This window comes from Terriglobia bacterium, assembly GCA_020073495.1.
GTDB lineage: Bacteria > Acidobacteriota > Terriglobia > Terriglobales > Acidobacteriaceae > JAIQFD01.
The window spans coordinates 576,715-634,385 of sequence record JAIQFD010000003.1 but is presented as its reverse complement, the minus strand read 5'-3'; the positions used below and the strand labels follow the sequence as shown (position 1 = coordinate 634,385).

Here is a 57,671-nt window from a genome sequence, read left to right as displayed (position 1 = left end):
GGCTTTTTCTTCTGTGTTTGTGAGGAGGTCGATTCGTTGCGGCTTACTTCATCCGCGACAGGCGGGCGTTCAGATCTTCCAGGGCATCGTTGAGCAGCTTGATGTAGCGGGGTTCGCGGGCGATCTCCAGTTGCTGGACGACGCGCGCACGCGCCAGCTGCAGCGACTCTCGTTGCCGGTGCCGCACGATCTGCTCCGGCGTCATGGCGCCGTGTGCGGCGGCTGGCTTGTCCTCGGCGGATTCCATCTGGGCTTCGACCGACTTGCTCTCCCATCCGCGGGCCATAGCTCGATTATAGGACGAAGCGGCGCCTTCCGGCGGCGGCGCAGACTGGCCGGAACCCGCGGCGTCACTGCACGCGCTGTAGTCGCGCGATCAGCTTCTGCGCCAGATTCTCTTCCGACTCCGACCACAGCAGGCGCCCTGAGATCCCGCAATTTCTCTCCACTGCGGCGGTGAATCCGACGAGCTTCTGCACGTTGGCCTTCACCCGTGCCTCGGCCTGCGAGGTGAGCGGGAGGTCCTCGAATAGGAATGGCGTATCGAGCCCGAAATCCACCCGAATGTGCCCGTTCTCGCGGTAGGAGCCCTCGTCGAAGCCCAGGCCGCTGGCCACCAGGCTCACCGGCGAGGGCCGGTCGATCCACACCTCTCCGTGCTCCTCACTCGGGGTCCAAAGGTCCCACAAGGCCTCGAATTCGTAGGCATAGTCCTCGTGCAGGAACTCCCCTGCCAGCGCCGCGGCGCGCTCCGGATCGGCGCGATAGTCGAAGCTTTCCTCGAATATGATGGGCTGATCCCATCCTACCGGGTGCACCGCGAGGTGCCCGATTCCGGGAAACTCCAAGGAATATGGAAACTGCTTCATCACGGAGAGCACGCGCGGCAACACTTCGCGCTCGGTGAAGCTGGGAAACCAGAGGCTGAGATACAGCGAGTCGGCCATGGCGTACCGACATTGTACAGAGCCGCGCACCCGTGGTCACTGGCGCCCTCCCCTGTCCGAACACGCGCTTTGACACTGTTTCGCGCGCACTGGTACAGTAGAAGTTCGCCATACGACAATCCTGCCACGCAGAGCGTCCCCGTCGTCTAGCCCGGCCCAGGACATCGCCCTTTCACGGCGGTAACGCGGGTTCAAATCCCGCCGGGGACGCCAAGATTCTGAAGGACTTCTTGAAATCTCCCGGTTTGCCCGAAGGTTTGAAAGGGTTTGTTAACCAGGTACTCCCACAACAGTTGGACATGCCTGGATTAGGTAGCCTTCCCCCTCAAGTGCTATACTGACGTTGACGCTAGTAGCCACGGTTCGCTTGTGGTGCGGCAGTCCGATCGAACCATCCGGTCTGGCCCCTCCTAAGTCTTCCTGCTCTCCGTTCGTTCCAGCGCCAATTTACCTGAGCGGCTTCCTTTGTACCGTCGCGAATCGCATGCTGAGTGCGTCTCGCGAGACGCCTCTCCAGAAAGCTTACGATTCGAATGATGAATTTCTCCGAAATGCCACTCTCTGCCGCAATGCAGAAGAGACTGGCCGATGCCAATTTCTGCATTCCCACACCCATTCAGACAGCGGCGATCCCGCATGCACTGGCTGGGACTGACCTGATGGCCACGGCGCCTACGGGCACCGGTAAGACTCTCGCCTTCGTCGTCCCCATCATCGAGGGCCTGATGAAGCGCAAGCCCTGCGGTGTTGAAGTGCTGGTGCTCGTGCCTACGCGCGAGCTTGCCATGCAAGTGCACTCACAATTTGAGCTCTTCCGAGGTGGATCCATGCCCCCGGCCGCACTGGCGATCGGCGGACTGCCGGAGCACCGCCAGTTACAGGAGCTGCGTTCAGGCGCGCGCGTGCTGGTGGCAACTCCCGGCCGACTGGAAGATTTCCTCGGGCGCAAGCTCGCGACCCTGCGCCACGTCAACGTGCTGGTTCTGGATGAAGCCGACCGCATGCTGGACATGGGATTTCTGCCTTCGATCCGCCGTATTGTGGCGGCTGTGCCGACGGCGCGGCAGACGATGTGCTTCTCCGCGACCCTGGAGGCCTCAGTTGCCGGTCTGGTGAACGATTACCTTCGCGACCCGGTCCGGATCGCCCTGGGATCGACACTCAAGCCCGCTGAAAGCGTTGAACTGCACGCGTTCGAGGTGAACACTGCCGATAAATTTGACACCCTCAGTCACCTACTCCGTGCCGAAGAGGGCCGCACGCTGGTGTTCGCCCGCACCAAGCGCGGTACGGAACGCTTGACCAAGCATTTGATTCGCGATGGGTTCCTCGCTGCCATGATCCACGGCGATCGCTCCCAGTCACAACGCACGGGAGCGCTGAATGGCTTCGAGCAGGGACGATTCAAGGTGCTGGTCGCCACCGACGTGGCTTCGCGCGGACTGGATATCGAGGACGTCGCCCACGTCATCAACTACGACCTGCCGACATTGCCGGAAGATTTCATTCACCGCGTCGGTCGTTGCGGCCGTGCTGGCGCGCGTGGCCGCGCTTCGACGCTGGTATCTGCTGCGGAGGTGATCGAGCTGCGCACCATCGAGCGGGTTCTGAAGCTCCGGCTGGAGCGCAAGGAGATCAGCGGCGACATCTCGGCCCAGAGGTCTTCCAGGCCCCGGAACACGCTGCTGGGCCGGACCTTGCAGCCCATGCCCGGCGAGGTTTTCGCCTGATCGACGTACGGTAATGGACCTGGAGCCGTTACTCCGCGGGTGAATTTCCCCGGCGGCTCCTGGTTCTCGCGTATACTGAAAGTGTCTCCTTTCGCACTGTTGCGCGCTACGGCATGGCGTTCTCTGCGCGACCAGACGGAAAGTCGGACCCCACACGCTTAGCTCTCGTCCTAGACCGGCATTCATCCCTTCAACGTTCTTAGCACCATTGGAGCCCCGCCGGAGGTCCGCAGCATGAGTTCTCGTCCCACGTTCAACAAGCGTCAGAAAGAGCAAGCTCGAAAAGAGAAACAGCGCTTAAAGGCCGAGCGCAAACAGCAGCGCAAGCTGGAAAAGGCCGCCGGCCATAACGACGACATCGCTACGGAGATCCCTGCCTTCGTCCCCAGCGAAGACCAGAGTTCGTAAGCGTCCGAGCTCGCCGGACACATTCTAGGCGGCTCGTAAACCTTGACCCGAGACAGCTTGCGACACGCGGGCTTCTCAGAAACGATTCCAGCTTTGTGGAATCTTCGGAAGGACTTTCCTGTGAAGAAACTTTACGTTGGCAATCTGGCGTTTTCCGCTACTGAAGCCGAGATTCGTGAGATGTTCACGGCTTACGGCGCGGTGGAAAGCGTTTCGCTCGTCACCGATCGTGATACCGGCCGGTCGCGCGGCTTCGGCTTCGTCGAAATGACGAACGATGCTGAGGCAGCAGCCGCTATTACCGGGCTGAACGGCAAGGACTCGGGCGGGCGCCCGCTCACCGTGAACGAGGCGCGACCCAAGACAGAGCGCAGCGGCGGCGGCGGTTCGCGCAGCGGCTCCCGGAGCGGCGGTCGGGACGACTATCGCGGACATGCGCGCCAGCCGCGCGAGCCTCGCTGGTAAGCGCGGGAGCTTAGGAGCAAGTTTCCTCCCTACCCTGATCGTCTCGGACTTAGTGCTTCGTTGGACCCTTCGCAACATCGTCGCCAGGGGCTCGCCGAGATGTGTGGCGCGATTGCGTTGCCGCTGCCAACAGCGGGAGTGTACGTCAGACCTCGCTCTTCGCCGTGAATCCCCACGCCATCAGCAGCTCCGGCGGGACATACTTTAGGTCTTTGTTCTTCAGGACCCATTCTCTTAGTGGGGTCGAGTCCAGATATTGCTCCGGAGAGAGCTCGAGCACCTTCACCATGTACTCGAAATCACTTCTGGTCACCGGCGCCCTGATTGGGTCGGGTTTGCCCCAAGATGGGTTCCCGCGTCGTTTTGACATGCGCGTCACCTTCTGACCGAACAAGCGTCTTCGGCCTTACTAAGGTGGGAGGATTTCAGATGGGCTGACTTAGTTCAGGAGATCTGAATGAGTGAGTAGAGAAGCTCGCTCAACTCCCACGGTAGGCTTATGCCTTCGTGCTGTCAATATCCGGGAACGCTGGGTAGAGGTGAAGTTAGAGATCCACATGAGTAGCGCCGTTCACTTGGCGGGCGTAAGCTGTGGACATGGCAAAGAAACGCACCAAGGCGGATAAGTTACAGCGCAGCACGGAGCGGGTTGAGAAGCGGGATGATGCCCTACCCGAGGAATCCGAGACCAAAGGGACGCGCGAGGACGTGAACCAGGCCGCTGCGCGGACCGTGCGTGCGGCTACCGGAAAGTCCGGATGAGCTGGGTTGTGGCCTGCAACTGAGTACTGCGTAAGGCGTTGCCCAATCAGCGTTCGCTGGCCGACATTGACATTCCTGGGAAATGAGCCTAACCTTGATAAAGAGCGAGCAGTTTCCCTCCTCTTTCAGATTCTCTGAACTAAGTCAGTCTCTCTGAAGTCCTCCCGCCTTAGCCTGCACGGCCAACCTTTAGGAGGTTGAAATGTTTGCTCGCAACGTATCCGTCCGTCTGAAACCGAATTCTCTCAGCCAGTTCACCCAGACATTCGACAAGGATGTCCTGCCCATCCTGCGCAAGCAGGCGGGTTTCCGCGATGAGATCACCCTGGCTTCAGAGGACGGCATGCACGTGACCGCAATCAGCATCTGGGAGACCAAAGAGCAAGCCGAGGCCTACAACGTTGCCGCCTACCCTGACGTGCTGAAAAGCCTGGAGAAAGTGCTCGATGGAGCGCCGAAAGTGCGCCTGACCAAGGTCACCAACTCCACCCTGCATAAGCTCACGGTCGTAGCAGCGGCCTAGCCGGACGTGTCACTCGGGTCAGCGTGGGGCGGCAGGAGCTGCCCCGGCTCACCCTGGGATCGGCGGAATCGAGGTTCCATTGCTCACCAAGATCATGAAGTGGGTATCCGTCATGACGCTGCTCGGCGCCCTGTTGTGGCGTCCGTCCGCCGGGTACGCTTTGACGCTGCAATTCGTCGTGTGCGCAGCGGCGATCCTGGTGGTCGTGCAGTCATTCCAGATCGGAAAAGCTGGATTCGCGATCGTGTTCATGGTTGTTGCCGCGCTCTTCAACCCGGTAATCCCGCCGGGCCTTTCGCGGACAGTCTTCCTTGGCGTGGGCACGGTGTCGCTCGCGCTCTTCCTGCTGTCTGTGTTTGCCCTTCGCTCGCAACCTCGATTTTCCATCGCTTCCATCACCGATCGCACTCCAGGAAGCGAGTCGCTATGAATCCTCCTGCCATGAACGGCCTTAAGGTACGCAGTGTGCTGATGCTCTCGGGCACCCTCATGCCGGAGTCGTTTCCCCTCCACCTCAAGCCATACTGGAAGGCCTGGCGGCTCATCGGCAATTCAGACGCACACACTCTCGACCGGGACGCTCGCCGCGCCGGCTGGAGCTTTTTTTTCATCAAGGGCACGGTTCAGGCATACATGCTCGGCTCTGGGACGGAAGGTACGCTTCGCAGAGCAATGCGGCGGATCTTCGCCAAGGTAAAGTATTCCGGCTTTAATTGCCTGGAGGTCTCGGAAGTTATCGTGAGCCGTTTCCTGGGGATACCCTATGTGCGCGTGACTGCCCACTCCAGGCACTTCCAGCGAAGCAACATGCTGGAACCGCTCAAGCAACGAAGCCGGACGATCGCGGCTGCGGCGTGGTCTGTAGGCTAATCCGGGTCGTAGGTTGATTCTGCGGACCTGGGTGATTGAATTTTGGGAGGCTGCTCCTTACGAGTGGTTCTGCGGATTATGCGCCATCCATTGAGAACGCTGCTCTACGAATTGCTGATCGAACCTTTCGCACAATTATGGCGGAGGGTAATGGGATGAAAGCTCGCTGACTATCGCGCGAAACTTTAGCGGCCGGGAATCGGAGTCCGAAGCAAACGAAAGCAGGAACGACCATGCATGTGTTCCGGGAAAGAACAGGTATCCTCCGCCCAGTCTACCGTCCGGTGGGTAAGGGCTTCAGTGATGCCGACATTGCTAAGAGACTCAACCTCACTGAAGCTCGGGCCGACGGCTGCGTTTCTTGGATGCTGTACCTTCTTGATTTCAACCGGCGCAGACAGTTGGAGATTCAGGCTGATGCGACATCGCAGCGACTGTTAAGGAGGAACGCTTGCCCCGACACAATGTGATATTTCCGTCGGAGATCAACGCGCGGAAGACTTTATGGGTGCTGGCGATCTGCCTGAGCCTTCTGCCGGTCCTTGCATTCGCGCAGTCGTCCGCGGACGACCCGATTCTGTCGACCTGCGCAACATCCTCTAAACCCTGCGACCCAACGCTCGCCGGGCATCTGCGCAACGTTTCCGCTTGCCGGCAGGGGTTGCAGTCTTGCGACCGCTCCCAGCTCACCCAACGGGAGATCAACGCTCTGGCCACCGCCGATTACCAGCGCAACATGACCGAATGTGAGAATGGCTGGAAATCTTGCAATCGCTCCAACCTGACCCCTCGGGATGCCAGGGCTGTCGCGGCCATGGAACGCCAGCGAAACGTCTTCGACTGTGGGGAAGGAATCAGGCCCTGCGACAGCTCTAGACTGACCCCAGCGGAGGCACGCGCAGCCGCCTTTGCTGCGCACGAGCGCAACGCCTCCGATTGTGGGTATGGCTGGAAATCTTGCGACCGCTCCCAGCTGACGCAGCAGGAAGCGGCCGCTGTCGTCGCCGCCGCGCACCAGCGCAGCCTGTCGGATTGTCGGGATGGGACATCCTGTGATTATTCGCTACTATCGAGGCGGGAGGCGGGCGCGGTCGCCCGCGCTAAGCACGATCGTAATCTCTCCCAGTGTAGGAGCGGCTCGGCATCGTGCGACTACTCTCAACTGACTCAGGCCGAAGCGGGCGCGCTAGCGGTGAGCGAGCATCATCGCAATTACACGGCATGCGCTACTGGGTTTGGCTACTGTGATCGCTCCGGACTGACTGCTTCAGAGGATGGAGAGTTCCCCGCGGAGGCCGCGTCGGTCCCTCGGTAGGACTCAGGGGCTCGGAACCTTGCTGAACACTCACTGCCGCGATGTATAGTTTCCAGCGTGAGGCGCCTTTTCTAAATCGAAGTGCGATCGAGGAGATATGATCACTGCGAGCTGTAAGTGTGGGCACGACAAGAGAGACCATCGAGCGTCCCTGGGGATGATCCGGTATGGTCCATGCAAGATCTGCCTTTGCAATGAGTATACGAAGATTAAGGCAGCAGTGGAGAGCGTCCCAGCCAAATGACCGACCAGAAGCCTACGATTGGCCTGGAGAAGGATCCTGCTCCAGCATGGGCGCGCACGGTAACCGAGCGCCGGCTCATCTGGCTCAGGAAACGCCATCCCAAGATGGACCCCCGTAAACGACTCCAGTGGGCGATCAGCCGCGCACAGGGAGAGGGAACGGCGGATCGCTCCACGACAACATCATGACTTCACCGCGGACATCGAAGAGCCAATCGCCGCTCGACACGGCTCCGAATCGCAGTCTGCTCGCCTCGATCAAGCGTCAGCTGCGGCGGATCCAGCGAAGCATCAAGGCCACTGATCCTGCGCATAAATCCAGCCTGAAGTAACTCTCTCCTGGGCGTCTTTCTCCAAGGGCCGATGGCCGGTTTTCCCTGCCTTCTGCGCCCTTCGTAATCTGCACAGATCCCGGATTCTGGAGCAGACTAGTCCCTATGGTTACAAAGACCGTCGTGCACAGGGATGTGTGGGGTCATGAGCGGGAAGGCTACACCGATAAACGGCGGGTGGCGTATGCGCCCGTCGAATCTGTTTCTGCGCCATCGGCAACGAGTGGGCTCCGCTTCGAGGAGCAGCTCGGCTTGCTGTGCGCTTCCGGCGGCATCATGTGGGGAGTCCAGGTCTTCACGTCGCATCTGCCGAATCTCAATGCTCTGTGGGAGACGAGGGGGCCCTTGGAGGTGTGCGCCATCGGCGCCCTGATCTGGGTGCACGCCAAGTGGCGCCGCTCGGTCCGCTTGCACTGACAGACGGCTCCTAAACTCCGATCAGCGAATCGCGTCCGCAGCGCCATAATTCCTTCTCCGCTAGCTGCCGCATTTCGCACTCCACTTCCGGTCGGATATTCGGCCGATGATATCTCGAGAGGAGCTCCGTGACGCGTCGGCGGGCCCGCTCGAACGTGTCTGTCATCCCTGAGCTCTGCGGGCCTCCGCGCTCGATCACCGCCGAAGGAAAGTGCTGCTCGGCCCGGAACAGCGCGCGTGTCTCCTTGAGTTTCAGGAAGTCGCCGCTCAGGCCTGCCTGGGCGAACATGGCGGTCGCCAGGGTCTCGCCCCGCGCCTCGATCCCGCACAACAGCCTCTGTGCGGAGGCGATGGCCTCGGCGTCGATCACCAGCTTCTCGATACTGTGGCAGGCGAGGAAGTCGAGCATGCCCGCGCCGGAGATCATGTTGATGCCGGCCAGCGCGCCCAGCACGCAGGAGATTCCGCTTTCCATACCCGCCTGCGCGTCCACCAGCTTCCCGTCCCCGGCGACCAGGTAGGCGTGGGTGGGCAGGCCGAGATGCTTGCCCACCTGCGCGCACGCCATATCCAGCATGGCGGTCTCGATCGCGCCCATCGGGGTCGTGCCCGTGCGCATGTCGAAGATCGCCGGCGCGCCGCCCCATACGATCGGAGCGCCCGGGCTGGCGAGCTGGTGGAGAGTGATGCCGCTGATGCATTCCGCCGCGTGCTGCACCACCGACCCCGCCAGCGTCACCGGTGCGGTGGCGCCCGCCAGCGGCATGGAGACGATCTCCACCGGCACGCCCGCCCGCGCCAGCTCCACCAGGTTGTCCGCGGCGAATTCCGACCAGTTCAGCGGCGGCGATGGGCACACGTCAAAAACGGCGCGGGGCGCGGATCTTAGCGCCTCCGCGCCTCCAGCGTCCACGGCCAGCAGCTCCAGCATCGGTTTCAGCCCAGCCGCCGTGAACGCACCCGTGACCACCGGCTTGCTCGAGTACCACAGGACCAGGAAGAGCCGGTAAAAGTCGCCGGCTTGTTGGGGTATATCGTTGCAGACCATCGCCGTGGCCTGCGCGGCGAACTGCGGCAGCATCTCGGTGACCTGCACCAGGCGCACCAGGTCGGCGGCCAGCGCCGGCCGCGGCCGTAACGTCTCCGCATCCAGGATGTTCAGGCATGACGACCCGGGATCGAAATGGACGTCGTCGCCGCCGTAGTGAACCACTGGCTTGCCGTCACGCGAATACAGCCAGAACTCCCGCGGTGCGTGCGCCAATGCGTTACGCGCGAGCCCTTCCGGGATGTGCGCCACGCCGTCCTCGACCCGCGCGTCCGCCGACCCCAGCAGTTCCACCGCCGACGGCGCCACGCGCACGCCCGGCTCCATCAGCAGCTGGAACGCTTCCGCGAGCATGCGTTCCACCATCGCCGGCTCCAGCAACTCGAGTCTTGGCCTCATGCGGGCTCCTCGACTTGCAGCAGCGACTTTGCCAACGCGACCGCGCTCATTGCGTCCTTGCCATAACCGTCGGCGCCGATCTGTTCGGCCCATTGATGGCTCACCGGCGCACCGCCAACGATCACCTTGACCCGGGGCCGCAAGCCCGCGCGTTCCAGCGCCTCGATCACTTTCTTCTGCCCGTCCATGGTGGTGGTCAGCAGCGCGGACACGCCCACGATGTCGGCGTTCAGCTCCTGTGCCTTCGCAGCGAAGGTCTCGCTGGCCACGTCTGCCCCAAGGTCATGGACCCGGAAGCCGTTGGCGGCCAGCAGCGTGCCCACCAGCTTTTTTCCGATCTCGTGGATATCGCCCTTGGTGGTTCCCAGCACGACCGTGCCCCGCGTCGGGCGCTCTCCTCCGAGCCTCCGCAGCGCGGGTTCCAGCACCGACATGGCGGCGCTCATGGCCTCACTCGAGGCCATCAAATCGGGTAGGAACATCTGCCCGCACCCGTACTGCGCTCCCACGGCATTCATGCCGGACACGTAGCCTGCGTTGATGGCTTCGAGGGGATCGATGCCGAGCTCGAGCGCGCGCTGCGCCAGCTCAAACGCGTGGTCAGGGGCGCCGTCCAGGACGCTCTGGCGCATGGCCTGGAAGGTTTCCTCGTGCACGGACACCTCCGGGAGCGCTGCGCCCCACTTCGCGCGCTGTTCCGCATGCTTCTTGGCGGGAACTGGTCATCTTAGCACCGAAATCCGCGTTCGGCGCCTCGGCAGGCGCTCCAGACGGGGAAAGGAAGAAGGGGAACGTCCTCAGCTGGCCGCGGTTTTCGCCTTCCGCTGTCCGTCGGCGGCCAGAGGGTCGTTCGGGAAGCGCGCGAGAAAATCTGCGAGCAGGCGCTGTGCCATCTCCGAAGGATTGTTTCGCAGCGCGTTCAACGCGGTGCGGCGCAAGGCCACTTCCAGTTCGGTCTCGCACAACACATTGGCCAGCAGCTCCAGGCTCTGCTCCGCGGGATTGGCCGCGATGGCCTGGACAGCCTTCTGCGAAGTCGTCAGTTTCCCACGCCCCTCAACCAGGATGAACTGCGCCAGCGCCGAGAGCGTGGCCGGATCGCGGAGGTAGAGCAGCTCTTCCAGGACCTGTTCCTGCACGTGGGGCCCGAAAAATGCAAGATTCTCCGCGATCACCTGCCCGCGCCCGGAGACGCGGTTCTTGTTCAGCGCCGTCAGGGCGGCCTGCTGCACCCGCTCGTCCTCGTGTTGCAGCGCCGGGGTGAGGTATTGCAGGATGTCCGGGTCGTTTAACTCCCCCAGCAGCTTGCACGCGTTGCGCACCACGTACCAGCGCTCGTGGGAGAGTTGCCGCCGGGCCGTCTCCAGCGCCAGACTGCCCGTCTGTGCAATGAATCGCAGCAAGGCCATGCGGTGGATCGCGATCTGTTCCTTTTCCAGCATTTGAAAAAGCTTTTCCACCGCGGGGGTACCGCTCCAGCGGATCAGCATCATGGCCGTCTTCGCCCAGGCCGCGTCGTCGCGTTTCTGCATCAGCAGCTCGATCGTCCGTTCCATCGCCACCGGCGGCAACAGCGCCGCCAGGCCGTTGGAGCAGCATTTCACGTGCAGCCCCGGATCGCGCGCCATGGATTTCTCCATGGCTGTCCCGATGTTCTGGATGATGTCGAATTCTTCAAAGGTGGCGACGTTTTTCGACAGGATCACCAGGCTGTTGGCCAGCTGGAAGTGGACGAACTGGTTGACGTCCTCCCGCAACAGTGCCCGGCACAGCCGTTCCGACGTGGTGGCGGCGAAGTCGGTCCGCACGCGCGCCATTAGGTTGATCAGCTCCGGCCCCCGGCTCAATTCGTCGGGATGGAGCTCGGCTCCATCGAGCGAATCGAAGTAGTGCTTGGCCAGTTCGCTCGCCTTCTCCAGTTCCTGCTCTTTCATCAGGTCCCGCAAGTGTTCGATCAGCCGCCGGAACTCGACCACTCCGAACCGCTTCAGCGCCATCAGCTCGGTGTATTTCTGCTTGGACGGAAGCCCCACCCACGTCAACTCTTCCTGGATCTTCTTGTACGTCGTCGGAGGGAAGACGTGTTCCTTGACGAACGTTGCCAGCTTGTTGGCCATGCGGTTCGCCATGCGCGTCGCTTGCAGGCTGCGCACCAGAACGCGCACCACGTCCTCTTCCACCACCAGCGCCTCCGGGCCGGTGGGTGCGGTCGCCAGCTTCTGTACCGCCCACTGGATGGCCGTGTCCTCGACGAATTCTCCCGCCACCTGCTCCGCTGGCGCTCCCTTCAGTTCCGCTTGCCGATGCGCCGGGAATGCCGACATCACCATGTCGGGCGACACTTCCTGCAGGATCTTCGCCAGCGCCATACACGATTTCTCCGGGTCGCCGCGCCGGTCCACCAGCGCCGCTTCCACCGTCGGCCCGATCAGCTTCATGATGTCGCTCGGGCCACCTACGCCGAACCCTTCCGGCCGCTCCATGCAGGCCGACTCCAGCAGCATGCTGAGCGCATCCAGCCCTCCGTATCCGCCGCCGCCTCCCGCCATCGCCATTTGCTCGCTCTGCTTCGCCGCCAGGAAGGTCTCGGCCTCGGTTTCCAGGATGGTGTCTCCGGACTCCGTCCGCGCCTGGTTCTTGCCCGCCGGGAAGACGCGTACTCCCTCCAGCGGATTCGATTCCAGGTATTTCTTCGCGCCGCCGGCCTCCTCGATCAGCTTCGGGTTCGTCGCCAGCACCGCGACGGCGGTCTTGTAGCGCGCCAGCGTGAGCCCAGGCTCGAATGTCACCGCCCCGTAACCGCGCTTCAGGAAATCGTTCTCCAGTTGGGCCAGGCCCGCGTCCGTCGTCAGCAGGTTGTTCAGCATGATCCGGTTTTCGACGAATCCCAGCGTGAAGCGTCCCATTTGCTTCAGCAGGTTGTTCAGGGAGTCGAAACTGTTTTGCAGAGGGCCGGACGCCACGCGGTGATCGATCGACAGCATCATCACCGTGCGCAGCACCACCTGCAACGAGCGCGCGTAGCGAAGACCTTGGACCTTCAGTTGTTTCTTATCCAGCATGGACCGGGCACACCGACACTCTCGGGGGTGAGTGCCTTATAGCACAGTCCCTAATCTACTTCCCTTTACAAGTGGGAGTCCAATTACTTTGGGCACTTGGTATCGCTCCCGTGAAGAGCGGTTTCGTGAATGTGGTTGACAATTTTTGGCACTTTTTGTTGACTTATTTTGGCGTACCTAGCCCCCAGACACCACTTTGGCAATGGCAAGTACTTCTGTAACTATGCCTTAATAGGAGGGGCCGGAGGGCTGAGTTAGGCCACTGGATTGCACCCGCTGCTAAGGAACGAGTTTGTTGAGATCGACTTGAGAGGCGCACATGAGGAACCGGAACGGTTTCTCTCTTCTTGAACTGTTGATTGTGGTGGCAATCATCCTCATTATTGCCGCGATCGCCATACCGAACCTGCTGCGCTCGCGGATCGCCGCGAACGAGGCCTCCGCGGTCAACTCTCTCCGCACCTTGACCACGGCGGAGAACACTTACAACTCCACGTTCCCGACCATTGGGTATGCCTGCAACTTGAATTCCTTGGGAGGGGGAAAGAACCCGCCGGACGCGACCGCTGCCGGCATCATCGACGACGTCCTCAAAAGCGGCACTAAGGCGGGATACAACTTCGCTCCTGGTGTCTGCCCGAAAGCTGGCGCCCTGACCACCGGCTTCCAGTATTCCGCTGCGCCAATAGCGCCCAATTCCAGTGGGGTCCGCTATTTCTGCACGGACACGACCGGCACCATTCACTACAGCACGGACGTTCCGACCTGTTACGCCGCCGGTGCTCTTATCCAGTAGCTCAGACGGCAAAGAACTGGCCCGGCTGGATGGCCGGGCCTGATTGTTTTGCGCACCTTCGTTCGCTACTTCGTTCTTCCCGCCTCCGCTTTACCTTCGCTGGCGGCCGCTTGCGCCGCAGCCAGTCGCGCGGTCAGCACGCGATATGGCGAGCAGGAAACGTAGTCCATGCCCACCATGTGGCAGAACTCGACCGAAGCCGGTTCTCCGCCGTGCTCGCCGCAGATTCCGACCTCGAGCTTGGGACGCGTCTTGCGCCCGCGCTCGATAGCCATGCGAACCAGGTCTCCGACGCCTTCACGGTCGATCACCTGGAACGGGTCCTGCTTCAGGATGCCTTCGGCGATGTAGCTCGGCAGGAATTTGTTGATGTCGTCCCGCGAGAAGCCGAACGTGGTCTGCGTCAGGTCGTTGGTGCCGAAGCTGAAGAACTCGGCTTCCTTGGCGATCTCGTCCGCCACCACGCAGGCGCGCGGCAGCTCGATCATCGTCCCGACGAAGTATTCGACTCGCATCTCCTTCTCTGCGAACACCTCCTCCGCCACCCGGCGCACGATGCCGCCCTGGTGCGCCATCTCCTTGATGCCCGCGGTGAGCGGGATCATGACCTCGGGGATCACTTTCACGCCCTCCTTGGCCACCTGCACCGCCGCTTCGAAGATCGCCCGCGCCTGCATCTCCGTGATCTCCGGCAGGGCGATGCCCAGGCGGCAGCCGCGGAAGCCCAGCATGGGGTTGAACTCATGCAGCTCTTCCACCCGGCGCAGCACCTGCCGTAGTTCTTTCAACTTCGGCGATTTCGGCTTGGTGCACTCCAGCTTCGTGATCTCCACCATCAGCTCTTCCCGCTTGGGCAGGAATTCGTGCAGCGGCGGATCCAGCGTGCGGATCACCACCGGCAGCCCGTCCATGGCGCGGAACAGCCCCGCGAAATCGGCCCGCTGCATGGGCAACAGCTTGCGCAGCGCCACCCGGCGGTCTTTTTCGTTGGTGGCCATGATCATCGCCCGCATGTGCGGGATGCGGTCTTCGGCGAAGAACATGTGTTCCGTCCGGCAGAGGCCGATGCCCTCCGCTCCGAATGCCCGTGCCTGGATGGCGTCGCGCGGAATGTCGGCATTGGCGCGCACCCCGATCTTGCGGAACGGTTCCGCCCAGCCCAGCAGCTTCTGCAGTTCGGGATCGTCGGCCGAGGGCGGTACGGTGTTGAGCTTGCCCTTGATGACCCGGCCGGTCGTCCCGTCGAGCGAGATCCAGTCGCCTTCCTTGAAGACCTGGCCTTTCACCCGCATTTCGCCTGCGTGCTCGTCCACTCCGATGTCGCCGGCGCCGGCCACGCAGCACTTGCCCATCCCGCGCGTCACCACCGCCGCGTGGCTGGTCATGCCCCCGCGCGAGGTCAGAATTCCGGCCGCGACTTCCATGCCGTGGATGTCTTCCGGCGCGGTCTCGCCGCGCACCAGGATCACCGGGTGCTTCTTCGGTCCGTGGCCTGCCTTCACCACAGCTTCATCGGCGGTAAAGACGATCTGGCCGACCGCCGCGCCCGGCGACGCCGGCAAACCGGTGGCCAGCACTTCCACCTCGATGCTCTTCTCGTCGAGCGCCGGCACCAGGAAGTCGTAGAGTTGGTTGGGGTCGACACGGAAGATCGCCTCTTCCTTCGTGATCAGCCCTTCCTCCACCATCTGGATGGCGATCCGCACCGCAGCGCGCCCCGTGCGCTTTCCGTTGCGCGTCTGCAGCATGTACAGCTTGCTTTCCTGGATGGTGAACTCGAAGTCCTGCATGTCGCGGTAGTGTTTTTCCAGCCGCGTCGTGATCTCGCGCAGCTGGTTGTAGACGCCCGGCATGATCTTCTGCAGTTCGGAGATGTGCACCGGCGTGCGGATGCCGGCCACCACGTCTTCGCCCTGCGCGTTCATCAGGAATTCCCCGTAGAATTCCTTCACGCCGGTGGCGGGGTTGCGGGTGAAGCCGACGCCCGTGCCGCTGCTCTCGCCCAGGTTGCCGAAGACCATCGCCTGCACGTTCACCGCGGTGCCCAGCATGTCGTCGATGTTGTTGATGCGGCGGTAATGCTTGGCGCGGTCGTTCTCCCAGGAGCGGAACACGGCGTCGCGCGCCATGATCAGCTGCTCGTGCGGCTCCTGCGGGAAGTCGCGCTTGGCGTGTTTCTTGACGACTTTCTTGTACTCGTCAATGACCTCTTTGAGCGCCTTCGCGTCCAGCTCGGTGTCGAGCTTGACCTTGCGCTGCTTCTTCTTGCCGTCGAACACCTCCTCGAAGGCCGACTTTTCGATGTCCAGCACCACGTTCCCGAACATCTGGATCAGGCGGCGGTAGGAGTCGTAGGCGAAGCGCGGGTTTTTGCTCTTCTTGGCCAGCGCCTCCACGCTCTGGTCGTTCAGCCCGAGGTTGAGGATGGTGTCCATCATCCCCGGCATGGAAAACTTTGCGCCCGAACGCACGCTCACCAGCAGCGGGTTCTCGCCCATCCCCAGCTTCTGCCCCTGCAGCTGCTGCAGGCGATGTAACGCTTCCTCCATCTGCCGGTCGACATCGGGGGACATCTTCCCGTGGCCGCGCATGTACTCGCGGCACGCCTCCGTCTGGATGGTGAAGCCCGGAGGCACCGGGAGCTCCGCGTTCGTCATCTCCGCGAGCCCGGCGCCCTTGCCGCCCAGCTCATCCTTCATCTTGCCGTTACCCTCGGCCTTCCCTCCGCCGAAGAAGTAAACGTACTTCGCCGCTTTCGCGCCGGGCTGCTCTCTCTCGACTTCCGCTACTGTGGTGCTCATATATGTCTGTCCTCTCTAATAAGTGCGTATGAACCTGAATAATCCTGTGTCATCCCGAGCGGGCCGTAGCCCTGGGCTTCAGCCCAGGGTCTCCCGCGAGGGACCTGCTTCTAAGAACTCTTCCCTTCCGTCACGATCTCCGAGAAATCCGCGATCGTGGAAAAATTGGCCAGCAGGTCGCGCAGCATCGCCAGCCGGTGGCTGCGCACCTTCTCATCGTCCACCATGACCATGACCTTGTCGAAGAAGGCGTCCACGTGCGGACGCAGCGTCGCCATCGCGCGCAGGGCCTGGTCGTAATTTTTCTGCTGGCGATATTGCTCGACCGCCGCTCCGATGGCCACGCTCTCTCCCACCAGCTTGAATGCCGTTTCATCTCCCATCCGCACCGGGTCGAGCCTGGAGGCGACGGCGAACTTCTTCTCCTCCGCCTGGCGAAGGATGTTCTTGACGCGCTTGAATGCGGCTGCGATGTGCTGAAAATCCTCTGCCTTCCGCGCCTCCGACACCGCCCGCGCCCGCGCCACGGCCTCTGGCACGTCTTCCGCGCCCGCCGCCAGCACCGCGTTCACCGTGTCGTACTCCAGGCCGAGCACGTCCTTGAAGTAGAACTCCAGCCGCTCCCGCAGGAACCCGGCAACGTTCTCCTTGTACTCCTGGTCCTTGAACTTCTTTTCCGCCTCCGAGCCCTTGTAGCTGGCGCGCGCCTCCACGAACAGCTTCGTGACGCTGAGCGGCAGCTTGTGCTCCGCCAGGATCTTGACGATCCCATTGGCCTGGCGCCGCAACGCGAACGGGTCCCTGGACCCGGTCGGCTGCAAGCCCAGCGCGAACATTCCCGCGATCGAATCCGCCTTATCGACGATGGAGAGCACCGCGCCCTCGATCGTCCGTGGCACGGCATCTTCCATCGACTCCGGCTTGTAGTGGTCGTAGATGGCGTCCGCGGTTACGGAATCCAATCCCTGCGCCCGCGCGTACAGTCCCCCGACGATCCCTTGCAGCTCCGTGAACTCTTTCACCAGTTCGGTCGTCAGGTCGGTCTTGGCCAGCGACGCAGCGTCGCTCAGCGCCGGCTCATTGATCTCAATCTTGCTGTTCTCCAGCTCATCCACGGTGTGCCGCGTCAGCCGCCGCATCCGTAGCGCCTTCTCGTAATAGCTGCCCAGGTCCTTCTGGAAGGTGACCTTCTTCAGCATTTCAACGCGCTCTTTGAGAGGGACCTTCTGGTCCGTGTCCCAGAAGAAACGCGCGTCGTTGAAGCGCGCCCGCAGCACCCGCTCATTGCCGTGCCGGATGATTCCCTCGGGATCGCCGTCGGTGTTCAGTACGGCCAGAAAGTGAGGCGCGAGCTTTCCGCTTGCGTCTTCCACCGCGAAATACTTCTGGTGGTCGCGCATGACCGTGACCAGCACCTCTTCCGGCAGCGTGAGATATTCGCGCTCGAAGTTTCCCAGGATGGCGGATGGGGATTCCGTCAGGTTGACGACCGTATCCAGCAGCGCTTTGTCTTCGCGCCACCGCGCCCCGGACACCTCGCGCGTCGCCGCGTCCAGCGCCTTGCGGATCCGCTGCTCGCGCTCCGAACGCGTCGCCACGACTTTGGCATCCGACAGCGCCCCGGCGTACGAGTCTGCCCTTTCCAGGCTGACCTCGCGGCCCAGGATCCGATGCCCACGCGATTCCCGCCCGGACTCGATCCCGCCGAACTCCACCGGCACCACCTGCGCATCCAGCATCGCCACCAGCCAGCGTACCGGACGCACGAATCGCTCCGGCTTCCCTTCGCGCCAGTACATATTCTTGGCCCAGTAAAGCCCGGCGATCTCCTTGGGCAGTGCCTCAGCCAGTACCTCCGACGCGCTACGCCCGCGGTTCACTACCTTGGCCGCCAGATACTCGCCCTTCGGCGTGCTCACCCGATCGAGCTTCGCGACATCGACACCGACCTTCTTGGCGAACGCGTGCGCCGCCGGCCCCGGCTGCCCGTCTTTGAACGCGACCTTTACCGCAGGACCCGTGACCTGCTCTTCGATATCGGGCTGCGCCGGCTTGATTCCGCGCGCCAGCACCGCCACTCGCCGCGGCGTAGAGTACGCCTCGACCTTGGGGTCTGCGCTCAGACGTTCGCGGGTCAGGAGTTCGCCGACACGGCGAGCCAGCTCCGCCTCGGCCCCGTCGATCATCCGCGCCGGGATCTCTTCACACCCGATCTCAAGAAGGAAATCCGCCATCGTAGGTGAACCCTCAGAATCCCATCGCAGCCGACTCTGTTGATGTGAGCCATGTCACATCAGGCAGTTTTCTCGACCTCGCAAGCTTTCTCCCGCGGCGTCTCCGCCGCGGCTTCCTGCTGGTCCAGATAGGCCTTCGCGGCTCCCACCGCCAGCGTCCGGATGCGCGCGATCACTCCCACGCGCTCGGTCACCGAGATCGCCCCGCGCGCGTCCAGGATATTGAACAGGTGCGAGCACTTCAGGCACAGATCGAACGCCCCCAGCAACGGAAACCGCACCGCCGAGATCGCCCTGCCCTCGCTGTCCACCAGCCCGCTCAGCCCCAAGCGCACGATCTCATCGGGCTTCTTGTCCCGCGCCAGCCAGTAAGCCTTGACGAGCGCGTCGCATTCGCGCTCGTACAGCTGTAAATGATTCCAGAGGAAATCGACGTTTGCGGCTTCGAAGTTGTACACCGAGAACTGGAGTTCGTCCTGGTAGCGGACGTCGCCGTAGGTCATCACCGCGCCGGTCTTCGGGTCGCGCGCCCACACGATGTCGTAGATCGAATCCACGTCCTGGAGAAAGGCCGCGATGCGTTCCAGCCCGTACGTCAGTTCCGCCGAGATCGGGTCCAGGTCCACGCCGCCGCACTGCTGGAAGTAGGTGAACTGGGTGATCTCCAGCCCGTCCAGCATCACCTGCCACCCGATCCCCCACGCGCCCAGCGTGGGCGACTCCCAGTTGTCTTCTTCGAACTTGATGTCGTGCTTGCGCAGGTCGATCCCGATCGCTTCCAGGGACTCCAGGTACAGCTCCTGCACATTCTCAGGCGGAGGTTTAAGGATTACCTGTAACTGCGTGTGCTTGAAGAGCCTATTCGGATTATCTCCATAGCGCCCATCGGCCGGACGCCGCGACGGCTGCACGTAGGCCACGTTGTACGGCTTCGGCCCCAGCACCCGCAGAAAGGTCTCGGGCGCCATCGTCCCCGCGCCTACCTCGACGTCGTAGGGCTGCTGCAGCACGCACCCGCGTTCGGCAAAGAAGTTTTGCAGCTTGAGGATCAGCTCTTGGAAGGTGGGCGCATTTTTCTTAGGATTGGGCAATTGTCTTCACGTTGAGCAGCTAGCTACTAGCGATTAGCGTTTAGCCGATCAAGATCGTCGCTGGCTAAGCGCTAATTGCTAAACGCTAATTGCTAGTCAATCCTGTCCAACATCGCCGCGGTCACCAGCTTTCTTTCCAGGTGCTGCTCGATGCGCTGCTGCAGGAACTTCCTCAGGTCCGCCCCGCGTTTGCGCGGCCACGGCTCGCCGGCGAACGTTTCCACCGAAGTGCGGAACATCTGCGCCGCTGTCGCCCGGGACTCGCTCGACATCTCCGCCGACGCCAGCCGCTTGTGCTCGCCGCACATCAAACCCTCGGCCAGCGGGTGGAAGTACGCCCGGCTGCCGTTCAGCGCCGTGCCGCACTCGATACACTCGCCCAGCTCCGGCAGCAGGCCCACCAGCCGTACCAGCCACAGGTCGAAGTACGTCAGAGGCATCCAGATCGCCCCCGCCTGCACCTGCGGCAGAACCGACAGCGTCAGCCGGAAGAGGTCGTCGTGCGCCTCGCGGTCCGGAAGCACCTGGTCCAGCACTTCGGCCACGTACCCCAGGGCCACGGCCCGCGGATAGTCCACCTGCGTGGCCATCGGCGATTCCAGCACCTCGCAGGAATCCAACCTGGCCAGTTCCACCCGCTCTCGGTCTTCCCAGTAGAGCCGGACGTAGGTGAGCGGCTCCAGCGCCCCGCCAAACCGTTTCTTCGACTTCTTGGCCGACCGCGCCACACCCCGTACTTTGCCTTCGGCGCGGGTGAAGCAGGTCACCAGCAGGTCGGCTTCGCGCAGCGGATAGCTGCGCAGCACGATCGCCTCGGACTGCTTCAGCGGCATCGGCAGCGCCCCGACACTCTGGCGTCAGCTTCGACCACCACCAGAAACCTTGATTGTAATGGAGCCGCTACCGGATGGAAAGCAGCGAAACACCTGACTTCAAGCGTCCGCCCGCGTTCGACGGAACATATTGATGGGAGTCATCCTGAGCGAGGCGCCGCCCGCGTTCGGCGGCGCCGAGTCGAAGGACCCCTACCCTGTCCGAACCCTGCTTGGACCTTCTTCGGCAACTTCGCGTACACTTGTTGATACGACGTCCTGACCAGCCGCTTCAGCTCTTGTGTCGGCAGTACGTCCCACCGCTGCAGCGCCACCCACTTGTTCTTCGCCATGTAAGGCGCCGGGATGATCCCTTCGACCTCCTGCAGCTCGTGGAACTCCTCCTCGGTCGCCTTGAACGACATCAGGACTTCTTCCCGCTGCGGCTCAAGGTTCACCACACAGAACATCTTTCCGCCGACCTTGAACACCAGGTCGCGCACCCACTGCACCTGCTCGGTGGCATGTGGCAGCGACATGCAGAACTCGCGGATCGCATCGACATTCATAGGCGGGTGCCCCACCCTTGTCGCGCAGCGACAGGGTGGGAGAAAAACAAAACGCGCACCATGCGGGTGCGCGTTCCAAACTCAGCTGAGGTTACCGTCCGTAGTACTTCGCATTGCGCTCGGTGAAGTGTTTCCACTTCTCCGGCAGGTCGTCCAGCGCGAAGATGGCCGACACCGGGCAAACCGGCACGCATGCGCCACAGTCGATGCACTCGACCGGGTCGATGTAGAGCATCTCTTCCGTCGCGTGCTTTTCCTCATCCTTCTTGGGGTGGATGCAGTCCACCGGGCAGGCGTCCACGCAAGCGGTGTCCTTGGTTCCAATACAGGGTTCAGCGATTACATATGCCATTGTGGGTTCTCTCCGTCGCTACTTACGATTGCTGTGATTCCAGAACGGAGGATTTTAACAGAAAATCCGCTGACTCCACGAAAAACCCAGCCTCGAAATCCGACCTCTCCGGTCGGAATTTGACGCGCTTAGCGGGCGTGAGTGACGTCGACGCGAAGGATCCCTACGCTCCGACCAGCTCTCTCTTCTGCGACGGCTGGTATTCCGTGATATACCCTGCCACCGCGCTCGCCGCCACCGTCAGTGGACTTGCCAGGTACATCTGCCCTGGCCCGCTCCGCCCCGGGAAATTCCGGTTCTGCGCGCTGATCACGATCTGCTCCGGCCTGGTCGAGACCCCCGGCCCGGCGTTGATGCACGCCCCGCAGCTCGGCTCGATCACGATCGCTCCCGCCTTCTTGAAGATGTCCAGGTACCCCTGGCGCACGCAATAATCGCGCGTTTCCTGCGACCCGAACTGGATGTAGAACTTGCACGAATCGGCTACCCGCTTGCCCTGCGCCAGCGCGTCCGCCAGCACCCGCGCGTACATGTCCATGTCTTCATTCTTGCCCGCGGTGCAGGTCCCGCCGTATGCGATCTCCACCGGCACCGGCGTGTTCAGGTCGCGGACGAATTTCCCGTTCCCCGGATCGCCCGGCGTCGCCACCATCGGTGTCAGCTCCGCCGCGTCCAGCTCGATCACGTGCGCATACTTGGCGTCTGCATCGCTGCTCAGCCCCTGGATCGTGGCCTCGGCTTTCTTGCGATCCATGCCCCGCCGTTCCACCAGGAAGTTCGCTACTTTCTTGTCCGGCACAACGATCCCTGTGAACCCGCCGATCTCCGCCGCCATGTTGGTCATGGTGGCGCGCTCGTCCACGCTCAGCTCCTCGATCGCCTCGCCCGAGTACTCCATGACCTTGGCCAGCGCCTTGCCGCTCTTGATGTAGTCCATGGCCAGCAGCGCCAGGATGAAGTCTTTCGCCGTCACGTTCGGGTGCTTCTTTCCCCGGACCACCACCTTCACCGACTCCGGCACCTTCACCCGCACGTCTTTGGTGAACCACGAATTGAAGACGTCGGTGGTGCCGATGCCGAACGCGATGCAGCCTACCGCGCCCACGTGCGGCGTGTGCGAGTCCGAGCCGACGTTGAGCTGCCCCGGCAGCGCGTAGCTTTCCAGCACGATCGAGTGGCAGATGCCTTCCGAGCCTTTGCGGTCCTTCAGCTCGCCGTGCAGCCGGATGCCCTGCTTCTCGGCAAATTCCTGCTGCTTGAACTTGAGCTGCGTGGCCAGGTCGAGCAGCCCCATCTTGCGCTTTTCTTCCGACATCACCTCGTCGAGGAACGTCAGGTGGTCGCGGAAGAACAGGATCGAATCCTTATCGTTGACCGGCGCGTCCTTCCCGACGTTCTGCTCATAGAACATCGCCGCCATGGGCGTGACGTACTCGTGGCTGAAGCGCAGGTCGGCGCGCGCGAACCCGGTATCGCCCGCCTTCACCGCGGGCACTCCGACGTTGCCCTGCGCATCCACCATGTGCCGCGCGAAGATCTTCTCCGCGATGGTCATGCCCCGCTTCTCCGTCTTGATCGGCGGCAGGAAGACCTTTTTCTGCATGCGCGCCACGTTGAACGGGAACAGGCCACCGTACTCGATCACCTGCCGCGTGATGTCGTCCTCGCCGCGCGTGAACTCTTCCAGCGGCATCTCCTCGCCCTTGCGAATGCGGTCGATCAGCTCGAAATTGGTCGAGGTCAGGATCCCCAGGTTCTGGCAGTTCTGCTTGTAGATCCGCTCGATGTTCTCCGCGACCACCAGCCGGATGCCCGCGCACATCTCCGCGTACGGTGACTGCTCGCGGCTCGAGCCCTTGCCCCGCCGCTTGCCGCTCACCGCCGCCACGAACCCGCCGCGCTTCACGTCCCCGCGTTTGACGGGCAGCTCGTTGCCGCACTTGAGGCCGGCATACGGGATCTCGCCGAGCGTCTGGTCGAAATAGAAACAGAAGTGGGCGGGAGTGATTTCGTCGGTGGAGATGTCGTCGCGAAGCTTGGGATTCTTGGCCGGGTTCTTGGTGTCCCACGGCATGTCCCAGCCGTCGAGCTGCTTGCGGATGAGGTCGGGATCTTCGGTAAGAAAGAGGATGCGCCCCTGCAACCGCACCTTGTCCGGGCGCTTTTCGATGTGTCGCGTTAAGAGGTCATTTCCCACGTTGGGAATTGTAACAAAGCAGCGTCAAGCGCGCGGATCACCCAACATGGTGTCATCCTGAGCGAGGCCGCTCTGCGGCCGAGTCGAAGGACCCCTACCCACTCCGATGCCTTTCCCTTCTGTCATCCTGGGACCAGCTTCATCTTCCCTTCCCGTACTCCACCGCCGACGGCAGCTCTTCGAGATTTTTCCCGGCGAAGACGTCTTGGAAGACTTTCAGCAGATCGGCATGGATCAACCCGTTCGTCGCCAGCGTCTCCTTCGAATCGATGGTGAACGGCTCGCCGCCAAAGCGCGTGACTTTCCCGCCCGCCTCTTCCACCAGCAGCACGCCCGCGCCCGTGTCCCAGGGATTGAGATTGAATTCCCAGAATCCATCGAAGCGCCCGCTGGCCACCGACGCCAGGTCGAGCGCCGCCGAGCCCGCCCGCCGCACCCCGTGCGTCATCAGCGTAATCCGGTGATAGAAGTGGATGTTCGGGTTCTTATGCCGCTTGTGGCTGGGGAAGCCGGTCGCCACCAGGCTCTCCGACAGGTTCGCCGTCTTCGATACGTGGATGCGCCGCGAATTCAGGTATGCGCCGCTTCCCTTTTCCGCGGAGTACAGCTCATCCCGCGTCGGATCGTAGAGTACGCCCGCGACCACCTCTCCCCGGTATTCCACCGCCAGCGAAATACAGAACACCGGGAATCCGTGCGCGAAGTTCGTTGTGCCGTCGAGCGGGTCCACGTACCAGCGGTAGTCGCTGCCCTGTTTGGCGCTCGCGCCTTCTTCCCCGATCAGGTCGTGCTTGGGCCAGCGCGCCTGGAGGCGGTCTACGATCAGCGCCTCGCTGGCGCGGTCCGCTTCCGTGACGATGTCGACGTCGCCTTTGTATTCGACCTTGACCCGGCGGGCGAAGTAGGTCATGAGCAGCGCGCCGGCTTCGCGCGCGATCTCGCTCATGGCGGGGACGAACTCGCTACTCACGCTTGCGGCGTCCCTCTTCGGCGATGTACAGGATTTCGTGCTTGAAGATGAACAGGTTTGGCTCCCCCTCGCGCGTCAGCCGGATCATGTTCTGATCGTAGTACTCGATCCAGCCATACACCGTCTCGCCGTCCACCAGTTTCACGGTGACGGGCGTCTGCTTCTCGCCCAGCGCCTTCAGATAGGCGGCTTCCTGGAAGGTCTCGTCGGGCGGAGGCGCCTTGGCTTTGCGGAAACTGTTCGTGGGGCGGAAAGGCATGGCGACATTCTAACCCACTCACTCCGCCTTGGAGGTGTAGTATCCGGCGCGGTGGCGGGGGCGCAGGCCGGCGAAGCGCGGGCCGGCGTCGGCCTTCAGACGCACCTCGATACGCCGGTAGTCGGAGTCGGCCAGCCGCTTCACCGGATAGTAGCCCAGCAGGTATTGCGTGCGCAGCTCTTCGCTCACCTGGCGAAAGGCGCGATTCAACTCCTCCGGCGAATTCTCATAATAGAATTTGCCGCCGGTATCGGTGGCCAACTGCATGAGCGCATGCTCGCCGCCGGTGTTGCGTCCAGCGCTGGCCTCGATGGGGACGTCGATGATGCTGTACACGATGGTGTCGGCGATCTGGGCCGCGCGCAGCGCCTCGGCGTAATCCACTCGGCTGATGGTGTCGCCGCCGTCGGTGATCACCACCATCACCTTGCGCCCCTGGCGCCGGGAGAGCGCGCGTGAGGCCAGGAAAATGGCGTCGTACATCGCCGTCGCCGACCCGATGTGCGCCCGCTTCAGCCCGCGGTCGATGCGGCTGATGTCGGAGGTAAAGGGCACCAGTTCTTCGGTCTCTTCGGCGAACTGGTAGAGGGAGAGCGCGTCCACCGGCCGCAGGATGGAGCGGACGAATCCGTGCGCCGAATCCAGCTCCAGCTTCAGGTCCTTGCGCGTGCTCAGGCTGGTGTCCAGCGCCAGGATGATGGACAGGGGCAGCTCCGACTCCTTGGCGAACACCGCCGTCTTCTGCGCCACGCCGTCCTCGAAGATCTCGAAGTCGTCCTGCGTCAGCCCGCCCACGGGCGCGCCGTTGCGGTCCACCACGGTCACGTACACGTTGACCAGCTTGACCTCGGCCCTGAAGGTCGGGATCTTCTGCTCGGGCGCCTGCACCGGGGCGAACGCCTGCGCCCAGGCCGCGGCACACGACAAGACAAGGACGGTGGTCCAAAGCAGTTTCATTGGGGAACTAATCACTTCACTTGGATGCACGCTGCCCGGCCTTCGCTCCGCGCCCGGCGCGGATTTCTTCCGGGAACGGCTCGCCGTCCGCCCAAACAGCCCCATCCTCGAAATATTCCTTCTTCCAGATGGGTACAGTGGTCTTCAGCGTGTCGATGAGCCAGCGGCAGGCGTCGAAGGCGGGGCCGCGGTGGGCGGAGGCGACCGCGATGGCCACGCTGGTCTCACCCAGCTCCAGCTTCCCCAGTCGGTGCACGATGGCCACGTCGCGCACCGCGAAGCGCTGCAGCGCCTCGTCCGCCAGGCCCTGTAGCTGTTTCAGCGCCATGCTCTCGTAGGCCTCATAGTCCAGGTAGAGGGTGCGGCGGCCGCGGGTCTGGTTGCGCACCACGCCCTCGAAGACGGCCACCGCGCCGTCCTCGGGCCGCCGGATACCCTCCGACAGGCCGGCTACATCGATCTTCTCCCGCACGATAGCGACCCAGGCTCCGGCAGGCTGCGGTGCGGATCCCCCGCTGACCGGGGGCAGCAGCGCCACTTCGTCGCCGTCCTTCAAGGGTGTGGCCGGCGGCGCGTATTCCTGATTGACGGAGAGTGCGACCGAGGACCGGAACTCTTTCAGTTTCGGCGCCTGTTCCTCATAGGCCGCCAGCAGGTCGGCGAGAGTGGAGCCCTCGGGCAGCTCCAGTGACTCGCTGGAACGCCCCACCAGCTCCTTCAGCATGCCGAAGAACAGGACCCGGACCTGCATTTTGAGAGCATACAGCCATCCCCAGTCTGCCGTCAGCCCTCAGGCTCTCTCTCCGCCCAGGATGCAGCAGTTCGCGGGATTGCCAACGCTCCCGGCCCCGACTGGAAACGACAGTACCCCGTTCGGGCTCCAACGAGGTGGAAGGAGTCCGCCGGACGTATAATCTGCCAACCTTCAGGCCCAGGAGGCCCACGGCCCATGGCTTCCCGCCCGCGCGCCCCGTGGTGGATCTACGCCTGCGCCGTCGTGTTCCTCGGCTACTTCTGTCTGAACTTCGGCTATTTCGAGTTTTTCGGCTGGCGCACGACCGGTATAACCCCCGATCCGGGCGCCGACGAACACGGCGTCATCGGCAGGGTCTTCCCGGGCAGTCCGGCCGAGGTCGCCGGTATCAGGTCGGGAGACCGCCTGCTCACCCTGGGAGGCTACCGCGTCCGGAACTTTGCCGAATTTCTAGTTGCAAACTGGAATCTCGATTGCTCCGCCCCGGTGCCCGCCGAATTCACACGAAACGGCGCAACGGCCCACGCCACTCTGGTGATCCCACGGCGCTATTCCACTCTCACCCCATCGCAACGCGCCCCCCGGCTGATCTGGCTGCTGGTCAGTGTTGTCCAGTTCATTCTGGCGTTGTTCGTCGTGTTCAGCCGGCCGATGGACTTGACTGCCCGCCTTGGGGCCCTATTCCTGGCTTCATTCGCCTGTGAGTACGAACCGGTCGTGATCGGCGGCGCGCTCGTGTGGCGGCAACTCCCCCTGCCCATGCAGGCGAGTTTCTTTATCCCCGACGTGCTGTCCAACGGAGCGTGGTGGTTCCTGGCCTTCCTGTTCTTCGCCGTGTTCCCCCGCAAGGTATTTTCCCGTCCCCTCCACTGGGCATTGGCCTGCGCTCCGGGCGCCATCTTTTTTCTTTTTGGAGCGGCCGCAAAGTTCGGCGTGCTGTTTGCTCCACAACACATGCAGATCGATATGCCCTCTGCGCGGCTGCGAACCGTCTTCGTCGGCGGGCTAGTGATTGCAGGCGGGTACGTGGTCGCGGGCCTCGGCTGTCTCGTCTGGAACTACCGCCGCAGCGACGTCAACGAGCGCCGCCGCGTCCGCCTCCTGATGGCGGGAGCTATCATCAGCGTCGGCTCATTCTTCGCGGGTTTCCCGCTCGCCACCTTCGCGACCGCTTTCTGGACCCGCACCGACATACAGATTCTGATCCCCACTCTGACCCTGGCATTCCCGGTGTGTTTTGCCTACGCCATCCTCAAACACCGGCTCTTCGACATCCGCGTGATGATCCGCCAGGGCCTGCAATATGCCGTGGCGCGCGGCGTGCTGTTGTACCTGCTGCCAGTGTGCGCCGCCGTGCTGGTGCTCGACCTCGTCCTGCACAAAGACCAGACCGTGGGCGCGCTGATGTCGCAGCGCGGCTGGCCCTATGCCATGCTGGGCGTCCTCGCGGCCGTCGGGCACGTGAAACGCCAAAGCTGGATGCAGGCGCTCGACCGCCGTTTCTTTCGCGAGCGCTACAACGCGCAGCAGATGCTGCGCGAGCTGGTGGAGGAGATCCGCAAAGCGGGCAGCCTGGAGGAGGAAGCGCCCCGCGCGGTGGCCCGCATCGAGTCGGCGCTGCATCCCGAATTCGCCGCCCTGCTGGTGCGCGCGCCCGGAGAACCGCGCTACCGCTGCGTGGCCGCGGCCCCATCGGGCGCTGCCGTCACCGGCGTCGACGCCAACAGCAAGCTCATCGGCCTGATGCGCCTGCTGGGCAAGCCGATGCACGCTTCCGCATCCGACACCGGCTGGCTGCGCGCACAACTGCCCCACGACGAGACCGACTTCCTGCGGGAAGCTCGCATCGAGTTATTGGTCCCGGTGGCTCTGACGGCCGACGCCACCGAGGCTTTGCTTGCCTTCGGCCCCAAGAGGTCGGAAGAACCGTACACGGCGGAAGACCTGGAGCTGCTCCTTGCCATCGCGGGGGCGCTCGCGATGCTGCTGGAGCGTCCCACGCCGGGGCCGGCGCGGGCTGCCTACGGCGAGTGCACCGAGTGCGGGACCTGTTACGACTCGGGAACCTATCGCTGCGCCGGCGACGGCGCCCAGCTCACGCCCATGCCCTTCCCGCGCATGCTGGCTGGGCGGTATCGCCTCGAAAAGCGTCTGGGACGCGGCGGCATGGGCACCGTCTACCGCGCCGCCGACACCGCCCTCGAGCGCGACGTCGCCGTCAAGATGCTGCGCGAGGACCTGATCGCCAATCCCGAAGCCGCCGAGCGCTTTCGCCGGGAATCCCGCATGTCGGCCTCCGTCTCCCATCCCAACCTGGTAGCCATCCACGATTTCGGCATCGAGAGCGGCCGGGGCGCGTTCCTGGTGATGGAATTACTCGTCGGCCAGAACTTGCGCCAGCAGTTGCTGCACGGCGGTCGCTTGCCGACGGCGCGCGCGCTGGAGATCCTCCGCGGCGTCTGCGCTGCCGTGGAAGCCGCCCACAAGCGTGGCCTCGTCCATCGAGACTTGAAGCCGGAAAACATCTTCCTCGCACGCACTCCGGGCGGCGACGTCCCCAAGGTGCTGGATTTCGGCGTCGCCAAGCTGCTTTCGCAGGCCGCCAACAGCGCCCTGGCCACCGCCGACACCGGAGACGGTGTCCTGCTCGGCACCGCCCAGTACATGTGCCCCGAACAGTTGCGCGGCGAACTGGTGGAGCCGGCGTGGGACCTGTGGGCGCTGGCCGTCATCGCCTACGAAATGCTGACCGGAGTGCATCCCTTTGGCGCTTCCACTATCGCCGGGGTGCACGCCGCGGTGCTTGCCGGCAACTACCGGCCGCTCCGCGAGACGCTCCCCGGCGCGCCTGTCGCGCTCGACGGATTCTTCACCGCCGCCTTTGCCGGTGACCGAGCGCGGCGGCCGGATTCCGCCAATGATTTTCTGCTCCGCCTGGAGCAAAGCGTCGCGGGTGTCTGATTCACTTCTCGTTCGTGCTTTTCTAGCGCGCCACCAGTGTCTTAAGCCGGCTGAAATCCGTCTCGTCCATGGCAATGAAGCGAAAGGGCTGGCGGGCGGCGTCCACCGGGCGCAGCATCTCGGCGATGGCGCTGACCGTGCCGGCGGAGGTGCGCACCTGAAGATGGGCCAGGGTGCCCGGCGCCAATTGCGACTCGATGCCGGCGCATCCGCCGGTGTCGGAAAACACCTGTAGGCGCCCGCGCGTCTGGTGGCCGGCGCCGTGCACGAACACCATCTGCACGGGGGTCGGGACTTTGAATCGTGGGGAACGCTGATATGGATGAGGCTTGGGGAAATGAGCCATGGGCAAGACTTTACCGCCCGCCTCGCGCCCCGAAAAGCTGCCCAAGGGACATGGCCCATACACCGTTCGTACACTGTCCGATTTTCCTCCCGTGATCGCCACCTCGACCGTCACCCTCGACCCCCGTGGCCACCATCGCGATAACAAGTACGCCCCCTACCGCGAGGCCTGGCATCTTCTCCGCCAGCCCGGCCGCTTCAACATCAACGCCTGCGCCGACGTGACCTGGGTGGATCCCTCCGATCCCGGTGATGGAGCCTGCCCTGAGCTTAGTCGAAGGGGCGATGGCGGCGATCCCGGCGATAGCCTCAGCCCCTGAGGCTCCGCTCCCGGCGATCTCGGCGATTCTCAGGTCCCGGCGATCCCGGCGTTCTCGGCGATCTCGGCGATTCCCAGCTCCCCCGATTCCCAGCTCCCCCGATCCGCCGATCCCCCGATGGCCCGCCTGCGCCGACGTGAAATGAATCGAGCCGCCCCCTCCCGAATGTCATCCCGAAGGGTTTCAACCCTGAGGGACCTGCTTGTGCGGACGGGTGGAGCAGGCCTTTAGGCCTGCAATTGACGGCCCCGAGTGAAAACTAGGGCTTCAGCCCCTGAGGCTCCGATTTCGGCGATCTCGGCGATTGAGCCTGTCCTGGTTTTAGCCGAGCCTGAGCGACGCGAAGGCGAGCCCTGAGCGAAGTCGAAGGGGTAGTCGAAGGGGCGATTGCGGCGATCCCGGCGATTTCTGGTTCCGGCGATTCCGGCGCGCCGCGCGCCGAACCGACACTAGCGACTTTCCACTTGAAGGTCACCGACCACGGCCAATTGTTCCCCGTCCGTGACCTGAGTGAGTCCGGGCCAGTCATTGGTGCGGTGACCGCGCTGCACCCACTGCTCGATGTCGGCCTGTCCCTTGGGGCCCACCATGATCAGCACCAGGGAGAACTTTCCTTCTCTGGGCAGCCCTGCCTCCACGATCTCGCGCCGCCAGTGCTGGTGACGGTGGGGGACCTCGGGCTCTTTCGGCCAAAGCGAATTCCCCACCTGGACGGCCAGCCACACGTGGTGCTGGCCGGGAATGCCGGAGAGCTTGCCTTCCACGCCCACGATCGCAGACACTCGCTGCCCCGGCAGGGGCGCGGTGATGCTTCCGGAGGGGCGTGGAGGCTGGGGGTGCGGCCTCTGCACGATGGCGCTCACGATCAAGCCCAGAGTGCCGATCAATGCCACCGCCAGTGGAACCACCACCGCCGTCGGCGACTGGCTCCCGGTTTTCTCCGGCGCCGGCATGTTCTTACAACTACGCCCGAAATTGCCCCGCGGCGCAGAATGTTGATTTCTGTTCTGGTTCTGGAACAAGGCCTTGGGGCTGGCCGGGCAGGCCCTCGGACGTGCAGAAAGCGGACCATGCGAGAGTGATCTCCGTGAGGTAGTGCAGGCCGTGGGTCCTGCGGACACGGACAGATAGATTTCGTGGGCTTCAGCCCCGGAGGCTCCGTTCCCGGCGATCCCGGCCACCTGCGCCGATGTCGAGTGGGTCGATGTCACGCCCGGCCGCCTGCCCCGAAGGGGCAACTGAGAGTAGCCCGGCACTTTAGTGCCGGGTGGGGGGCAGTGCGATGAGAGTCCTGTAGGGACGACTGAGGTAGTGCAGGCCGGCGACCCGCGAATCTCGGCCCATAGTGAGGGGAAGGGGCACGGCTTTAGCCGTGCCGTAGCGGGCCATCAAAGGGGCGGGCTTTAGCCCCTGAGGTACTGAGGTAGTGCGGGTCTTTAGACCCGCGAATAGAGGGCCCAGAATATTTGGGGCTTTAGCCCCTGAGGTCTTCTCCCCCACCCTTAGCTGCGCAACGCCGGCGCAGCAAAGGACGGGGCACCCAGACTTGTATGGTGTGAAAGGGGTGGGCCATCCGCCGCGTTCCATTTGCTTCGTCATCTGGATGGACGAGTGTTCCGTTACAATCGCCGCGATGTTGACCGTGTTCCTAGTTTGGCCGCTATCTCACTATGCGGACCCTTACTAACCTCTACATTGTTTCATCGAATTTCTCGAATTCATTCTTGTGCTTCATGCTGCTCCCAAAACTTAATCTCGCGATCCAGCCAATCGCGCAATGACGCCTCAGTGTTGTAACCGATATTGAGCTTGCCGCTATCCACGAACTTGAACGCGACCATGCTGACTTCTTTTCCCCAACCACCGCGTCGTCGGAAGGTCGTAGGAAAAAGTGCGGCAGCGCGAATCTTAGCTGTCACCCATGCAAGCATATCCGCCGAGAGTAATTGGCGAGTCTTTTTCCGACTCTCGAATGAAATGCCATTGCCATCCACATCGAACCAGTGCTCTACGCCATCTGCGATGCGTGGCTTCACTTGGTTTTCCGCAACAAACGCCTTCGCTATTTCTAGTTTCTGTTCCTCGTTGCACAGGTCGAAGACGAACTTGATTGGCGGAAATTCAGCCTGCTTCGCTCGCCATTTCGCCAGCTCTCCCCCGCAGGTCGTTGCAGCGAATGTGAAATGCTGCCTCCCGAATGCGCCTGGAGCTAATTCCTGGAGTCGGGGATTCTGAACGTGCCCATCAATTTCCTCTTTGGTGAATGCGATTCCGAACCCCTGTTGAGTGTACTTACAAACGATCCTCAAGAGTTCGGTGAGCAGGTTGTGTCGCTTGGTGTTTGACCAGTCGCGCCACGGATGTTGAGTTGCGTCGGTCTTGCCACTTAGACAATCTCGGCACCATGCTCCGCGTCGGCACCCAGCAAATTCGGTCATGTGAAATTCTTTGAACCCGTACGTATCTTCGGCAGCAATCCACGCGGCTTCAAATTGCTTCCACTTACGCACCGGGGAGACACAGAACGCCGCAACAACGATGCGAGCATTTGGTTCCGTCCCGCTGTCGTCCACATAAACGGTTTGTGGCTGAACAATGGCCATACTAAATACCCGGCCCTCGCCATTGCCCGGACACACGCTTGCAACGAGGTGGCCGAACGATGAATACTCCCGCACTCAGTACCAAGCGCTTTCTACCTGACTGTCTGATTATTCAAATAAGTTTTTTCCGGGTACTGAGTACTGAGTCCTTTCCTCCAACAAAAAAGCCGCCCGCGTGGGCGGCCTAGAAATCTACAAGAGCCTATTTCCGCAGCTTGCGGCGCAGCACGCCCGCCAGACCGAACAGGCCACTGCCGAGTAGCGCCATGCTGCCAGGTTCCGGCACTGCATTCCCTCCCCAGTCATTACCGTTGGAATCGAGGAGGTAGAAATCAACGGAGGAGTAGCCACCACCCAAGGCTCCAAAAACCGATGCGAAGTCACCCGAATTGCCGATGATGAAGCTCTCGGTCGCACCGCAAGCGGGGCAGTAGAATCCAGAGTAATTGTAGCCAAAGGGATCGAACCATCCGGACGCATTCTCAGGCGGCGTCGGCGAAAAATTCGATTCTGGCAGGTCCACGACCACCGAGTCATATCCAAAGCCCCAGATATTGGCGCCGTTGGTGATAGTCACGGTCGCAGCGATCGTTCCGTCACCATTCAGCGTGAACGTGACGGTCCCCTGGCTCGCGACGGGGTTGAGAGAGGCATCCAGGTTGAAATTGCCAACGATCGTGTCGGCCGCGGCTCCAACACTCAGCGTACAGACACACAACAGAAGGAGAACTCCACGGAGATTGCGCATTTCGGCGTACCTCCCTTCTGTCGGTATCTCTTGCACGCCGGTGACCAGGAATTACGTGCGGTAAGTTTCTGCGGCTCAACATCATCCAGATTCCGCAATCGCAGGATGTGAAGACAAATGTCTGCACTAAAACTGCAAACGTCTGCCACTCCAGATTTTCCATTCAGAATTGGGAGCGGCGCGGCGGACGCCGTCCGAGTACTGGGTACTTGATACTTGGTACTAGGTACTGAGGCGCGGCCCAGTCCGCATCTCTTTGCAGTTTTGCTGCACCTTTTTTAACTTTTTTTCCGGAGTGCGCACTCCCGAAATTCAGCGCCCTCTTCGCTGCCCTCTCAACTCACTGAGCCTCCGAGCGTTGCCCGCTTCAAGTTTCCTGTGTCGATGGCCAGGAAAATGCAGCATGGAAGGCGTAATTGTTTCTCTGGCCCCAGATAGGCAACCGGGGGCCCGCACCAAGAGGACCGTCATGAAGAAAATTCTTATATTCTCGTGTGTGTGCCTGGGACTGTTGTTGCTCGCGCCTCTCAGTCATGCGGACGTGATCTTCTCCAATCTGGGACCCGGCGGGACATATGACCCAAATACCGGATGGACCATCGGTAACCCTGACTGGGCGCCGGGCGCTGCCTTCAGCGTTTCTGGGTCCCACACACTCCTGAACATCCAAGTGGCTCTGCTGCACTTTGGTCTCGACAGCGGACCGGTGACCATCTCGCTGTATACCGATATTGCGGGAGCTCCCGGAACACTGATGGAAGACTGGACCCTGGGAGGCGTGCCAGATATCGGCAGCCCGAACGGCACGCTGCTAACTCTGAATTCGGCCGGGTTTGTGCTGAGCAACGCAACCTATTGGCTGATCGGCTCGGCCCCGCCGGAAGTTTGGGACGCGTGGATGTGGAATGAAAACCATACCCTCGGAACCGTCTACCTCGCCGGAAGCGCCCAGCAGGGCGTGGTGCCGGCATTCCAGGTGAATGACACCGTTCCGGAACCGGGCACGCTGGTCCTGTTTGGAAGCGGCCTGCTTGGCCTGGCGGGCGTGCTGCGCCGTAAGCTGCTCAGCTGACCCTTGACCTCAGCGCTCACAAGCCGCCCCGCAGGGCGGCTTTCTTATTGCACGCTGCTGAAGGGTCCAGTTCGAGGTCAACCGCAGGAGGCAACTGCTCGACCCAATAGTTGGCGCGGCTTCCGCCGCGCCGTTGGTCTTCCCTAGCTACTAACTACTAGCTACTAGCTACCAGCTACTGCACCTGCGTGAGCACCCGCTCCCGCTCCTCGGCGTCCTTGCGCTCTTCGTGCGGCGTCGTGGGCAGGGCGATTCCCAGCACTTCGTCGATGGTGGTGACGTAGTGAATGGTGACCCCTTCGAGCTGGTCCGGCGTCAGGTCTTCCTCGACGTTCATGCGGTTCTCCGCCGGCAGGATGATGTCGTGCACGCCGGCGCGCTTGGCCGCCAGCACCTTTTCCTTGATGCCGCCCACCGGCAGTACATTGCCGCTCAGCGTGATCTCGCCCGTCATGGCGGTGAGCGGACGCACCCGGCGGTCGGTCAGCAGCGACACCAGCGTCGTGGCCATGGTCACGCCCGCCGAGGGGCCGTCCTTGGGGATGGCGCCCGCGGGCACGTGGATGTGCAGATCGTGGTCCTTGAAGAACTCGTCGGAGATCTTGAGCTTGTCGGAATTCGACCGCACCCAGGTGAGCGCCGCCTGCATGGACTCCTGCATCACTTGGCCGATCTGCCCGGTCATGGTGAAGCCCCCCTTGCCCGACATCTTGTTGGCCTCGACGAATAGGATGTCGCCGCCGGTGGGCGTCCAGGCCAGTCCGACCGCGACCCCGGCGCGCTTGGTGCGCTCCGCGATCTCGGTGTCGATGCGGATCTTGATGCCGCCCAGCATGTTCTTGATCGCATCCGGGGTGACCACCAGCTTTTCCGTCTTCCCTTCCGCGATGCGGCGCGCCTGCTTGCGGCAGAGGCTCCCGATCTCGCGCTCGACGTTGCGTACCCCCGCCTCGCGCGTGTAGTGCCGGATGATGTGCCGGATGGCCTGCTCCGGGAACTCGATCAGCTCCGTGGTCAGACCGTTCTCCTCGATCTGCCGCGGCACCAGGTAACGCTCGGCGATGTGCACCTTCTCGTTCTCGGTGTAGCCCTGGAGCTCGATGATCTCCATGCGGTCGCGCAGCGGCTCGGGCACCGGGTCGAGCATGTTGGCGGTGGTGATGAACAGCACCTTCGACAGGTCGAAGGGCACGTCGAGGTAGTTGTCGCGGAAGGTATTGTTCTGCTCGGGGTCGAGCGTCTCCAGCAGCGCCGACGCGGGATCGCCGCGGAAGTCGCGCCCCAGCTTGTCCACCTCGTCCAGCATGAAGACGGGGTCGTTGGTCTCCGCGCGGCGGATGCCCTGGATGATCTGTCCCGGCAGCGCCCCGATGTAGGTGCGCCGGTGGCCGCGGATCTCCGCTTCGTCGTGCACCCCGCCCAGCGACAGGCGCACGAACTTGCGCCCCAGCGAGCGCGCGATGGACTTGCCCAGAGACGTCTTGCCCACGCCCGGGGGCCCCACGAAGCACAGGATCGGCCCCTTCATGTTCGGCTTCAGGCGCCGCACCGACAGGTAGTCGAGGATGCGGTCCTTCACCTTCTGCAGGTCGTAGTGGTCCTGGTCCAGGATGTCTTTGGCCTTGGGGATGTCGATCTCGGTCACCCCGGACGACTTCGACCAGGGAAGGATCGCCAGCCACTCCACGTAGGTGCGCGTGACCGAGTAGTCGGCCGCCATGGGCGACATGCGCGACAGCCGGTTGAGTTCCTTTAATGCTTCTTTCTTCACTTCCTCCGGCATGCCCGCCGCTTCGATCTTCTGCCTTAATTCCTCAACATCCCTCGCATTCTCGTCCTGCTCCCCCAGTTCCTTCTGGATCGCCTTCATCTGCTCCCTTAGGTAATATTCGCGCTGGGTTTGCTGGACCTGGTCCTGGACCTCGGACTGGATCTTGTTGCGGAGATGCTGGACTTCGAGTTCCTTGGTCAGGTGACGGTTGATCTTTTCCAGACGAGCGCGGACGTCGGTGGTCTCCAGCAGGTCCTGCTTGTCCTTGGTGGCGAGAGAAGGCAGCGAGCTGGCGACGAAATCCACGAGCCGGCCGGGATCGTCGATGTTCATGGCCACGGTCTGGAGCTCGTCGGAGAGAGTGGGAGAGCCAGCGACGATCTGCTGGAACAGCGAAAGCACGTTGCGCTGCAGGGCCTCTTCCTCGGGGTTCTTCTGCGCGCCGGGCTGGGGCAGGATCTCGAAGGTGGCCCTCATGAAGGGGGTCAACTGCATGTATTCCTGGAGATGCACGCGGTCCAGGCCTTCGGTGAAGACGAACAGGCTCTGGTTGGGCATCTTGACGACCTTGTGGACGGTGGCCAGGGTGCCGGTGGAGTAGAGGTCCACGGGCTGGGGGGTGTCGACGCGAGCTTCGCGCTGCGCCACCACAATGATGGTCTTCTCCTCGCCCAGGGAGTTGATCAACTGCACCGAGCTGTCGCGGCCCACGGTCAGAGGCAGCACGGCGTGCGGGAACAGGACGGTGTCGCGCACGGGCAGGACGGGGAGCACGCGCTGCTCATTGGAATCGTTATGAGTGCGGTCTGCCATGGTTCTCCTTAATGATAATGATAGCGAGAAGATTGATGCTCGTCCGACCTCAAAGGATGCAGCCGAGGGAGCGGCTCCCCTAAGAGCGCGCCATTGTAGCGCAAAACCAAGTACTCGGTACTCAGTACGCAGTTCAGAAGGACGAATCGGTGTGACTCCCGTCACGGCGCGCGTCATGGCACAATTGGTGCGCGGCAAGGGGAGCGATTTCGCTCTCGAAGCATTCTCGCCTGCGAGGTTCGGCTGATGGTCACCACGGCTGCGATCCGCGAGCACTACGACTCGCTGGCTTTCATCTACCGCACATTCTGGGGCGACCATATCCATCACGGCCTTTTCGTGCACGCGGGGGAGACGCCGGAACAGGCACAGGTCAATCTTTTGGACTATTGCATCGCGCTGGTGAACCCCGGAGGCAGCAACGTGCTGGACGTGGGCTGCGGACACGGCGGGACGGCGATCCGGCTGGCAAGGAAGTGCGATTGCCGAGTGCTGGGGCTGACCCTCAGCGAGAAGCAGGCACGGCTGGCTCGGCAGAATGCGAAGTTCGCCGACGCTGCCGATACGACCACCTTCGTCATGCAGGATGCGGAAACCTACGAATACCCGGCCTCAGCCTTCGACCTGGTGTGGACGATGGAGTCCTCGGAGCACTTTCAGGACAAAACGCGGTATCTCGCGAACGTCGCAATAACACTGCGGCCCGGCGGGAAGCTGCTGCTGGCGGCGTGGACGGGAGCGATGACCAGCTCACGAGTTCGCGAGGTAGCGCGGGCGTTCCTCTGCCCCGAGCTGTGGACGGCGACGCATTACCAGGCGGCGATCGAGGCCGCCGGCATGCGCATCCGTCGCTGCGAAGACCTCTCGGCGCAGGTGGTACAGACCTGGGAGATCTGCCGGCGGACGGCGCATGCGGCAAAACCCGTAGTCAGCCTGCTCTCGGAATCGGCCCGCGACTTCGTGGGCGGGATCGACAGTATCCTGGACGCGTACCGGTCGGGGGAGCTGACTTACACGGTAATTGTGGCGGAGAAATGAGCGATTCGTTCGCACGGCGCATCATGGACCAGATGCTCGATGGCGACACAGAGCGCCACATCGCCGAGCAGAAGGCGGCGCTGGAGAAAGACCCGTCGTGGGCGGAGGGGCATTACCACCTGGGGCAGCTCTATCGCGTGCAATTCAAACGAGAGGAAGCGCGGCTCGAGTTACTGAAGGCGCTTGAGTTGAAGCCGTCGTTGGCGGATGCGCATGTGGCGCTGGGGGAGATGTACGTCGCCGATGGCGACATGGAGAGAGCGCGGGAGCACGCGGAGTACGGGGCGAAGTTCGGGAACGCAAGGTTGAAGGAGCAGCTGGAGAGGTACGGAGGTGAGTCGTAGGTTGTGGGCGAGAATTTTCGATTTGCGATTTGTGATTTCAAACTGCCGAGACGCTGGAGGTAGGGGTCCCTTCGCTGCACTCAGGGCAGGCTCTTCGACTCGGCGCTGCGCGCCTCGCTCGGGATGACACCGGGAATAGCAAGTCAGATTGCAGAAGTAAGAATGCAGAAGTAGTTCGCGCGTTCATCACCGCGGCTAAAGCCGTGTCTCATCAGATACGAATGAACCCACGCCTGAAGGCGTGGGCTTCCACGGTGATGCCAGCCACGTCGCAGCGGTAGGGGTCCCTTCGCTGCGATCAGAATCACAGGGTCAACGATCTGGGAGAAACCGATACACGAACCTAGCAGTGCAAACGGGGTCCGAGGTCCTTCGCGGCTGAAGCCGCTCAGGATGACAGACCTGAAAACACTCGCGCCAAGGAGGGGGAACCTTCGACTCGGCGCTGCGCGCCTCGCTCAGGATGACACCAGGAAACAAAGTCAGATCGCAGAAGTGAGAATGCAAAAGTAGCTCCGCCGGGTTCCTGGCGGTCGCGATTGGGCGGGGTATATACTTCTGAGTTTTGATCACCACTCAAGGGAGCAACCGTATGGCGACCCCCGCAATCGATTTCGCAAGACAGAACCAGGACCGGTTTCTTAACGAATTAAAAGACCTGCTCCGCATCCCAAGCATCAGCACGCTGGAAGAGCACAAAGGCGACATCCGCCGGGCGGCGGAGTTCGTGGCCAACGACCTGAAGCGCATCGGCTTCGAAAACGTCGAGATCATCCCCACCCAGGGCCATCCGCTGATCTACGCCGACTGGATGCACGCCAGCGGCAAGCCCACCGTGCTGTGTTACGCGCACTACGACGTGCAGCCGGCGGAGCCGTTGGACGAGTGGATCTCTCCGCCGTTCGACCCCACGGTGCGCAACAACAACATCTACGCGCGCGGTGCGGTGGACGACAAAGGCCAGCTCTGGATGCAGCTCAAGGCATTTGAGGCGCTGATGAAGGCGGGCAACGGCCGCATGCCCATCAACGTGAAGGTAATCATCGAGGGCGAGGAAGAGGTGGGCGGCGAGTCGATCGCCGACTACGTCCGCAAGAACAAGAAGAAGCTGGAGGCGGACTTCGCCCTGGTGACCGACACCGAGCTGTTCGCGCCCGACCTGCCGACCCTGTGCGTGGGGCTGCGCGGGCTGGTGTACACCGAGATCGAGGCCAAGGGCGCGATGACCGACCTGCACTCCGGCATGTACGGCGGAGCGGCGCCCAACCCGCTGTTCGCGCTGATCGAGATGATCAGCAAGATGAAGGACAAGAAGGGCAAGATCCTGATCCCCGGCTTCTACAAAGACGTGAAGGCGCCGAGCAAGGACGAACTGAAGGCGTGGAAGCGCCTGCCCTTCAACGAAGAGCACTACCGCAAGACCGAGGTCGGCTCGAAGGTGCTGACCGGCGAGCCCGGCTACTCGGTGCTCTACCGGACGTGGGCGCGTCCAACCCTGGAAGTGCACGGCATGCCCGGCGGGTTCACTGCGCCGGGAGCGAAGACCGTGATCCCGGCGAAGGCGTCGGCGAAGGTCTCGATGCGCATGGTTCCGGACCAGGACCCGGACGACATCCTGAAGCGGTACCTGGCATTCATCAAGAAGCACACGCCCAAAGGCATCGAGATCAACGTCAAGGTGCACTCCAAGGGCGAAGCGATCGTGGTGGGCACCGACAACCGCTTCGTGAAGGCGTCGGTGGACGCTATGCACGACGTGTTCAAGAAGGACACGGTGTTCATCCGCTCGGGCGGGTCGATCCCGATCGTGACCGACTTCGAGAAGGTGCTGAAGATCCCTTCGATCATGATGGGCATGGGCCTGCCGGACGACAACCTGCACGCGCCCAATGAGAAGTTCCACATCCCGAACTTCTATCGCGGGATCGAGAGCATCATCCGGTTCTTCCAGAGGGTGGGGGAGCAGTAAGGCAGTCGTCAGTCGTCAGTCGGCAGTCGTCAGCAAATGGCGGCTGCCGACTTGTTTTGTGCGGGAAAAGCTCACCACAAAGGACACGAAGGTCGACACGAAGGGCATGGAGGGAACATTTCGCTGGTTCGATAGGGGTCCCTTCGACTTCGCTCAGGGCAGGCTCTTCGACTCGGCACGGCGACTGCGGCCGTGCCTCGCTCAGGATGACACCTAAAGAAATGGGTAGGGGTCCTTCGACGCGGCGCGCCCCGAGGCGCGCCGCGCTCAGGATGACACCATGGAAAAGCAAGTAGGATTGCGGAAGTAAGAATGCAGAAGTAGTTCGGCGGTTATCACCGCGGCTAAAGCCGTACCCTTTCCGATGCGAATGAACCCACGCCTGAAGGCGTGGGCTTCCACGGTGATGCGAGCCATGTCGCAGCGGTAGGGGTCCCTTCGCTGCGCTCAGGATCACAGGGTCAGCGCATTGGGAGAAGCCGATACACGAACCTAGCAGTGCAAACTGGGTCCGAGGTCCTTCGCGGCTGAAGCCGCTCAGGATGACAGACCTGAAAATGCTTTTGCCAGGTAGAGCTCCTTCGACTCGGCGCGCCCCGAGGCGCACCTCGCTCAGGATGACATCACGGAATTACGCTGCTGGCGCTGAAAAGCTTGATTTTCCACATAAATAGAGCTAGGCTCGGGCTTGCTCTCGCGGTTTTCCCTTCCTTTTAAGCCCTCACCAGGAGAGGTTTGCGAAGCGGCATCATTAGGTGTGCAACATGGTGGGGCATCAAGCAATCACCCACAATATATTGGGCTTTTAGTGCTTGACCCCTGTTAACCATCCGGGTACATTGGGCAGAACGAGGGGGGCCGAGAGGTTCCCTTCAGCCCAGCCGAGAGCAGCTGGGCTACAAGAGCCTGAGTACAGGGCAGTTAACGATCTCCGCCGTATCCAGCCTGGGGGAGAGGGACTCGACCATGGGCCACCGAGGAGCCTGCGCGGTGGACCAGCCACGGCCGCAGCAAGCCTGAAGGAGTGGACTTTGCTGAAACTCAAGAAACTACAAATCCTGGGCTTCAAGTCGTTCTGCGACCGCACCGAACTGAAGTTCCACGGGGACGGCATCGCCGCGATCGTGGGGCCGAACGGTTGCGGGAAATCGAACATCTCCGACTCGATCATGTGGGTGCTAGGCGAGCAGTCGGCGAAGTCGCTGCGCGGCGCGCGCATGGAAGACGTCATCTTCGCGGGAACGCGCGAGCGCTCGCCCAACGGGATGGCCGAGGTGTCGCTGACGCTGATCGATCCGGAGGCGTACGAGGGCGGCGCGGCGGAGCTCACGGCAGAACCGGAGATCGAGATCCGCGACGAGATGCCGGAGGAAGACTGGGACGAAACGGCGATCCGGGCGGAGGCGGCGGCGGAAACGGCGCACATCGCGGAGGAGATCCAGCCCCATCAAGAAATCGAGGTGGCAGGCGGCAGCGGGCAGGAGGCAGGAGATGCGGCGAGCGAAACGGGGCAGGGCCAGGATGCACAGGCGGAGAGCTCGGAAGCTGCCTCCCCGGCCGAGGGAAACGCGGCCGAGGGCGGCCGCGCCCCGCAAGAGGGTGCGACGGGCGCCGAGCCGCAGGTCGTCCTGAAGGTACGGCGGCGGAAGTTCGGGAACATCGAGTTCAAGAAGGGGCAGATCGTGGTGACGCGGCGGCTGTTCCGCTCGGGCGACAGCGAATACCTGCTGAACGGGAAGCTGTGCCGGCTGCGCGACATCCAGGACATCTTCATGGGCACGGGCCTGGGTCCGGAGTCGTACGCGATCATCGAGCAGGGGCGCATCGGGCAGATCCTGTCGAGCAAGCCGCACGACCGGCGGGCGATCATCGAGGAAGCGGCCGGGATCACCAAGTTCAAGACCAAGAAGCGGCTGGCGGAACTGCGCCTGGAAGAGGCGAAGCTGAACCTGGCGCGCGTGAACGACATTTTCGAGGAAGTCACGCGGCAGATGAATTCGCTGAAGCGCCAAGCGTCGAAGGCGGAGCGGTATGCACGCCTGCGCGACGAGATGCGCGGCAAGCTGCGCGTGGTGCTGGCCAGCAAGTCGGCGCAGATGGAGCGCGAGCTGGCATCGCTGAATGCCGAGCTGGAGCGGGTGACGGAAGAGATGCGCGCGCGGGGCGAGTCGGTACAGCAGATGGAAGCGGAGCATGGGGAGCGCACGCAGCGGGGCTACGCGATCACGGGCGAGGCGCGGGCCAACAACGACCGCATGAACGAGATCGGGCGGGAGATCGACCGGTCGACGCAGAGGCAGAAGACCAACGACGAGCGCTGCGCGGAGCTGGCGGCGAGGTCGGCGGCGGCGGAAGCGGAGATCGCGCACACCGACACGCAGCTTACGTCGCTGCGGGCGGAGGTGGAGGCGAACCAGGCGACGCTGGAGTCCGCGGCGGGCGAAGTGGCGGCAGCGCAGCAGGAGGCCACGCTGCGGCAACAGGAGGCGGCGTCGGCGTCGAGCGCGCTGCTGGAGGTGGAGCGGCAGCAGGAACAGCGGCGCATGCAGGTGCTGGAGGCGGTGGGGGCGGCGTCGAACGTGCGCAACCTGATCGCCCAGGCGGAAGAACACATCGCGGCGCTGGAGCGGGAGGCGACGCGGCTGAACCAGGAGCTGGCGGCGGCGATGTCGCAGGTGGAGTCGTTCGGCAGCCAGCGCGGGCAGCTTTCTCTGGAGTTCGAGAGCGTGCAACAACGGGTCAACGCGCTGCGCGAGCAGATCGGTGAGGCGCGGCAGCAACTCGAGGTCAAGCGCGAAGCGGAGGCCGAGTCGAAGAGGCGGCTAGACGCGCTGCGCGCGGAATACGCGACGCTGCTGGGCAAAAAGGGATCGCTCGAGGCGGTGATCGCGGAGCACGGGTATTCGACGGAATCGGTGAAACGGCTGTTCCAGTCGGGGGTGCTGAACGCGGGCTTCGCGCCCGCGGGCGTGCTGGCGGATTTCCTCGAGGTCGACGACCGCTACGAGCGCGTGGTCGAGGATTTCCTGCGCGACGAGCTGAACTACGTGGTGGTGAAGTCGTGGGACGCGGCCGACGCGGGCCTGCAGATGCTGCGCACGGACGTGAGCGGACGGGCGACCTTCCTGGTGCATCCCAACGACGCGCAGGCGAAGTTCTCGTTCCTGGTGGACGAGAGCACGCGGCACGCGCCGCGGCGCGAGTCCGAGATCGTGCCGCTGAAGAGCTGCATCCGGGTGCTGAACGGGTTCGGCAAGAGCCTGGAGATGATCCTGCCCAAGCTGGGGAACGGATACATCACCGCCGACCCGAACGTGGCGAAGGAGCTGGCGCTGGAGAATCCGGACGCGTTCTTCCTGTCGAGATCGGGCGAGTGCTTCCACAACGTGACCGTCACCGGCGGCAAGCAGCGCAGCGAGGGACCGCTCTCGATGAAGCGCGAACTGCGCGAAGTGCTGCGGCACCTGGATGAGGCCGAACACGCGCTACGCGAGGAAGAGGCGAGGGTCGGCGGGCTGGCACACGACATCCGGGACCTCACTGCCCTGCTGGAGCGGCTGGAGGAGGACAAGCGCGAGGCGGAGCGGCTGGCGCTGACCTCCGGGCACGCGCTGCAACAACTCGAATCGGAGCTGGTGCGTATCCAGGAGCGGCTTACCACGTACCGGGTGGAGCTCGATCGGGTGGCCAGCGAGCGTACGGAGAAGGAGAAGCTGGCTTCCGAGAAGCGGACCGAAGCGGCGGCGCACGAGCAGCGCCGGGCGGCGCTGGAGGGGGAGATGACGGCGGCGCAGGAGGCGGTGGTCACGCTGAAGGTGACGCGGGATGCGGCGGCACAGACGGCGTCGGAGATGGCGTCGAAGGTCGCCGTGCTGGAGGAACGTCGCACGGCGGCGGCGACGAACCTGCATCGCATCGAGTCGATGGCGGCGGACGTCGAGGTGCGGGTGATGGGCCTGCGCGAGCAGATGGCGTCGGCGGCCGCGGAAAAACAACATCGCGAGCAGGAGAATGCGCAACTGGCGGAGCAACTGGTCGCGCTGGCCGATGAAGGCGTGGCCGCGCAGACGCGCAGCCTGGAACTGCAGGCGGAGTCGGAAGAGGTACGGGGGCGGCTGGCGGAGATCGAACAGCAGTTGAAAGAAGCAAGGCAGGCGCTGGACGGGGCGCGCGACCGGCGCGGCGAGATCTCGGCGCAGGCGGCGAAGCTCCAGGCCGACCGTGGATACTTGTTGGAAACCTCGGTCAACGATCTGGGACTCACGCCGGAGCAGTTGCGCGAGGATCCGGCCGTCATGCAGGTCGAGGGCGAGGCGCTGGCCTTCGAGGAGCAGGCCTACCGCGAGATGAAGAACAGGCTCGACTCGATGGGCCCGGTGAACATGATGGCGCTGGAGGAATACAACGAGACGGCGCAGCGACACGCGTTCCTGGACACGCAGCGCAAGGACCTGCTGGAGTCCATCGAGAACACACAGAATACGATCAAGGAGATCGAGACGTTCTCGCGGCAGAAGTTCCAGGAAGCGTTCGAGAGGATCAACGAGAACTTCGGAGAAACTTTCAAGAAGCTGTTCGGCGGCGGGCAGGCATTCATGCGGCTGACCGACGAGGAGAACCAGATCGAGAGCGGCATCGACGTGGTGGCGTCGCCTCCGGGCAAGAAGCTGCAGAACGTGCTGCTACTGTCCGGCGGAGAGAAGGCGCTGACCGCGCTGGCACTGCTGGTGGGCATCTTCCAGTACCAGCCGAGCCCGTTCTGCATCCTGGACGAAGTGGACGCGCCGCTGGACGAGGCCAACATCGGGCGCTTCGTCGAGCTGGTGAAAGAGATGAGCATCCGGACGCAGTTCATCCTGATCACGCACAGCAAGAGAACCATGGCGTCGGCGCCGGTGATGTACGGCGTGACCATGCAGGAGCCGGGGGTGTCGAAGCTGGTCTCGGTACGCTTCGGGGAGAACGTACCGGAGGGGATGCGGGCGGCGGCGAACTAGCCGCCGGTCGCCGGCCGCCGGCAAGAAAAAGACCTGACCACGGATCTTCACGGATGAGCGCGGATCGGAAAATCAAATCCGTTCCATCCGTGCAGATCTGTGGTTTTGTTCTTGACGGCCCGTGTGAAATTTTATGCGCTCGGTGACCCGCACAGGACGGGCGATTCGCAGAGTTGTTCCGCTGTCAATATCTTTTCACTAGAAAACTTTTGTGACAACGGTCACATGACCTTCCGCCGCGTTGACAAAATCGGACGGGCGATTAGAATACGCGACTGTTCCAGCAAACGAAAAGCTTCCGACCGTGACTCAACAAGCACTCAACCCAGCCCTGCTCCAGACGGACTTCCCGGACCTGGAGATGTACGCCAGCGGGAAGGTGCGGGACATCTACCGCGTGGACAACGAGCACCTGCTGTTCGTGGCCACGGACCGCATCTCGGCCTTCGATTACGTGCTGGGCACAGGGATCCCGCACAAAGGAGCTGTGCTGACGCAGCTCTCGCTGTTCTGGTTCGACTTCCTGAAGGACATCGTGCCCAACCACCTGGTGACGGCGAAGGTGGAAAAGTACCCGCCGAACCTGAAGCCCTACGCGGAGCAGCTGCGCGGACGCTCGATGGAGGTGATCCACGCCGACATGATCGCCATCGAGTGCGTGGTGCGGGGCTACATCTCCGGCTCGGCGTGGAAAGAGTACAAGCAGGGCGGGACAGTGTGCGGCATCAGGCTGACGGCGGGGTTGAAGGAGTCCGACAAACTGCCGGAACCGATCTTCACTCCGGCGATCAAGGCGACCAGCGGGCACGACGAGAACATCTCCTTCGAGGAGATGTGCCAGCGTGCGGGGCCGAAGCTGAGCGCGCAACTGCGGGACATCAGTCTGAAGGTGTACAAGGCGGCGGCAGAATTCGCCGCCCGGAAAGGGATCCTCATCGCCGACACCAAGTTCGAGTTCGGCAAGACAGCCCAGGGCGTGACGCTGGCAGACGAGGTGCTGACGCCGGATTCGTCGCGTTTCTGGCCGGCAGACAAGTACCTGCCGGGCAGGAGCCAGGAATCGTTCGACAAGCAGTACGTCCGCGACTACCTGGAAGAGATCAAGTGGAACAAGCAGCCGCCGACGCCTTCCCTGCCCGAAGAGGTCGCCCGCAGGACCAGCGAGAAGTACCGCGAGGCGTATCGGAGGCTGACGGGCAAGGATCTGGACGAAGCGGCGCCGTGGATCGTTTGAAGCAGTTGCCAGTTGTCAGTTCCCAGTTGCCAGTGAGGACCGGGTGACGGGGACTGATTGGGCGATCGTAGGCGTCATCGCGTTGTCAGTGCTGATGGCGGCGGCGCAAGGGTTCTTTGTAGAGATTTTCTCCCTGGCGGGGGCGATATTGGGATACGTGGCGGCCGCCTGGGGGTACCACCGGGTGGGCGTGTGGTTCGCACCGTACGTGAAGACGGAGGCGATCGCCGACCTGGCAGGATTCTTGACAATACTGTTCGCAGTCATGATCGTGGCGGGGATGGCCGGCCGGATCATTCGCTGGGCCCTGCAAGAGGTCGGACTGCGATGGGTGGACCGGCTGCTGGGAGCGGCCTTCGGACTGGTGCGCGGGCTGGTGATCGTCACCGTGGTGCTGATGGCGCTGGCGGCGTTCGATCCCGGGGCGCGCGCGCTGCGAGATTCGCAGTTCGCCGGATACTTTCTGGTGGCAGGACGGGGCGCGAGCTGGCTGGGACCGGCGGAGATCCGGCGGAAGTTCCGCGAGGGACTGGACGTGCTGCGGAACGGCCGTGCCAAGCCCGAGTCCACCGAACCGAAGAACGGGAAACAACATCCATAACCGCTGCCCAAGCAGCCGAGGCAATCATAGTCAGGAGAAAGTCGTGAAGGACCAGCTCGAAGCGCTCGTCAGCCAGATGTACAAGACCGGCATCCTTTACTCGGAAGCCGTGCGCGAATTCAAGAAACGGTTCATCCTGACCGTGCTGCAGGAGAACCAGGGGAACCAGTGCAAGGCGGCTCGCGAGCTGGGCATGCACCGCAATACTCTTTCACGAACCATCGCCGAGCTGAAGCTCGACGTTCGCGGCCTGCGGAACGGGGTGCGGAGGCCTCCGCGTAGCGCGCGCCCAGTGGCAATGGAGAAGAAGATCGCGAGATAGCCGCTAGCTCCTAGCTAGAGAAAGAAGGCAGCCATTGCAGGCTGCCTTTTGTACTTGCTGCGGAAGCGCTTTAGTTAGCCGGGCGCCGACGGCTGGTGGTCCCCTTCTTGGGTGCGGGCTTGGGGGGCTCCTTCTTGGCGATGAGCTGACCCTCGACCATTTGCATCATGAACGGCTTGGGGGTGTAGCTGTCGGGCTTGGCGATGACCTGAACTTCCTTACCGACTGCGATCTTCGACATCATGGTGGCCGGGATGGGACCGGTCATGGTAACGGTGACATCGGCGCGCTTCTGCTCGATGGCATCGGAGGTGGCGGCAAGGCTGAGCTTCGTCTTGGTCGATTCGATCACCACGGCCGCGAATGGGACCCCGAATCCCTTGATCTGCGACCAGACCTTCTCCTGAGTAGCCGGGTCGCCAGCGGTCAGCACCAGTTCCCACTGCCCGAAATCCATCTTCTTGGGATCGACGGTGCTGGCCAGCTTGGCAGCCTGTTCGGCCGGGCTGGGCGCGGGAGGAACCGCGAAGCCCTGTGGGACGGCATTGCTGGCTGCGGCTGTGGCCTGGGCCAGGAGCTGGTCCCATCCGTCGTCGCCGCCGTGAAACTTGATGTACTTGGCGCGGCCGTACTTGGTGATCGCGGTGAAGCCCGCGGGATTCGCCTTGCTGTAGGCGGCGGCCCGGGCCACATACCAGAGGCCCGTCGGGTTCATCGGATTCTGCTCCAGATCGGCAACGGCCAGCGGATAGACGTTATGCAGACTCTCCGGGGTGGGCGGCTCCAGTTCCACTGCCGCCTGGAGGAACTTAGCGGCGGTGGCGTAGTCCTTGGTCTGCATAGCGGCAAACCCCGCGGCGCCGTTGAAGATGATGGTGGTCTGCGTCTTCAGCTTTTGGAAATCCGCATCGGAAACGCCCTCGGGCTTGGCCATCGTCTGAACTGCCTTCAGCCCCTGCTCACCGAAGGTGCGGGCATCGGCGATGTTCTGTTGCTGGTTCTGACCCGCCTCCGCCGAGGCGCGCGCAAAATACGCCAGCAGCGCCAGAGCACGAATGTTACCCGGATTGACCTGCAGGATCGCTTTGCCAGTCTCGATCGTTTTCTGGAGGTTGTTGGACTGCTGGTAAGCAGTCATCAACTGCTCCAGCGCATCTTCTTTGAAAGCGCTGTTGGGGAACTGGCGGACGAAGTTCTCGAAGCCCTGAATCTTGGATTGAGGATCGGGAGCGTTCAGAGCACTGGTGTAAGCGTTGTACTCGGCCGAGTCCTTGATCTCTTTCTTGGGCGCAGTGGGCGCCTGGGTGGTCTGTCCTGGCTGAGCCGCCTGCCCGGACGGGGCGGACATCCCTAGCGGTGTGGCCTGAGCGGCAACACCAACCACGAGTACCAGGACTATTGCGACGAGCGACTTCTTCATTCGGTGCTCCTCAATGGCAACGGAGAGTGGCGAAGATGACGTCCATTTCCCAGGACGGTACACTCTGGACGCAGGGGTCGTACGGCTCCCCGTGCCCTTCCGGCAAACTGGACAGCGGAGTTTGCCGGATATCCTTGGGCCGACCTGCCCGAGACGCAACGCCAGGGCAGATTACAGAGGGTGGGATTATAAGAATGCCGCCGACCTGATGCAAGCTGCATGCTGGAGTTGTCGCCCGTCTGTCATGGAGTGGGATGCATCCGGGGCCCTTGCTGGATGCGCCGAAGACGCCCCAAAGCCGCGCGGGGCGCTGGTTTTGAGCACCGGGAGGGATCGTATCAATGGCTTATCGAAATGGGAAGCCGCTAGCAGGACAGGTGACGGTCGTAACCGGAGGCGGACGCGGGATCGGCGCCGCCATCGGGGGCAAGCTGGCCGAGTTGGGCGCCGTCAGCGTACTCGCCGGACGCAACCTAGTGCGGCTCAAGGCTGCCGCACGGGCCATACGAAAGGCCGGAGGAGAGGCCGTGACGGTGGCCTGCGACGTCACCGAGCTGCGGTCGGTCGAGGAGCTCGCCCAGCAGGTGGAGAAGGATTTCGGGCGGACCGACATCCTGGTGAACAACGCGGGGGTCGGCGGGTTCGGCGGGCCGCTGCACCAGCTCGCGCCCGAGAGCTGGGACGCGGTGCTGAACACCAACCTGCGCGGCGTGTACTACTGCATCCGCGCCTTCGCGCCGATGATGATCCGCGCCAAGACGGGGCACATCATCAACATCTCTTCCATCGCGGGGAAGAACGCGCTGCCGAACGGGGCGGCGTATGCGGCCTCGAAGTGGGGACTGAACGGGCTGACGTACTCGGTGGCGGAAGAGCTGCGGGCGTATAACATCCGGGTGTCGGTGGTCTGCCCGGGTTCGACGGTGACCGAGCTGAGCCCGCACGCCGGAAAAGACCCCGGAAAGATGCTGCAACCGGGAGACGTGGCGCACGTGGTGGCGATGATCGTGACGCAGGCGCCGCAATCGTTCTCCAGCGAGATCGTGCTTCGGCCGACACTGAAGCCGTAGTCCAGCCGGGACCGCAAAGAACCTGCGGAAGCGGCCCACGGATCACGCCGTTGTCCGCAAGCGTTGTGATACCATCGCCGGGTCTAGATATCCCTCAGGAGGTCATCATGGCCGAGAGCAATGGGAGCAGTTTTGGCTGGTTCCTCGCCGGTTTGGGTTTGGGAGCGCTTCTAGGAGTTTTATACGCGCCCAAGTCGGGCGAAGAGACCCGCCGGGAGATCCGCGACGCCGCCGACGAAGGCCGTGACTACGTGGGTTCGCAGGCACGCCGGGCGCGCGAGCAGGCGACGCAGTGGGCCGACAAGGGCCGCGAGGTCCTGGAGCGGCAGAAGCAGCAATTCTCTTCCGCAGTCGACGCCGGCCGGCAGGCGTACCGGGAAGCTACCGAGAACAAGGGCTAAACACTCTGGCAGACACAGGCGCCCGCCAGCCTTGCGCAAGCGCTGAGGCTGCGGGTCCACCGTGGAGCAGATCATGGATGGCTGGCTGAAGCTGTTCATCGCGGCGACGGCGGTTGCAGTGGTGCTGCAACTGCTGATCCTGCTCGCCATGTTCCTGAGCATCAAGAAGACCACGGAACGTATGGAGAAGATGGTGGCTGAGGTGCAGGCGCGCACGCTCCCCGTACTGGAACAGGCGAATGGCATCCTGAGCGACACGCGGCCTCGGCTGCAGATCATCACCACCAACCTGGCCGAAACCACCGTGCTGCTGAAAAAACAGATGGAGCGGCTGGAGGTCACGGTGGACGACATCGTGGACCGGACGCGGCTGCAGGTGATCCGGGCCGACGAGATGGTGAGCCGCACGCTGGACCGGGTGGAAGAAACCACGGACATGGTGCACCACACGGTGGTGTCGCCCGTACGGCAGGTTTCGGCAGTGATCCAGGGCATAAGCAGCGCGCTAGGAGTCTTCACGGGAAGCACCAAGCGGCGGGCCAGGAAAGAGGGCGAGCGGGCGCGAAAGGCGACCCAGGACGAGGAAATGTTTATCTAGGCCAGAGTGCAGAAATCAGAATGCGGAGACGGCAGCGTGAAAGCGCTGCCGTTTTGCTTGGCGTGACTCAGCAGATCCAGCCGCCGCCCACCACGAGGTCGTCCTGGTAGAAGACAACGGCCTGGCCGGGGGTGATGGCGCGCTGCGGCTCATCGAAGGTGACCAGGACCTCGCCGGCGCCGTGACGCTCCACGGTAGCCGGAGCGGGCTCGTGGCGGTGGCGGATCTTGGCAGTGACGCGCAAGGGCTCGCGCAGATCGGGAACGGCGATCCAGTTCAGGTCGCGTGCGCGCAGAGTGCGGGACCACAGCTCGTCGTCGTTGCCGACCATTACGCGGCGATTTGCGCCGTCGATCTGGATGACGTAGAGCGGCGAGCCCGTCGCGACACCCAGGCCCTTGCGCTGGCCGACGGTGAAGTTGTGGATGCCGTGGTGCTCGCCAATTACTTCCCCGCTGGTCGTGACCAGCTCGCCCGCGGTGTCGGGCTGCGCCTCGCCCTGCTCGGCCAGGTAGGCGTCGAGGAAGCGCTTGTAGTCGCCGCCGGGGACGAAGCAGATCTCCTGGGAGTCGGGCTTCTCGGCAATTGCGAGGCCATGCTCGGAGGCGATACGGCGGACGTCGGGCTTGGTCAGGCTGCCCAGCGGAAAGAGGGTGTGCGCGAGCTGCTCCTGGGTGAGGCCGAACAGGAAGTAGCTCTGATCCTTGGCGCGGTCCACGGCGCGGTAGAGCAGCCAGCGGCCGAGCTCGGCCGAATACTCGACGCGGGCGTAGTGGCCGGTGGCCAGCAGGTCGGCGCCGATCTGCCGGGCGGTAACCAGGAACTGGTCGAACTTGAGATGGTTATTGCAGAGGCTGCATGGGATGGGAGTGCGGCCGGAGAGGTATTCCTGGACGAAGGGGCGCACCACGTCGTCCTCGAAGCGGCGCTCGAAATTCACCACGTAGTAGGGGATATGAAGGTGTTCGGCGACGCGGCGTGCGTCGTAGACGTCGTCGATGGAGCAGCAGCGGCCGGTGACCGCTTCGGGCATCCCGTCGTGCCCGGCGAGGCGGCGCTGGTTCCAGAGCTGCATGGTCAGGCCGATGACGTTGTTTCCCTCGGCGCGCAGCATGGCCGCGACGGTGGAGGAATCCACACCGCCCGACATGGCGACGGCGATGGTCTTGACGGCAGCCACTAGCTGCTAGCTCCTAGCTTCCAGCCCAAAAGATGAAAATAGCCGCTGAAAGAGCGGCGTCGGCGCACATCCCTTCTTACCAATTATACCCGGCCCCGGACTTCGAGACGGCGCGCCTAGCGGCTAGCAGTTAGTGGCTTCTTGTACAGCGGCGAGAGCTCGCGCAGGCGGGCGACGGTCTCGGGAAGGATGGAGAGGGCGGAGTCGATGTCATCGGCGGTGTTCTGCTTGCCCAGGCTGAAGCGGAGGCTGGCGCGGGCGCGCTCGGGCGGCAGACCCATGGCAGTCAGCACGTGGGAGGGCTCGATGGCGCCGGAAGAGCAAGCCGCGCCGGTCGAAACCGCCAGTCCCTTGAGGTCGAGCGCAATGACCAGGGCCTCGCCCTCGACGAAATCGAAAAAGATATTGGTCGTGGTGGGCACGCGAGGCGCTCCGGCGCCATTCACGCCGACAGACTCGACGGTCGCCTTGATGGTGCCCTCCAGGCGGTCGCGCAGGGCAGCAAAGCGAGCCGCATCGCCGCGGGCGAGCGATTCGCATGCGATCTCGGCGGCCTTTCCCAGAGCAACGATGCCGGGGACGTTCTCCGTGCCGGCGCGGCGCGAGCGCTCGTGGCGTCCGCCGTAAAACAGCGGCTGGAGCAGCGTGCCGCGGCGCACGTAGAGAGCGCCGATGCCCTGCGGGGCGTGCATCTTGTGCCCGGAGATGGAAAGCAGGTCGCAGCCGATCTTCTTGACGTCGATGGGGACCTTGCCGGCGGCCTGCACGGCGTCGGTGTGGAAATAGACGTCGGCTTCGGCGGCGATGCGGCCGATCTCCTCCACCGGCTGGAGCACGCCGGTCTCGTTGTTGGCCATCATGATGGTGATGAGCTTGGTGTTGGGACGCAGGGCGCGGCGGACGTCGCCGGGATCGACCTGGCCGCGCGAATCGACCGGAACCTCGGTCAGCCCGCAGCCGCGGTCGCGCAGCGCGTGACAGGCGTTCATGACCGCGTGGTGCTCGATGGTGGAGCTGATGATGTGGTCGCCGGGGCCAACCACGCCGAAGATGGCCAGGTTGTCGGACTCGGTGCCGCCGCTGGTGAAAACGATCTCGGCGGGACGCGCGTGCAGCATCAGGGCGACGGACTCGCGAGCGCGCTCCACCGCCGCCCGCGTCTGCTGGCCGTGGTGGTGGATGGAAGAGGCGTTGCCGAACTGCTCGATGTAATAAGGGCGCATCGCCTCCAGCACCTGGGGCAGGAGCGGGGTGGTGGCGTTATTGTCGAGATAGACGCGGCGCATGTGCCTTCATTCTACGCCGATGCAGCGCAGCGGGTGCATCCGGCCGACCGCCGGTCGGTGACAACGGTCACACCCTATCGTGCATCTCTCGAATGGCGCCTTCCGTGGTGTAATAGGAGCACGATGCGAACAAGGACGCTGGCCCCTTCCCTGCTTCTACTGGTCTCTGCGGCTGTGCTCCCGTACCTGGTCGCGGGCTGTTCGCGCGATCAAAGGCAGAAAGAGAAGGAGCAGCCTCCAACCCAGGTCCAGGCCGCCAAGCCAGATGCCGCGCCGGCAGCGGTCACCTCCGCCCCCGCCCCGGCGGACCCGCAGCCGGCCAAGGCACCGGCGCGCGAGCCCGCCAAGCGTAAACCTCACGCCGCCCAGCCGGAGACGGGATCGCCGATGGACAAGTTCGCCAAGTGCCTCAGCGAGCAAGGGGCGGCGATGTACGGCGTGTTCTGGTGCGATCACTGCCGCGAACAGAAAGAGAAGTTCGGAGATTCGTTCCAGTACGTGAAGTACGTCGAGTGCGTGGCCCCGGACGCGCCGAAAACGCTGATTCCCGAGTGCAAGGCGCAGGGAATCAAGCACACGCCGACGTGGGTCTTCCCCGACGGCGAACACATCGAGGGCGTGATGGGGATCGATCAACTGGCGATGAAGACGCACTGCAAGTTGCCATGACGCGACCGTCAAAGCTGTCGATCGCCATCGTCGTGTTCGCGCTGGTGGGGATCGCGCTGTCGGCGATCTCGATCGTGAACCACTACCGCACCGACCCGACCTCGTATTGCAGTTTCGACGAGAACTTCGATTGTGACATCGTGAACCGCAGCATCTATTCGAGGTTCCTGGGCGTGCCGGTAGCGCTCATTGGACTGGTGGGGTACGTCGCGACCGCCGTCCTGGCGCTGGTGCGGCGGCGGGCGGCTTCCATCCTGCTCTTCACCGCGTCCCTGGCCGGCCTGGGATTCTCCCTCTACCTGACCTACATCGAGGCCCGTGTGCTGCACGTGTGGTGCATCCTGTGCCTGGGCTCGCTGGCGATGATCGTGCTTATCACGGCCTTCGCGAGCGTACGCCTGGCCCAACGAGAAGCCTGAACCAGGAATGAAGAGACGCCGTGACGGGCGTCTCTACCGATGTATTCCCTTCCCCTTAGGGCCGCCGGTCGATGGGCGTGTAGTGCGTCGGGTAACTGGGCCCGATGTACTCGGCGCGCGGGCGGATGAGGCGATTGTCGGCGAGCTGCTCAAGAACGTGAGCCGTCCAGCCGGAGATGCGCGACACCGCAAAGATGGGCGTGAAGAGGTCGGTGTCGATGCCCAGGGTGTGGTAAGTGGAAGCGGAATAAAAATCAACGTTCGCGTTGAGCTTCTTGTCCTTGTTGAGGAACTCCTCGATCTTGCGGGAATACTCGTACCACTTGGCCTGACCGCCGGCGTGTCCGAGGTCGTGCGACATCTGGCGGAGGTGCGTGGCGCGCGGATCCTCGGTGCGATAGACGCGGTGACCGAAGCCGGGCACTTTTTTCTTCTGCGCCAGCATACCCTTGACGTGCTCGACCGGGTCGGCGCCCGACTGGTCGATGCTCTGGAGCATCTTGAATACGGATTCGTTGGCGCCGCCGTGCAGCGGCCCCTTGAGGGCGCCGATGCCGGACGTGATGGCGGAGTGCATGTCGGATTCAGTGGCGGCGGTGACGCGCGCGGCAAAGGTCGAGGCGTTCAGCTCGTGGTCGGCGTGCAGGATGAGGGCGATGTCGAGGGCGCGCTCGGCGGTGTTCGAAGGCGGCTCGCCGCTGAGCATGAGGAGGAAATTGGCGGCGTGCGCGAGCGACCGGTCGGGCTCGACGAGCTGCTTCCCTTTCCGGATGCGGTCGTAATACGCCACCAGCATGGCGATCTGGGAGGTCAGGCGGATGGCCTTGTGGAGGTTGGCCTCGCGGTCGTTGTTCTTCTCCTCCGGATCGTAGAAGGAAAGTGCGGAAACGGCAGTGCGCAGCACGTCCATGGGCAGCGCGTGACGTGGGGCCTGGCGCAGCAGGGTGACGATGGAGGGGTCCAGCTTGCGCTCGCCGGCAAGGGCGTCGCGGGTCTCGCTCAGCTCACGGCGGGTGGGAAGCTTGCCGAACCAGAGCAGGTAGCAGGTCTCCTCGAAGGTCGAGTTTTCGGCCAGCTCGTGGATATCAATGCCGCGATATGCGAGCACGCCCTTCTCGCCGTCGATGTAGCAAATGGCGGAATTAGCGGCGACGACGCCTTCCAGACCCTTGGCCGGGGGTGTGACCGTGGACATAGGGAGCCTCTCGTACCCTTCGATGAATAAAAGCGCGGAAACGTCACCCGGCAAGGTGACGCACGTCCTTCCCACACCAATCTTTTCTTATACCTCAAGAGGGACGCCTAAGGCGAGTCGCGGGTGGCGCGAGCCGGGAGCGGTCACGTATCATCAAAGGTTGGCCTAATCCCGGCGGAAATCTTTGAGGCCGCCTTAATGGAGAATCTAATGATCAAACGAGGGTTCCTGTACGTACTCATTCTCGCCTTATGGGCAGGGACAGCGGCGGCGGACGAAGGTATGTGGCTGTACAACGCCTTCCCCGTCGCTAAGGTGAAAGCGAAATATGGTTTTGAGCCGACGCAGGCGTGGCTTGACCACGCGCAAAAGTCGTCGGTGCGGTTCAACAGCGGGGGTTCGGGGTCTTTCGTCTCGGCCGATGGCCTCACCTTCACCAACCACCACGTCGGAGCGGATTGCATCCACGAACTCTCCACGGGCGGCAAGGATTACATGAAAACCGGTTTCTACGCGGCAACCAGGGCGCAGGAACCCAAGTGTCCCAACCTCGAACTGAATGTACTGATGAAGATCGAGGACGTCACCGACCAGGTGAGCGCGACGGTGAAGCCCGGAATGTCGGACGCCGAGACCGGCGTGGCCCAGCGCTCGGCCATGGCGAAGATCGAGAAGGACTGCACCCAGAAGACGGGCTTGCGTTGCGACGTAATAACGCTGTACTCGGGCGCCAAGTTCCATCTCTACCAGTACAAGAAGTACACAGATGTACGCCTGGTGTTCGCGCCGGAGTTCGATACCGCATTCTTCGGTGGAGACTCCGACAATTTCGAATATCCGCGGTACGATCTCGATATCAGCTTTTTCCATATCTACGAGAACGATAAGCCGGCAAAGCTCGACAATTACTTTAAGTGGTCCACGACTGGGTTGAAGGAGGGCGACCTGATCTTCGTCTCCGGACATCCGGGCTCGACCCAGCGCCTCTACACCATGGAGCGGCTCGCGTTCCTGCGCGACGTCCAATATCCGTGGTACCTCAAGAACTACAAGCTGCGCGCCGATGCGATGAAGGCGTTCGGAGCGCAGTCGCCGGAGAAGTACCGCGAGGTCCAGGAAGAGATCTTCGGCGTGGAGAACACGCTGAAGGCCTTTCGCGGCGAGAATGCGGGCGTCAATGACAAGGAATTGATGGGCAAGAAGGCGGCGGAGGAGAAGCTACTGCGCGCCTCCATCGAAGCCGATGCCAAGAAAACGGCGGAATTCGGCGGGGCCTGGGGCGCCATCGCCAAGGGAGTGCAGGTGCACCGCGAAATCTTTCTGCCCTACATGTACCTGGAATACCGGCGCAACGGATTTCGTGGCGACCTAGCGGCATTTGCGCGCACCCTGATCCGCGTCGTGGTCGAAAAGCAGAAACCGAACGGAGAGCGGCTGCGCGAGTATCGCGATTCCAATCTCCCATCCATCGAACAGGACCTGTTCTCCACCGCGCCGGTGTACAAAGACCTGGAGACTGCGCGCCTGACCTTTTCGCTGGAGAACATGCGCGACGTCCTGGGCGCGGACAATCCAGTCGTTCAGAAAGTCTTGCAGGGCCGCACTCCCGCCGAGGTGGCAAAGGCCGCGGTCGAAGGGTCGAAGCTGGACGACGTCGCTCTCCGCAAGCAGCTCTACGAGGGCGGCGAGGCACCGGTCAACGCCAGCCAGGACTCGATGATCCAACTCCTGCGGTCGATCGAGCCGGAAGCGCGGGCGGTCCGCAAGCGCTATGACGACGAGGTGGACTCCGTGTTCCGCAAGAACGGAGGCCTGATCGCGCGAGCGCGGTTCAGCGAGAGTGGCTACAACCTGCCGCCCGACGCCACTTTCACCCTGCGCCTCAGCTACGGCGCGGTGAAGGGCTACGTCGAGGACGGACAGGGCAACGTGGCCGCCAAGGGCGAGCACGTGCCTTACTTCACGACCATGGGAGGCGCATT

At 63.0% G+C, this 57,671-nt stretch carries 51 protein-coding genes and 1 tRNA gene (1 of these 52 running past the window's edge); 26 read left to right on the top strand and 26 right to left on the bottom strand.

Annotated elements, in window-relative coordinates; genetic code table 11:
- Positions 1–43: 43 nt before the first annotated feature.
- The gene (locus LAN37_10150; GenBank protein ID MBZ5647572.1) at positions 44–286 is read right to left on the bottom strand and encodes a hypothetical protein; all 243 of its coding nucleotides are present in this window, start codon (positions 284–286) and stop codon (positions 44–46) included.
- 64 nt (positions 287–350) lie between these two features.
- The gene (locus LAN37_10145) at positions 351–947 is read right to left on the bottom strand and encodes a hypothetical protein (GenBank protein ID MBZ5647571.1); all 597 of its coding nucleotides are present in this window, start codon (positions 945–947) and stop codon (positions 351–353) included.
- Between the two features lie 135 nt (positions 948–1,082).
- Here LAN37_10145 and LAN37_10140 point away from each other — a divergent pair.
- From LAN37_10140 to LAN37_10125, 4 genes are all read left to right on the top strand, one after another.
- A tRNA-Glu gene (locus LAN37_10140) sits at positions 1,083–1,160 on the top strand.
- Positions 1,161–1,516: 356 nt separating this feature from the next.
- Positions 1,517–2,677 carry a DEAD/DEAH box helicase gene (locus LAN37_10135; protein ID MBZ5647570.1) on the top strand — a complete coding sequence of 387 codons (1,161 nt, stop codon included), beginning with the start codon at positions 1,517–1,519 and terminating at the stop codon, positions 2,675–2,677.
- 234 nt (positions 2,678–2,911) lie between these two features.
- Entirely contained in the window at positions 2,912–3,085 is a 174-nt protein-coding gene (locus LAN37_10130; protein MBZ5647569.1) for a hypothetical protein, read from the top strand.
- A 120-nt stretch (positions 3,086–3,205) separates the two neighbouring features.
- On the top strand, positions 3,206–3,550 hold the full coding sequence (locus LAN37_10125) for an RNA-binding protein (protein MBZ5647568.1): 345 nt from the start codon (positions 3,206–3,208) through the stop codon (positions 3,548–3,550).
- Between the two features lie 145 nt (positions 3,551–3,695).
- Here the strand turns inward: LAN37_10125 and LAN37_10120 are convergent, their stop codons facing one another.
- On the bottom strand, positions 3,696–3,920 hold the full coding sequence (locus LAN37_10120) for a hypothetical protein (GenBank protein ID MBZ5647567.1): 225 nt from the start codon (positions 3,918–3,920) through the stop codon (positions 3,696–3,698).
- Positions 3,921–4,147: 227 nt separating this feature from the next.
- On the opposite strand from LAN37_10120, the gene LAN37_10115 reads away from it, so the two are divergent.
- From LAN37_10115 to LAN37_10095, 5 genes are all read left to right on the top strand, one after another.
- Positions 4,148–4,312, top strand: coding sequence for a hypothetical protein (locus LAN37_10115; GenBank protein ID MBZ5647566.1), 165 nt, complete (start codon positions 4,148–4,150; stop codon positions 4,310–4,312).
- A gap of 202 nt (positions 4,313–4,514) precedes the next feature.
- Positions 4,515–4,835, top strand: a complete 321-nt coding sequence (locus LAN37_10110; protein ID MBZ5647565.1) for a hypothetical protein — start codon at positions 4,515–4,517, stop codon at positions 4,833–4,835.
- A 79-nt stretch (positions 4,836–4,914) separates the two neighbouring features.
- Positions 4,915–5,265, top strand: coding sequence for a hypothetical protein (locus LAN37_10105; GenBank protein MBZ5647564.1), 351 nt, complete (start codon positions 4,915–4,917; stop codon positions 5,263–5,265).
- Between the two features lie 11 nt (positions 5,266–5,276).
- Complete coding sequence (locus LAN37_10100; GenBank protein ID MBZ5647563.1) at positions 5,277–5,705, top strand: hypothetical protein; 429 nt, start codon at positions 5,277–5,279, stop codon at positions 5,703–5,705.
- Positions 5,706–7,700: 1,995 nt separating this feature from the next.
- A complete protein-coding gene (locus LAN37_10095) occupies positions 7,701–8,012 on the top strand; it encodes a hypothetical protein (protein ID MBZ5647562.1) in 312 nt (103 codons plus the stop codon).
- A gap of 10 nt (positions 8,013–8,022) precedes the next feature.
- Here LAN37_10095 and LAN37_10090 read toward each other — a convergent pair whose 3' ends face one another.
- From LAN37_10090 to LAN37_10080, 3 genes are all read right to left on the bottom strand, one after another.
- The gene (locus tag LAN37_10090; protein MBZ5647561.1) at positions 8,023–9,459 is read right to left on the bottom strand and encodes a trimethylamine methyltransferase family protein; all 1,437 of its coding nucleotides are present in this window, start codon (positions 9,457–9,459) and stop codon (positions 8,023–8,025) included.
- Positions 9,456–10,115 (bottom strand): corrinoid protein, encoded by a 660-nt coding sequence (locus LAN37_10085; protein MBZ5647560.1) that lies wholly within the window; start codon positions 10,113–10,115, stop codon positions 9,456–9,458. Before LAN37_10085 ends, LAN37_10090 begins: the two co-directional genes overlap by 4 nt.
- Before the next feature lie 141 nt (positions 10,116–10,256).
- Positions 10,257–12,521 carry a HEAT repeat domain-containing protein gene (locus tag LAN37_10080; GenBank protein ID MBZ5647559.1) on the bottom strand — a complete coding sequence of 755 codons (2,265 nt, stop codon included), beginning with the start codon at positions 12,519–12,521 and terminating at the stop codon, positions 10,257–10,259.
- 319 nt (positions 12,522–12,840) lie between these two features.
- Here LAN37_10080 and LAN37_10075 point away from each other — a divergent pair, with 319 nt between their 5' ends.
- Positions 12,841–13,317: a prepilin-type N-terminal cleavage/methylation domain-containing protein gene (locus LAN37_10075; protein MBZ5647558.1), complete on the top strand. Its 477-nt coding sequence runs from the start codon at positions 12,841–12,843 to the stop codon at positions 13,315–13,317.
- Between the two features lie 65 nt (positions 13,318–13,382).
- Here LAN37_10075 and ppdK read toward each other — a convergent pair whose 3' ends face one another.
- The 11 genes from ppdK to moaD form a co-directional block, all read right to left on the bottom strand.
- Positions 13,383–16,118 (bottom strand): pyruvate, phosphate dikinase, encoded by a 2,736-nt coding sequence (ppdK, locus tag LAN37_10070; protein ID MBZ5647557.1) that lies wholly within the window; start codon positions 16,116–16,118, stop codon positions 13,383–13,385.
- Positions 16,119–16,228: 110 nt separating this feature from the next.
- Positions 16,229–18,352: a glycine--tRNA ligase subunit beta gene (glyS, locus tag LAN37_10065; protein MBZ5647556.1), complete on the bottom strand. Its 2,124-nt coding sequence runs from the start codon at positions 18,350–18,352 to the stop codon at positions 16,229–16,231.
- A gap of 59 nt (positions 18,353–18,411) precedes the next feature.
- Positions 18,412–19,443 (bottom strand): glycine--tRNA ligase subunit alpha, encoded by a 1,032-nt coding sequence (locus tag LAN37_10060; GenBank protein MBZ5647555.1) that lies wholly within the window; start codon positions 19,441–19,443, stop codon positions 18,412–18,414.
- Positions 19,444–19,535: 92 nt separating this feature from the next.
- Positions 19,536–20,276, bottom strand: a complete 741-nt coding sequence (gene recO / locus LAN37_10055) for a DNA repair protein RecO (GenBank protein MBZ5647554.1) — start codon at positions 20,274–20,276, stop codon at positions 19,536–19,538.
- 140 nt (positions 20,277–20,416) lie between these two features.
- Positions 20,417–20,824: an MmcQ/YjbR family DNA-binding protein gene (locus tag LAN37_10050; GenBank protein ID MBZ5647553.1), complete on the bottom strand. Its 408-nt coding sequence runs from the start codon at positions 20,822–20,824 to the stop codon at positions 20,417–20,419.
- Positions 20,825–20,915: 91 nt separating this feature from the next.
- Positions 20,916–21,176, bottom strand: coding sequence for a ferredoxin family protein (locus tag LAN37_10045; GenBank protein MBZ5647552.1), 261 nt, complete (start codon positions 21,174–21,176; stop codon positions 20,916–20,918).
- 163 nt (positions 21,177–21,339) lie between these two features.
- On the bottom strand, positions 21,340–23,250 hold the full coding sequence (locus LAN37_10040; protein MBZ5647551.1) for a 3-isopropylmalate dehydratase: 1,911 nt from the start codon (positions 23,248–23,250) through the stop codon (positions 21,340–21,342).
- Positions 23,251–23,512: 262 nt separating this feature from the next.
- Entirely contained in the window at positions 23,513–24,319 is an 807-nt protein-coding gene (locus tag LAN37_10035; protein ID MBZ5647550.1) for an inositol monophosphatase, read from the bottom strand.
- Between the two features lie 16 nt (positions 24,320–24,335).
- A complete protein-coding gene (locus tag LAN37_10030; protein ID MBZ5647549.1) occupies positions 24,336–24,602 on the bottom strand; it encodes an RNA chaperone Hfq in 267 nt (88 codons plus the stop codon).
- A gap of 18 nt (positions 24,603–24,620) precedes the next feature.
- On the bottom strand, positions 24,621–25,559 hold the full coding sequence (locus tag LAN37_10025; protein MBZ5647548.1) for a VWA domain-containing protein: 939 nt from the start codon (positions 25,557–25,559) through the stop codon (positions 24,621–24,623).
- A gap of 16 nt (positions 25,560–25,575) precedes the next feature.
- On the bottom strand, positions 25,576–26,310 hold the full coding sequence (gene moaD, locus LAN37_10020) for a molybdopterin converting factor subunit 1 (protein MBZ5647547.1): 735 nt from the start codon (positions 26,308–26,310) through the stop codon (positions 25,576–25,578).
- Between the two features lie 198 nt (positions 26,311–26,508).
- Between moaD and LAN37_10015 the strand changes: the two genes are divergently transcribed.
- A complete protein-coding gene (locus LAN37_10015) occupies positions 26,509–29,274 on the top strand; it encodes a protein kinase (GenBank protein ID MBZ5647546.1) in 2,766 nt (921 codons plus the stop codon).
- Between the two features lie 22 nt (positions 29,275–29,296).
- On the opposite strand, the gene LAN37_10010 is transcribed toward LAN37_10015, so the two are convergent.
- A complete protein-coding gene (locus LAN37_10010) occupies positions 29,297–29,557 on the bottom strand; it encodes a hypothetical protein (protein ID MBZ5647545.1) in 261 nt (86 codons plus the stop codon).
- Between the two features lie 61 nt (positions 29,558–29,618).
- Between LAN37_10010 and LAN37_10005 the strand changes: the two genes are divergently transcribed.
- Positions 29,619–29,939: a hypothetical protein gene (locus tag LAN37_10005; protein ID MBZ5647544.1), complete on the top strand. Its 321-nt coding sequence runs from the start codon at positions 29,619–29,621 to the stop codon at positions 29,937–29,939.
- A 449-nt stretch (positions 29,940–30,388) separates the two neighbouring features.
- Here LAN37_10005 and LAN37_10000 read toward each other — a convergent pair whose 3' ends face one another.
- The 3 genes from LAN37_10000 to LAN37_09990 all read right to left on the bottom strand — a co-directional run bounded on the left by LAN37_10000 (position 30,389) and on the right by LAN37_09990 (position 33,290).
- Positions 30,389–30,892, bottom strand: a complete 504-nt coding sequence (locus LAN37_10000; protein ID MBZ5647543.1) for a hypothetical protein — start codon at positions 30,890–30,892, stop codon at positions 30,389–30,391.
- A 765-nt stretch (positions 30,893–31,657) separates the two neighbouring features.
- Positions 31,658–32,542, bottom strand: coding sequence for a hypothetical protein (locus LAN37_09995; GenBank protein MBZ5647542.1), 885 nt, complete (start codon positions 32,540–32,542; stop codon positions 31,658–31,660).
- Positions 32,543–32,744: 202 nt separating this feature from the next.
- Positions 32,745–33,290, bottom strand: coding sequence for a PEP-CTERM sorting domain-containing protein (locus LAN37_09990; protein MBZ5647541.1), 546 nt, complete (start codon positions 33,288–33,290; stop codon positions 32,745–32,747).
- A gap of 469 nt (positions 33,291–33,759) precedes the next feature.
- Between LAN37_09990 and LAN37_09985 the strand changes: the two genes are divergently transcribed.
- Entirely contained in the window at positions 33,760–34,362 is a 603-nt protein-coding gene (locus LAN37_09985) for a PEP-CTERM sorting domain-containing protein (protein MBZ5647540.1), read from the top strand.
- Positions 34,363–34,537: 175 nt separating this feature from the next.
- Here LAN37_09985 and lon read toward each other — a convergent pair whose 3' ends face one another.
- Positions 34,538–36,946, bottom strand: coding sequence for an endopeptidase La (gene lon / locus LAN37_09980; GenBank protein ID MBZ5647539.1), 2,409 nt, complete (start codon positions 36,944–36,946; stop codon positions 34,538–34,540).
- 246 nt (positions 36,947–37,192) lie between these two features.
- Between lon and LAN37_09975 the strand changes: the two genes are divergently transcribed.
- The 7 genes from LAN37_09975 (at position 37,193) to LAN37_09945 (ending at position 47,451) form a co-directional block, all read left to right on the top strand.
- Positions 37,193–37,984, top strand: a complete 792-nt coding sequence (locus LAN37_09975) for a class I SAM-dependent methyltransferase (GenBank protein ID MBZ5647538.1) — start codon at positions 37,193–37,195, stop codon at positions 37,982–37,984.
- The gene (locus tag LAN37_09970) at positions 37,981–38,328 is read left to right on the top strand and encodes a tetratricopeptide repeat protein (protein MBZ5647537.1); all 348 of its coding nucleotides are present in this window, start codon (positions 37,981–37,983) and stop codon (positions 38,326–38,328) included. The genes LAN37_09975 and LAN37_09970 overlap by 4 nt, the downstream gene beginning before the upstream one ends.
- Positions 38,329–38,920: 592 nt before the next feature.
- The gene (locus tag LAN37_09965) at positions 38,921–40,297 is read left to right on the top strand and encodes a dipeptidase (protein ID MBZ5647536.1); all 1,377 of its coding nucleotides are present in this window, start codon (positions 38,921–38,923) and stop codon (positions 40,295–40,297) included.
- A gap of 1,031 nt (positions 40,298–41,328) precedes the next feature.
- Positions 41,329–45,294 carry a chromosome segregation protein SMC gene (smc, locus tag LAN37_09960; GenBank protein ID MBZ5647535.1) on the top strand — a complete coding sequence of 1,322 codons (3,966 nt, stop codon included), beginning with the start codon at positions 41,329–41,331 and terminating at the stop codon, positions 45,292–45,294.
- A gap of 361 nt (positions 45,295–45,655) precedes the next feature.
- Positions 45,656–46,528 (top strand): phosphoribosylaminoimidazolesuccinocarboxamide synthase, encoded by an 873-nt coding sequence (locus LAN37_09955; protein MBZ5647534.1) that lies wholly within the window; start codon positions 45,656–45,658, stop codon positions 46,526–46,528.
- Positions 46,529–46,571: 43 nt separating this feature from the next.
- Positions 46,572–47,129, top strand: coding sequence for a CvpA family protein (locus LAN37_09950; protein ID MBZ5647533.1), 558 nt, complete (start codon positions 46,572–46,574; stop codon positions 47,127–47,129).
- 43 nt (positions 47,130–47,172) lie between these two features.
- Positions 47,173–47,451, top strand: a complete 279-nt coding sequence (locus LAN37_09945; GenBank protein MBZ5647532.1) for a histidine kinase — start codon at positions 47,173–47,175, stop codon at positions 47,449–47,451.
- 70 nt (positions 47,452–47,521) lie between these two features.
- Here the strand turns inward: LAN37_09945 and LAN37_09940 are convergent, their stop codons facing one another.
- A complete protein-coding gene (locus LAN37_09940) occupies positions 47,522–48,871 on the bottom strand; it encodes a hypothetical protein (protein MBZ5647531.1) in 1,350 nt (449 codons plus the stop codon).
- 341 nt (positions 48,872–49,212) lie between these two features.
- Here LAN37_09940 and LAN37_09935 point away from each other — a divergent pair, with 341 nt between their 5' ends.
- The 3 genes from LAN37_09935 to LAN37_09925 all read left to right on the top strand — a co-directional run bounded on the left by LAN37_09935 (position 49,213) and on the right by LAN37_09925 (position 50,940).
- A complete protein-coding gene (locus LAN37_09935) occupies positions 49,213–49,941 on the top strand; it encodes an SDR family oxidoreductase (GenBank protein MBZ5647530.1) in 729 nt (242 codons plus the stop codon).
- A 107-nt stretch (positions 49,942–50,048) separates the two neighbouring features.
- A complete protein-coding gene (locus LAN37_09930) occupies positions 50,049–50,342 on the top strand; it encodes a YtxH domain-containing protein (protein MBZ5647529.1) in 294 nt (97 codons plus the stop codon).
- 73 nt (positions 50,343–50,415) lie between these two features.
- Positions 50,416–50,940 (top strand): hypothetical protein, encoded by a 525-nt coding sequence (locus tag LAN37_09925; GenBank protein MBZ5647528.1) that lies wholly within the window; start codon positions 50,416–50,418, stop codon positions 50,938–50,940.
- A gap of 67 nt (positions 50,941–51,007) precedes the next feature.
- On the opposite strand, the gene mnmA is transcribed toward LAN37_09925, so the two are convergent.
- Both mnmA and LAN37_09915 read right to left on the bottom strand, forming a co-directional pair.
- A complete protein-coding gene (gene mnmA, locus LAN37_09920; protein ID MBZ5647527.1) occupies positions 51,008–52,120 on the bottom strand; it encodes a tRNA 2-thiouridine(34) synthase MnmA in 1,113 nt (370 codons plus the stop codon).
- Between the two features lie 116 nt (positions 52,121–52,236).
- Positions 52,237–53,406 (bottom strand): cysteine desulfurase, encoded by a 1,170-nt coding sequence (locus LAN37_09915; GenBank protein ID MBZ5647526.1) that lies wholly within the window; start codon positions 53,404–53,406, stop codon positions 52,237–52,239.
- Positions 53,407–53,529: 123 nt separating this feature from the next.
- Between LAN37_09915 and LAN37_09910 the strand changes: the two genes are divergently transcribed.
- A complete protein-coding gene (locus tag LAN37_09910) occupies positions 53,530–54,075 on the top strand; it encodes a hypothetical protein (GenBank protein MBZ5647525.1) in 546 nt (181 codons plus the stop codon).
- Positions 54,072–54,494, top strand: a complete 423-nt coding sequence (locus LAN37_09905; GenBank protein MBZ5647524.1) for a vitamin K epoxide reductase family protein — start codon at positions 54,072–54,074, stop codon at positions 54,492–54,494. Before LAN37_09910 ends, LAN37_09905 begins: the two co-directional genes overlap by 4 nt.
- Positions 54,495–54,549: 55 nt before the next feature.
- Here LAN37_09905 and LAN37_09900 read toward each other — a convergent pair whose 3' ends face one another.
- Positions 54,550–55,689 carry a citrate synthase gene (locus tag LAN37_09900; GenBank protein MBZ5647523.1) on the bottom strand — a complete coding sequence of 380 codons (1,140 nt, stop codon included), beginning with the start codon at positions 55,687–55,689 and terminating at the stop codon, positions 54,550–54,552.
- Positions 55,690–55,899: 210 nt separating this feature from the next.
- Between LAN37_09900 and LAN37_09895 the strand changes: the two genes are divergently transcribed.
- A protein-coding gene (locus LAN37_09895; GenBank protein ID MBZ5647522.1) for a S46 family peptidase crosses the window boundary here: on the top strand, positions 55,900–57,671 show its 5' portion. It continues 424 nt past the right edge of the window; 1,772 of the gene's 2,196 nt are visible here — the first part of the coding sequence; its start codon is at positions 55,900–55,902; its stop codon lies off the right edge, out of view.

Excerpts from the sequence above, each read along its gene's own strand:
- LAN37_09910 (MBZ5647525.1), top strand. The coding sequence starts at position 53,530 with ATGCGAACAAGGACGCTGGCCCCTTCCCTGCTTCTACTGGTCTCTGCG.
- LAN37_10005 (MBZ5647544.1), top strand. The coding sequence starts at position 29,619 with ATGGGCAAGACTTTACCGCCCGCCTCGCGCCCCGAAAAGCTGCCCAAG.
- LAN37_10100 (MBZ5647563.1), top strand. The coding sequence starts at position 5,277 with ATGAACGGCCTTAAGGTACGCAGTGTGCTGATGCTCTCGGGCACCCTC.
- LAN37_10110 (MBZ5647565.1), top strand. The coding sequence starts at position 4,515 with ATGTTTGCTCGCAACGTATCCGTCCGTCTGAAACCGAATTCTCTCAGC.
- LAN37_10025 (MBZ5647548.1), bottom strand. The coding sequence starts at position 25,559 with ATGAAACTGCTTTGGACCACCGTCCTTGTCTTGTCGTGTGCCGCGGCC.
- LAN37_10150 (MBZ5647572.1), bottom strand. The coding sequence starts at position 286 with ATGGCCCGCGGATGGGAGAGCAAGTCGGTCGAAGCCCAGATGGAATCC.
- LAN37_09930 (MBZ5647529.1), top strand. The coding sequence starts at position 50,049 with ATGGCCGAGAGCAATGGGAGCAGTTTTGGCTGGTTCCTCGCCGGTTTG.
- LAN37_09965 (MBZ5647536.1), top strand. The coding sequence starts at position 38,921 with ATGGCGACCCCCGCAATCGATTTCGCAAGACAGAACCAGGACCGGTTT.
- moaD (MBZ5647547.1), bottom strand. The coding sequence starts at position 26,310 with ATGCAGGTCCGGGTCCTGTTCTTCGGCATGCTGAAGGAGCTGGTGGGG.
- LAN37_09935 (MBZ5647530.1), top strand. The coding sequence starts at position 49,213 with ATGGCTTATCGAAATGGGAAGCCGCTAGCAGGACAGGTGACGGTCGTA.
- LAN37_09985 (MBZ5647540.1), top strand. The coding sequence starts at position 33,760 with ATGAAGAAAATTCTTATATTCTCGTGTGTGTGCCTGGGACTGTTGTTG.
- LAN37_09995 (MBZ5647542.1), bottom strand. The coding sequence starts at position 32,542 with ATGGCCATTGTTCAGCCACAAACCGTTTATGTGGACGACAGCGGGACG.
- LAN37_10115 (MBZ5647566.1), top strand. The coding sequence starts at position 4,148 with ATGGCAAAGAAACGCACCAAGGCGGATAAGTTACAGCGCAGCACGGAG.
- LAN37_10145 (MBZ5647571.1), bottom strand. The coding sequence starts at position 947 with ATGGCCGACTCGCTGTATCTCAGCCTCTGGTTTCCCAGCTTCACCGAG.
- LAN37_10080 (MBZ5647559.1), bottom strand. The coding sequence starts at position 12,521 with ATGCTGGATAAGAAACAACTGAAGGTCCAAGGTCTTCGCTACGCGCGC.
- LAN37_09990 (MBZ5647541.1), bottom strand. The coding sequence starts at position 33,290 with ATGCGCAATCTCCGTGGAGTTCTCCTTCTGTTGTGTGTCTGTACGCTG.
- LAN37_10095 (MBZ5647562.1), top strand. The coding sequence starts at position 7,701 with ATGGTTACAAAGACCGTCGTGCACAGGGATGTGTGGGGTCATGAGCGG.
- recO (MBZ5647554.1), bottom strand. The coding sequence starts at position 20,276 with ATGCCGCTGAAGCAGTCCGAGGCGATCGTGCTGCGCAGCTATCCGCTG.
- LAN37_10015 (MBZ5647546.1), top strand. The coding sequence starts at position 26,509 with ATGGCTTCCCGCCCGCGCGCCCCGTGGTGGATCTACGCCTGCGCCGTC.
- LAN37_10045 (MBZ5647552.1), bottom strand. The coding sequence starts at position 21,176 with ATGGCATATGTAATCGCTGAACCCTGTATTGGAACCAAGGACACCGCT.
- LAN37_09900 (MBZ5647523.1), bottom strand. The coding sequence starts at position 55,689 with ATGTCCACGGTCACACCCCCGGCCAAGGGTCTGGAAGGCGTCGTCGCC.
- lon (MBZ5647539.1), bottom strand. The coding sequence starts at position 36,946 with ATGGCAGACCGCACTCATAACGATTCCAATGAGCAGCGCGTGCTCCCC.
- LAN37_10130 (MBZ5647569.1), top strand. The coding sequence starts at position 2,912 with ATGAGTTCTCGTCCCACGTTCAACAAGCGTCAGAAAGAGCAAGCTCGA.
- LAN37_09955 (MBZ5647534.1), top strand. The coding sequence starts at position 45,656 with ATGTACGCCAGCGGGAAGGTGCGGGACATCTACCGCGTGGACAACGAG.
- LAN37_09905 (MBZ5647524.1), top strand. The coding sequence starts at position 54,072 with ATGACGCGACCGTCAAAGCTGTCGATCGCCATCGTCGTGTTCGCGCTG.
- LAN37_09925 (MBZ5647528.1), top strand. The coding sequence starts at position 50,416 with ATGGATGGCTGGCTGAAGCTGTTCATCGCGGCGACGGCGGTTGCAGTG.
- LAN37_10090 (MBZ5647561.1), bottom strand. The coding sequence starts at position 9,459 with ATGAGGCCAAGACTCGAGTTGCTGGAGCCGGCGATGGTGGAACGCATG.
- LAN37_10030 (MBZ5647549.1), bottom strand. The coding sequence starts at position 24,602 with ATGCCTTTCCGCCCCACGAACAGTTTCCGCAAAGCCAAGGCGCCTCCG.
- glyS (MBZ5647556.1), bottom strand. The coding sequence starts at position 18,352 with ATGGCGGATTTCCTTCTTGAGATCGGGTGTGAAGAGATCCCGGCGCGG.
- LAN37_09915 (MBZ5647526.1), bottom strand. The coding sequence starts at position 53,406 with ATGCGCCGCGTCTATCTCGACAATAACGCCACCACCCCGCTCCTGCCC.
- LAN37_09940 (MBZ5647531.1), bottom strand. The coding sequence starts at position 48,871 with ATGAAGAAGTCGCTCGTCGCAATAGTCCTGGTACTCGTGGTTGGTGTT.
- LAN37_10120 (MBZ5647567.1), bottom strand. The coding sequence starts at position 3,920 with ATGTCAAAACGACGCGGGAACCCATCTTGGGGCAAACCCGACCCAATC.
- LAN37_09970 (MBZ5647537.1), top strand. The coding sequence starts at position 37,981 with ATGAGCGATTCGTTCGCACGGCGCATCATGGACCAGATGCTCGATGGC.
- LAN37_10050 (MBZ5647553.1), bottom strand. The coding sequence starts at position 20,824 with ATGAATGTCGATGCGATCCGCGAGTTCTGCATGTCGCTGCCACATGCC.
- LAN37_09975 (MBZ5647538.1), top strand. The coding sequence starts at position 37,193 with ATGGTCACCACGGCTGCGATCCGCGAGCACTACGACTCGCTGGCTTTC.
- LAN37_10000 (MBZ5647543.1), bottom strand. The coding sequence starts at position 30,892 with ATGCCGGCGCCGGAGAAAACCGGGAGCCAGTCGCCGACGGCGGTGGTG.
- LAN37_10040 (MBZ5647551.1), bottom strand. The coding sequence starts at position 23,250 with ATGCCGTGGGACACCAAGAACCCGGCCAAGAATCCCAAGCTTCGCGAC.
- ppdK (MBZ5647557.1), bottom strand. The coding sequence starts at position 16,118 with ATGAGCACCACAGTAGCGGAAGTCGAGAGAGAGCAGCCCGGCGCGAAA.
- LAN37_10075 (MBZ5647558.1), top strand. The coding sequence starts at position 12,841 with ATGAGGAACCGGAACGGTTTCTCTCTTCTTGAACTGTTGATTGTGGTG.
- LAN37_10035 (MBZ5647550.1), bottom strand. The coding sequence starts at position 24,319 with ATGAGCGAGATCGCGCGCGAAGCCGGCGCGCTGCTCATGACCTACTTC.
- LAN37_10135 (MBZ5647570.1), top strand. The coding sequence starts at position 1,517 with ATGCAGAAGAGACTGGCCGATGCCAATTTCTGCATTCCCACACCCATT.